Annotated in this window: 49 protein-coding genes and 4 tRNA genes (1 of these 53 running past the window's edge); 11 read left to right on the top strand and 42 right to left on the bottom strand. The window is 41.4% G+C overall.

Annotation, left to right across the window (positions count from 1 at the left end; translation table 11 throughout):
• The 4 genes in view from OTG27_RS00265 to OTG27_RS00250 are tightly spaced (at most 7 nt apart) and all read right to left on the bottom strand, a layout consistent with a single transcriptional unit that may run on beyond the window.
• Positions 1 to 500, bottom strand: the 5' portion of a protein-coding gene (locus tag OTG27_RS00265) for a GNAT family N-acetyltransferase (RefSeq protein WP_268935918.1). The gene continues 85 nt to the left of window position 1, outside the view; the window shows 500 of its 585 coding nt (coding positions 1-500); it begins with the start codon at positions 498 to 500; its stop codon lies off the left edge, out of view.
• Positions 490 to 2292, bottom strand: coding sequence for an IucA/IucC family protein (locus tag OTG27_RS00260; RefSeq protein ID WP_268935917.1), 1803 nt, complete (start codon positions 2290 to 2292; stop codon positions 490 to 492). Before OTG27_RS00260 ends, OTG27_RS00265 begins: the two co-directional genes overlap by 11 nt.
• Before the next feature lie 2 nt (positions 2293 to 2294).
• A complete protein-coding gene (locus OTG27_RS00255) occupies positions 2295 to 3803 on the bottom strand; it encodes a pyridoxal phosphate-dependent decarboxylase family protein (protein WP_268935916.1) in 1509 nt (502 codons plus the stop codon).
• Positions 3804 to 3810: 7 nt separating this feature from the next.
• Positions 3811 to 5163 (bottom strand): aspartate aminotransferase family protein, encoded by a 1353-nt coding sequence (locus OTG27_RS00250; RefSeq protein WP_106027162.1) that lies wholly within the window; start codon positions 5161 to 5163, stop codon positions 3811 to 3813.
• A gap of 642 nt (positions 5164 to 5805) precedes the next feature.
• Between OTG27_RS00250 and OTG27_RS00245 the strand changes: the two genes are divergently transcribed.
• Positions 5806 to 7269 (top strand): alpha-amylase, encoded by a 1464-nt coding sequence (locus tag OTG27_RS00245; protein ID WP_268935915.1) that lies wholly within the window; start codon positions 5806 to 5808, stop codon positions 7267 to 7269.
• Positions 7270 to 7410: 141 nt separating this feature from the next.
• The gene (gene pepT, locus OTG27_RS00240) at positions 7411 to 8646 is read left to right on the top strand and encodes a peptidase T (RefSeq protein WP_268936137.1); all 1236 of its coding nucleotides are present in this window, start codon (positions 7411 to 7413) and stop codon (positions 8644 to 8646) included.
• A 64-nt stretch (positions 8647 to 8710) separates the two neighbouring features.
• Here pepT and OTG27_RS00235 read toward each other — a convergent pair whose 3' ends face one another.
• Positions 8711 to 10780: a catalase gene (locus OTG27_RS00235; RefSeq protein WP_268935914.1), complete on the bottom strand. Its 2070-nt coding sequence runs from the start codon at positions 10778 to 10780 to the stop codon at positions 8711 to 8713.
• 314 nt (positions 10781 to 11094) lie between these two features.
• On the bottom strand, positions 11095 to 12543 hold the full coding sequence (locus tag OTG27_RS00230; RefSeq protein ID WP_268935913.1) for a DEAD/DEAH box helicase: 1449 nt from the start codon (positions 12541 to 12543) through the stop codon (positions 11095 to 11097).
• Between the two features lie 294 nt (positions 12544 to 12837).
• Between OTG27_RS00230 and OTG27_RS00225 the strand changes: the two genes are divergently transcribed.
• Complete coding sequence (locus tag OTG27_RS00225) at positions 12838 to 13170, top strand: heme oxygenase (RefSeq protein WP_057278265.1); 333 nt, start codon at positions 12838 to 12840, stop codon at positions 13168 to 13170.
• A gap of 59 nt (positions 13171 to 13229) precedes the next feature.
• On the opposite strand, the gene rlmN is transcribed toward OTG27_RS00225, so the two are convergent.
• The 25 genes from rlmN to OTG27_RS00100 form a co-directional block, all read right to left on the bottom strand.
• Positions 13230 to 14297, bottom strand: coding sequence for a dual-specificity RNA methyltransferase RlmN (rlmN, locus tag OTG27_RS00220; protein WP_095678798.1), 1068 nt, complete (start codon positions 14295 to 14297; stop codon positions 13230 to 13232).
• Positions 14298 to 14378: 81 nt separating this feature from the next.
• Positions 14379 to 14858, bottom strand: a complete 480-nt coding sequence (gene rlmH / locus OTG27_RS00215) for a 23S rRNA (pseudouridine(1915)-N(3))-methyltransferase RlmH (protein ID WP_034316119.1) — start codon at positions 14856 to 14858, stop codon at positions 14379 to 14381.
• A 362-nt stretch (positions 14859 to 15220) separates the two neighbouring features.
• Positions 15221 to 15382 (bottom strand): CxxH/CxxC protein, encoded by a 162-nt coding sequence (locus tag OTG27_RS00210; RefSeq protein ID WP_065310847.1) that lies wholly within the window; start codon positions 15380 to 15382, stop codon positions 15221 to 15223.
• 176 nt (positions 15383 to 15558) lie between these two features.
• Positions 15559 to 16779 carry a S1C family serine protease gene (locus OTG27_RS00205; protein WP_268935912.1) on the bottom strand — a complete coding sequence of 407 codons (1221 nt, stop codon included), beginning with the start codon at positions 16777 to 16779 and terminating at the stop codon, positions 15559 to 15561.
• A gap of 271 nt (positions 16780 to 17050) precedes the next feature.
• Positions 17051 to 17845, bottom strand: coding sequence for an MBL fold metallo-hydrolase (locus OTG27_RS00200; protein ID WP_034316123.1), 795 nt, complete (start codon positions 17843 to 17845; stop codon positions 17051 to 17053).
• Positions 17846 to 17851: 6 nt separating this feature from the next.
• Positions 17852 to 18646 carry a two-component system regulatory protein YycI gene (locus OTG27_RS00195; protein ID WP_268935911.1) on the bottom strand — a complete coding sequence of 265 codons (795 nt, stop codon included), beginning with the start codon at positions 18644 to 18646 and terminating at the stop codon, positions 17852 to 17854.
• On the bottom strand, positions 18633 to 19970 hold the full coding sequence (locus OTG27_RS00190) for a YycH family regulatory protein (protein ID WP_268935910.1): 1338 nt from the start codon (positions 19968 to 19970) through the stop codon (positions 18633 to 18635). The genes OTG27_RS00195 and OTG27_RS00190 overlap by 14 nt, the downstream gene beginning before the upstream one ends.
• Positions 19967 to 21793, bottom strand: coding sequence for a cell wall metabolism sensor histidine kinase WalK (gene walK / locus OTG27_RS00185; protein ID WP_268935909.1), 1827 nt, complete (start codon positions 21791 to 21793; stop codon positions 19967 to 19969). The genes OTG27_RS00190 and walK overlap by 4 nt, the downstream gene beginning before the upstream one ends.
• Before the next feature lie 5 nt (positions 21794 to 21798).
• Positions 21799 to 22506, bottom strand: a complete 708-nt coding sequence (yycF, locus tag OTG27_RS00180; RefSeq protein WP_034316131.1) for a response regulator YycF — start codon at positions 22504 to 22506, stop codon at positions 21799 to 21801.
• Positions 22507 to 22787: 281 nt separating this feature from the next.
• On the bottom strand, positions 22788 to 24206 hold the full coding sequence (locus OTG27_RS00175) for a peptidoglycan DD-metalloendopeptidase family protein (protein ID WP_268935908.1): 1419 nt from the start codon (positions 24204 to 24206) through the stop codon (positions 22788 to 22790).
• Positions 24207 to 24614: 408 nt separating this feature from the next.
• Positions 24615 to 24687, bottom strand: a tRNA-Phe gene (locus OTG27_RS00170).
• Positions 24688 to 24716: 29 nt separating this feature from the next.
• Positions 24717 to 24792, bottom strand: a tRNA-Asp gene (locus OTG27_RS00165).
• A gap of 23 nt (positions 24793 to 24815) precedes the next feature.
• Positions 24816 to 24887: transfer RNA gene (locus tag OTG27_RS00160), tRNA-Glu, on the bottom strand.
• An 8-nt stretch (positions 24888 to 24895) separates the two neighbouring features.
• Positions 24896 to 24971: transfer RNA gene (locus OTG27_RS00155), tRNA-Lys, on the bottom strand.
• Positions 24972 to 25249: 278 nt separating this feature from the next.
• Complete coding sequence (locus tag OTG27_RS00150) at positions 25250 to 26542, bottom strand: adenylosuccinate synthase (RefSeq protein WP_034316136.1); 1293 nt, start codon at positions 26540 to 26542, stop codon at positions 25250 to 25252.
• 281 nt (positions 26543 to 26823) lie between these two features.
• Positions 26824 to 28188: a replicative DNA helicase gene (gene dnaB / locus OTG27_RS00145; protein ID WP_034316139.1), complete on the bottom strand. Its 1365-nt coding sequence runs from the start codon at positions 28186 to 28188 to the stop codon at positions 26824 to 26826.
• 140 nt (positions 28189 to 28328) lie between these two features.
• Positions 28329 to 28778: a 50S ribosomal protein L9 gene (gene rplI, locus OTG27_RS00140; protein WP_034316140.1), complete on the bottom strand. Its 450-nt coding sequence runs from the start codon at positions 28776 to 28778 to the stop codon at positions 28329 to 28331.
• A complete protein-coding gene (locus OTG27_RS00135) occupies positions 28775 to 30745 on the bottom strand; it encodes a DHH family phosphoesterase (RefSeq protein WP_053536992.1) in 1971 nt (656 codons plus the stop codon). Before OTG27_RS00135 ends, rplI begins: the two co-directional genes overlap by 4 nt.
• 41 nt (positions 30746 to 30786) lie before the next feature.
• On the bottom strand, positions 30787 to 31734 hold the full coding sequence (locus OTG27_RS00130; RefSeq protein ID WP_268935907.1) for a YybS family protein: 948 nt from the start codon (positions 31732 to 31734) through the stop codon (positions 30787 to 30789).
• A gap of 237 nt (positions 31735 to 31971) precedes the next feature.
• On the bottom strand, positions 31972 to 32211 hold the full coding sequence (gene rpsR / locus OTG27_RS00125; protein ID WP_053348323.1) for a 30S ribosomal protein S18: 240 nt from the start codon (positions 32209 to 32211) through the stop codon (positions 31972 to 31974).
• A 48-nt stretch (positions 32212 to 32259) separates the two neighbouring features.
• Positions 32260 to 32784, bottom strand: a complete 525-nt coding sequence (ssb, locus tag OTG27_RS00120) for a single-stranded DNA-binding protein (RefSeq protein WP_057278276.1) — start codon at positions 32782 to 32784, stop codon at positions 32260 to 32262.
• 69 nt (positions 32785 to 32853) lie between these two features.
• The gene (gene rpsF, locus OTG27_RS00115; protein WP_034316153.1) at positions 32854 to 33138 is read right to left on the bottom strand and encodes a 30S ribosomal protein S6; all 285 of its coding nucleotides are present in this window, start codon (positions 33136 to 33138) and stop codon (positions 32854 to 32856) included.
• 194 nt (positions 33139 to 33332) lie between these two features.
• On the bottom strand, positions 33333 to 34433 hold the full coding sequence (ychF, locus tag OTG27_RS00110; RefSeq protein ID WP_034316156.1) for a redox-regulated ATPase YchF: 1101 nt from the start codon (positions 34431 to 34433) through the stop codon (positions 33333 to 33335).
• 166 nt (positions 34434 to 34599) lie between these two features.
• A complete protein-coding gene (locus tag OTG27_RS00105; protein ID WP_034316158.1) occupies positions 34600 to 34797 on the bottom strand; it encodes a DUF951 domain-containing protein in 198 nt (65 codons plus the stop codon).
• A 20-nt stretch (positions 34798 to 34817) separates the two neighbouring features.
• Positions 34818 to 35654: a mechanosensitive ion channel family protein gene (locus OTG27_RS00100; RefSeq protein ID WP_063574571.1), complete on the bottom strand. Its 837-nt coding sequence runs from the start codon at positions 35652 to 35654 to the stop codon at positions 34818 to 34820.
• Positions 35655 to 36025: 371 nt separating this feature from the next.
• Between OTG27_RS00100 and yyaC the strand changes: the two genes are divergently transcribed.
• A complete protein-coding gene (gene yyaC, locus OTG27_RS00095; RefSeq protein WP_053536995.1) occupies positions 36026 to 36661 on the top strand; it encodes a spore protease YyaC in 636 nt (211 codons plus the stop codon).
• Between the two features lie 49 nt (positions 36662 to 36710).
• Here the strand turns inward: yyaC and OTG27_RS00090 are convergent, their stop codons facing one another.
• From OTG27_RS00090 to rpmH, 11 genes are all read right to left on the bottom strand, one after another.
• Complete coding sequence (locus OTG27_RS00090; RefSeq protein WP_268935906.1) at positions 36711 to 37412, bottom strand: DUF554 domain-containing protein; 702 nt, start codon at positions 37410 to 37412, stop codon at positions 36711 to 36713.
• A 52-nt stretch (positions 37413 to 37464) separates the two neighbouring features.
• On the bottom strand, positions 37465 to 38325 hold the full coding sequence (locus OTG27_RS00085; protein ID WP_063574570.1) for a ParB/RepB/Spo0J family partition protein: 861 nt from the start codon (positions 38323 to 38325) through the stop codon (positions 37465 to 37467).
• A complete protein-coding gene (locus OTG27_RS00080) occupies positions 38318 to 39079 on the bottom strand; it encodes a ParA family protein (RefSeq protein WP_034316249.1) in 762 nt (253 codons plus the stop codon). The genes OTG27_RS00085 and OTG27_RS00080 overlap by 8 nt, the downstream gene beginning before the upstream one ends.
• A gap of 260 nt (positions 39080 to 39339) precedes the next feature.
• On the bottom strand, positions 39340 to 40200 hold the full coding sequence (noc, locus tag OTG27_RS00075) for a nucleoid occlusion protein (RefSeq protein ID WP_034316169.1): 861 nt from the start codon (positions 40198 to 40200) through the stop codon (positions 39340 to 39342).
• Between the two features lie 381 nt (positions 40201 to 40581).
• Positions 40582 to 41298, bottom strand: a complete 717-nt coding sequence (rsmG, locus tag OTG27_RS00070) for a 16S rRNA (guanine(527)-N(7))-methyltransferase RsmG (RefSeq protein WP_034316171.1) — start codon at positions 41296 to 41298, stop codon at positions 40582 to 40584.
• 29 nt (positions 41299 to 41327) lie between these two features.
• Complete coding sequence (mnmG, locus tag OTG27_RS00065) at positions 41328 to 43214, bottom strand: tRNA uridine-5-carboxymethylaminomethyl(34) synthesis enzyme MnmG (RefSeq protein WP_268935905.1); 1887 nt, start codon at positions 43212 to 43214, stop codon at positions 41328 to 41330.
• A gap of 21 nt (positions 43215 to 43235) precedes the next feature.
• Complete coding sequence (gene mnmE, locus OTG27_RS00060; RefSeq protein ID WP_268935904.1) at positions 43236 to 44621, bottom strand: tRNA uridine-5-carboxymethylaminomethyl(34) synthesis GTPase MnmE; 1386 nt, start codon at positions 44619 to 44621, stop codon at positions 43236 to 43238.
• 335 nt (positions 44622 to 44956) lie between these two features.
• Positions 44957 to 45577: an RNA-binding cell elongation regulator Jag/EloR gene (jag, locus tag OTG27_RS00055; protein ID WP_063574568.1), complete on the bottom strand. Its 621-nt coding sequence runs from the start codon at positions 45575 to 45577 to the stop codon at positions 44957 to 44959.
• A complete protein-coding gene (gene spoIIIJ / locus OTG27_RS00050; RefSeq protein WP_098185086.1) occupies positions 45574 to 46362 on the bottom strand; it encodes a YidC family membrane integrase SpoIIIJ in 789 nt (262 codons plus the stop codon). The genes jag and spoIIIJ overlap by 4 nt, the downstream gene beginning before the upstream one ends.
• A 174-nt stretch (positions 46363 to 46536) precedes the next feature.
• Positions 46537 to 46893 (bottom strand): ribonuclease P protein component, encoded by a 357-nt coding sequence (gene rnpA, locus OTG27_RS00045; protein WP_057278285.1) that lies wholly within the window; start codon positions 46891 to 46893, stop codon positions 46537 to 46539.
• A gap of 80 nt (positions 46894 to 46973) precedes the next feature.
• On the bottom strand, positions 46974 to 47108 hold the full coding sequence (gene rpmH / locus OTG27_RS00040; protein ID WP_034316183.1) for a 50S ribosomal protein L34: 135 nt from the start codon (positions 47106 to 47108) through the stop codon (positions 46974 to 46976).
• A 932-nt stretch (positions 47109 to 48040) separates the two neighbouring features.
• Here rpmH and dnaA point away from each other — a divergent pair.
• The 7 genes from dnaA (at position 48041) to gyrA (ending at position 57216) form a co-directional block, all read left to right on the top strand.
• A complete protein-coding gene (gene dnaA / locus OTG27_RS00035) occupies positions 48041 to 49390 on the top strand; it encodes a chromosomal replication initiator protein DnaA (protein ID WP_034316187.1) in 1350 nt (449 codons plus the stop codon).
• 192 nt (positions 49391 to 49582) lie between these two features.
• Positions 49583 to 50719, top strand: coding sequence for a DNA polymerase III subunit beta (dnaN, locus tag OTG27_RS00030; RefSeq protein WP_054398443.1), 1137 nt, complete (start codon positions 49583 to 49585; stop codon positions 50717 to 50719).
• Positions 50720 to 50938: 219 nt separating this feature from the next.
• Positions 50939 to 51151: a S4 domain-containing protein YaaA gene (gene yaaA, locus OTG27_RS00025; RefSeq protein ID WP_063574566.1), complete on the top strand. Its 213-nt coding sequence runs from the start codon at positions 50939 to 50941 to the stop codon at positions 51149 to 51151.
• A gap of 21 nt (positions 51152 to 51172) precedes the next feature.
• Complete coding sequence (gene recF / locus OTG27_RS00020; RefSeq protein WP_034316194.1) at positions 51173 to 52291, top strand: DNA replication/repair protein RecF; 1119 nt, start codon at positions 51173 to 51175, stop codon at positions 52289 to 52291.
• 12 nt (positions 52292 to 52303) lie between these two features.
• A complete protein-coding gene (remB, locus tag OTG27_RS00015; protein ID WP_034316197.1) occupies positions 52304 to 52567 on the top strand; it encodes an extracellular matrix regulator RemB in 264 nt (87 codons plus the stop codon).
• A gap of 75 nt (positions 52568 to 52642) precedes the next feature.
• Entirely contained in the window at positions 52643 to 54568 is a 1926-nt protein-coding gene (gene gyrB, locus OTG27_RS00010; protein ID WP_268936136.1) for a DNA topoisomerase (ATP-hydrolyzing) subunit B, read from the top strand.
• 95 nt (positions 54569 to 54663) lie between these two features.
• Positions 54664 to 57216 (top strand): DNA gyrase subunit A, encoded by a 2553-nt coding sequence (gene gyrA, locus OTG27_RS00005; protein WP_063574565.1) that lies wholly within the window; start codon positions 54664 to 54666, stop codon positions 57214 to 57216.
• Positions 57217 to 57671: the final 455 nt, after the last annotated feature.

Below are 57671 nucleotides of genomic sequence, written 5' to 3'. Positions count from 1 at the left end.
GGGAGTTCTATCTCTTTAATTGGGGTAAACCCGCATTTTTCAAATAAATGAATCATCTTTGCATTCCTGATATCCGGTTCAGCCATCACTTTGTTTGTGGTTGAAGTCAGTAGTTGGAACTTCACCATTGCCCGTAAAAACGGCAAAGCCAGTCCTTTCCCTAGATAATCCGGATCACCAATGAGTAAATGAATGCCTTGATCTCCCTCTTCGAATTCATAATGATCTTCGATGATATCGCCTTTTACCCAATACGATTCCCAATAGCTCATGGGAATGGAGTCCAGACAGCCTAAATAAAGTGTTTGGTGTGTATCAGCCAGTGCCTTTTTTAAATGAACAGCAAATTTTTCTTTTGTGAAATTCAAATTCCAGTAGGGTATCACATGATCTTCATGCATCCATTCATGCAGTGTATCCAAATCCCTCTCAAATTCAACTTTGACAAATGAAAGCTGTTTATTGCAGTCCTTGAGCATTTCTTCATAACTATTTTTCATGGACGGCCATAACCCCCTGCGCGAACGGATTATCAATCGTTGTATAAACGGATTGTGTCTCAAGTGAACCAACAAGCTCATCCATATCATGGAATCGTGTCAGTAAATTAGCCTTACAAGTTAATTCCCGGGCATGAAGCAACTTTGAAACAACTCGATTCAACCCTTCATCTTCGCTATCCCTGCTGCATGTTTCCAGTTGTTCCTGAACGAGCTGTAACAGATTGTTTTCTGATACTAATCCTTCCGTTCCAAAATTATTGATTAAGCCTAATAAGTGATTAAAAAAGAAATAGTATTGCAGTCTTTCTTCTGCAACTTCATCAGAACAAATCGTGAAGCTTTTTTCACTTAGTTCCGGCATGATCTTTTGCAGCCTGTCCACTTTGGACTCACAATAGTAATACCCTTGATTATCGCGATAATAAAAAGCGGCTGGATACCCATCTTGAAGCTGAATGATGGAATTTTGTTGATGGGCTTCCAAAACGATTCCATACTCTTCAAATAGCCAAAGCATCGGTTTCAATGTCATGGACAGATAGGTTTTGAACCAATCCTTACTTACTTCTTCGGTACTGCGGTCTTCTTCAGCTGATAATTTGCGGATGATCGCTCCAAGCCTTGATGGTGCACCATAAGCATTATCCTGACATAAGCCGGCAATCAGGCTTGCTTGTTTATCGTTTTCATAAAAAGGATTTTCCCGGATATCAACATCGAATCCCGATTCTTGCTCGGTCGTTTTGATCGTTAAGTAAGCAGGATCCTTGATGATACGGAAGGAGGGGTGCCGTTCTTTTAGATCGTCTCCCACTTTAGAATCTATTAATTTAGCGATTTCCACACCACGATCTAATTCTTTTTGCAGATTTGCACGTAAGGAATTCGTGATTTTTACCGGAACGGAAAATTTGTACATATATCTCGATGTGGCACTATATACCGTTCTAAATGAAGAGGTGGCCGTGAATTTTTTTCCAAGCGGTCCTGCATAAACTAGTGACCCTTGCTCGATCAGCCTCTTGACCTCCTCTTTTTCGATAAGCACTTTTGCCTGGAGCGGGTGTGCCGGGATAATGATGTATCGGCTTTCCTTTTGGCAATACGTGTCACGAAATTCACTGGAAATCTCCAAGTCACCGGCTAATTCCTGTTTGATGATTTCACTTGCCGATCGGACTTCACTGGAATCCTGGATGACGATCGAAGGTTCTGCCAGGAAGTAGTGCAACTGGAACTCCCCTTTTAATTCGGGTGAATAGATCCATTCATCTTTTGCCGAAATGCCTTGCTTGCTTTTCGGTGTCGGATGGAACAGGTGCCCGAATAAAAGTGACTGCTCTGCTTCGATGTAGGTGAAATCAGGACTTTGTAGGGCATCAGCGTCTTCCGTCCTCGCTTCCACATACCGTTGAATGTTTTGGCTGCTAAGGATGACACGCAGCATCAATTCATCTTCACTATCCGTCCGGCCCTGTTCATTCAATAATTCTTTAGAAACGATCGAGACCATTGTCACGTAATCTAATTCAAGTACTTGCTTGGATGCCGTTTGATAGTAAATCGGGAAGTTGAAAATATGACGCCCCGTTTCCGACCAATATTTAAGCGGAACAAGCAATGCAATATCTTGGGATGTGAGCTTACTGACCATTAATGAATCCGGAATGGCCCCCTCCAAGTTCGGCCAGTTTTTCGTTTCTTCTAACCTGCAATTTCCGGTTTCCCGGAAATAGCAATTCAGAAAGCTTTGCATCGTCGCCCTTTCAGCTATTTGCTTACCATTCATCTTCATTCCTCCATCATCTTGAACATTTCACCTAATACTCGGATTTCATCTAAAATTCCCTCTATATGTTCAAGTCTTGTCATTGGGTTCAGTAGTGTCATTTTTAAATATACCTGTCCGTCAAAACGCGTTTTTGCTAAAAATGCCCGTCCGCTTTTCAGAAGTTCCTGCTGAATCTGTTTATTTAATAGATTGACTAATTGATCGCTTTCTCCTTCGGGATTATAACGGAATACAACCGCATTCAATTCAGGGACTTTATTCAATACTGTGAATCCTTCCTCTTTATCGATCTTCGCAGCCACCTCACGTGCAAGGTGACAAGTATAATCGATCATTTCGGCAAAGGTATCCAGTCCAACGACCTTCAATGACATCCAGAGCTTCAGTGCGTCGAACCTTCTTGTCGTTTGAACCGATTTATTGACTAAGTGAACCATGCCCTCGGCTTCATCTTCCTGTGGATTCAAGTAATCTGCGTGATGCTGGATATATTGGAATGAGTTGCTGTCAGAGACAAGAAAAGCACCACAACTGATGGGTTGATAGAATAATTTGTGAAAATCAACCGTAATCGAATCGGCCCGTTCAATTCCGCTGATTAACTCTTTGTAATCCTTACTTAAAATCATCGCGCCTCCATATGCGGCGTCCACATGCAGCCATATCCCATTCTTCCTTGCCGCTTCAGACAACTCATGTAATGGATCGATTGAACCAAAATCCGTTGTTCCGCAAGTTGCAACGATGGCAAATGGCAGCAAACCCTGTTCCTCTAAAATCGACATTTGATGATTTAATTCATCCATGGACAGACGGTGGTTTGAATCCGTTTTAATCGCGACTACAGACTGTTCACCAAGCCCCAGCTGTGCCGCTGATTTACGGACCGTAAAGTGGGCAGCCTCGGAGCATAGGATTCGCAATTTTTTCGCCTCGACTGGCAAACCTTGCTGCTGGACATCCACACCCCAGAAACGCTTACAATAAGCGTCCCTCGCCAATAGCAGTCCCATATAATTGGATTGGGTTCCACCGCTTGTGAAAATCCCATCCGCTTGTTCAGGTAACCCTACCTGGCTGCACAGCCAATCTATTAAACGCTCTTCAACGAAGGTGGCAGCAGAGCTTTGGTCCCATGAATCCATGGATTGATTCAACGTACCGATAATCATTTCGGCAGCCACGGCAGGTATTAATGTCGGGCAATGCAAATGTCCGATACAAGCGGGGCTGTGTACATTGATGCTGTCATTAATAACAAACTCCGCCAGCTCATCCGCTACAGCTTCCATTGTCTTCCCTTTTGGAGAAGCAAGGGACAGCTCGTTTAATCTTGCTTCGATTTCATACGGTTTTTTCCCAGAGTATGGTGAATCGTTCCCTTTTAAAAAGTCTGTCAGCTTTTTTTCAATGATTTTCAATGATTCGCTGTAGTTGTTGAAGCCTTCTTCGTTATTCAAGAACATCCGAGAATATGCAAAATCCGTTTTATTTATCATTTCGATCATTGATCATTCACCCTCTTGCAACAGCTGCACGAACAGCTTGTTCAAAAATTGCAGTGGCTTCGCGAAGCTGGGATTCCGTTACGATCAATGGAGGCAGGAACCTCACTACACTTCCATGTCTGCCGCCAACTTCCAGAATCAACCCTCTTTGAAAGCATTCCTGTTGAATGGCACTGGCAAGTTGCGAATCAGCAGGATGGCTTCCATTCGCATTTTGCGGTTCTTCATGATTGATCATTTCCACACCGACCATTAATCCCCGGCCCCTGACATCACCGATTTGCTTAATATCCTTTTGCAAATCTTTAAGAATATCCTTTAAGATTTCTCCCATTTTAGCGGCATGCTCCACAAGATTCGTCTCTTTCATGTATTTTAAAGTAGCTGTTCCTGCTGCCATCGCCATTTGATTTCCGCGGAACGTACCGATATGTGCACCTGGTGACCATAGGTCAAGCTCTTTGTTATAAATCACCACCGATAATGGAAGACTTCCGCCTATTGCTTTGGATAGGACAAGAACATCCGGAACGATTCCTGCATGTTCAAAGGCAAACATTTTCCCTGTACGGCCGATGCCTGATTGAACTTCGTCGATAATTAGCGGAATGCCCTTCTCTTTCGTTATTCTCCTGATTTCCTTAAGCCATGGAATTGGAGCTGGAATGGAGCCACCCTCACCTTGTACTGCCTCTAAAATCATTCCTGCAGGTGCCAATAATCCGGATTCGGGATCGTTCAATAGATTTTCGATATACTGGCTGCTGATTTTATGGCTTTCTTCTCCGCCTATTCCAAAGGGACAGCGATATTGATAGGGATACGGCAGGAATTGAACATCTGGCATTAACCCTTGTATTTTTTCCTTTGGTTTTGTATTGCCGCTGATTGACATGGTAGCATGCGTTGCCCCGTGGTAAGCTCCTTGGAAGGATAAAATGCTTCTATTGCCTGTCGCTGTTTTAACCAGTTTAAGTGCTGCCTCAATGGCATCTCCGCCAGTAGGACCACAGAATTGAATTTTTGCATTTTTCCTGAATTCCTCAGGCAAGCATTCAAAAATTTCATCGACGAACTGCTCTTTAATTGGCGTCGTAAAGTCCAATGTATGCAAAGGACGCTTATCCTTAAGAATTTTTTCCATCGCTTCAAGCACTGCCGGATGATTGTGTCCAAGCGCTAATGTTCCAGCCCCGGCAAGAAAATCAATATATCGTTTTCCATCCATGTCTGTTAAGTAAATTCCCTCCGCATGGTCGATCGCCATGGGTAATCTTCTAGGATATGATCGGGCATTTGATTCCCTTGTATTTTGTTGTTCCAGTAGTTGATCATTTTTTGTGAGCGTGTTCGTTACCATATTAAACCTCCATGTATTGAATTAATTGAGAATAATTATCATTATCATGGAACTAATTTTACTGATAATGATAATTATTCTCAATGAGTAAATCCACTCATTTTTCTGCTAGTAAATTCCAATAAAATTAAGAAAAGGTTAAAACTGGGGCCTATTCTCTATTTACCTATTGAATACAAAAATGTTCTTAAGGCTTTATTAAGACTCTGTTTATAAGCTGAACGCAGTCAAAAATCATGGAAAAGGAGGAAGAACAATGAATGGTTTAAAAGGAAAGTAGCTCCTACTCTTATTAATTGGTGCAATGGCATTCGCCCACTTCTTTAAACGAAGAGGTATAATAGGATAATAGACTTACAAAAAATTGAGGTATCCCAAAATTCGGGATGCCTCTTTTTGAATTGGCGTATAGCCTTTTTCGAGTTATTCCTCCACATTTGATTAATTTTTAACTGCTAATCAATATAAAATACCCTTATTTGGTATAAAATAGTAAAATAGAGAGGTAGATGAACCTCGATCAAGAGGGTTGTTCACTTGTTTATCATTTGATTTTAGTGGGTAAAGAATTCCATTATTACTTTATCCGATTGCATTAGTTTCACTTTTTTAATAATCAGGTCGGTGTCAGGGGGGAAACGGATGAAAAGAAATCATACGATGATGCAATTTTTTGAGTGGCATCTTGAGGCAGATGGTTCTCATTGGGAAAGATTGAAATACGCAGCCTCCAAGTTGAAGGATATAGGAATTGACTGCGTTTGGCTTCCGCCAGTCACTAAAGGCCAATCCGTTGGGGATAATGGATATGGAATATATGACGGTTACGATTTGGGGGAATTTGACCAAAAAGGAACCGTTCGTACCAAATACGGAACCAAAGATGAATTGCTACAAGCAATAGCCACCTGTCATAACTACGGACTTTGCGTTTATATCGATTTAGTCATGAACCATAAAGCAGGAGCTGACGGAACCGAAAAATTTGAGGTGATTGAAGTCAATCCAGACAACCGTATGGAAGATATTTCAGAACCATTCGAAATGGAAGGCTGGACCAAATTCGATTTCCCGGGCCGTAAAAATAAATACTCTGACTTTAAGTGGAACCATACTCATTTCAATGGTACAGACTATGATGCCGAAAACGACAAAATGGGTGTATTTCGCATCACAGGCGAAAATAAGCACTGGAATAAGCATGTCATCGATGAATTCGGAAACTACGATTATTTAATGTTTGCCAACATCGATTACAGCCTGCCGGAAGTTCGTAAGGAAATGATTAGCTGGGGAAAATGGATGGTTGATACGTTAAAGTGTGATGGTTTTCGTTTGGACGCCGTTAAACATATCGATTATGAATTCATCAACGAATTTCTCCAAGAACTCATTCCTTATACAAAGGAACATTTTTTTATGGTCGGCGAATTTTGGAAGGCGGATGTTAAAGCCTGTCAAACTTACTTAGAGCAAACCAATCATGACCTCAACTTGTTCGATGTTTCCCTGCATTATAAATTTCATGAGGCCTCAAACGCAGGAACAGACTTCGACCTCTCAACCATCTTTGATGATACCCTCGTCCAAACCAATCCAGCAGAGGCTGTCACTTTTGTCGATAACCATGACTCCCAGCCTCACGAATCCCTGGAGTCTTGGGTAAAGGACTGGTTCAAGCCATCGGCATATGCACTTACCTTGCTTAGACTTTGCGGTTATCCGTGTGTATTTTACGGTGACTATTATGGAATCGGCGGACCTTCTCCGGTGCCTGGGAAAAAGGATATCCTGGATCGCCTATTATTCGCTAGGTATGAAAAAGCTTACGGAGAACAAACCGATTACTTTGATGATCCAAATACGATAGGCTGGGTCCGGCACGGAGTTGAAGAGCTAGAAGGCTCGGGGTGTGCGGTCATTATCTCTAATGGAGACTACAACAGTGAAAAAAGGATGTTCGTCGGCGAGCATCGTGCTGGTGAAATCTGGAGTGATTTAACCTATCATAGAGATGACCACATCACCATTGAAGAAGATGGGTTCGCTACCTTCCCCGTTCATGGAAAAAGCGTATCTGTATGGGCCTTGAATAATCCACTCTAAAAAGAGATAGCAAGGAACGGCATGTCTTTTGCAGATATGCTGTTCTTTGCTGATTACACCACCCAAGAAGATTTGGAAAAAGATAATTTTTCCATTACAGTCAATCATGGTAAGATAAGGGGAAAAGGAGTTGAAGGAAAAGTGAAAAATGAAATCATTGAAAGATTCACTTCTTATGTGAAAGTGGATACCCAATCGAATGAGGAAAATCCCTCATGCCCTTCTACACCCGGACAGCTGACCTTGGCAAATGCATTGGTCAAGGAACTTCAATCCATTGGGATGAAGGATGTGACAATTGATGGGAACGGCTATGTCATGGCAACCTTGCCAGCCAATTCAAATAAGGATGTTCCGACAATCGGTTTCTTGGCCCATGTCGATACAGCAACGGATTTCACCGGAAAAGATGTAAAACCGCAAATCGTCGACAACTATGATGGCAAAGATCTTACTTTACATGAAAAATTGGATATCATTCTTTCACCTGATGATTTTCCTTCGCTTAAGAACTATAAAGGTCATACCTTGATTACGACGGATGGGACAACCCTGTTGGGAGCAGATAATAAGGCTGGAATTGCCGAAATCATGACTGCCATGGATTATTTGATCAAGCATCCGGAAATCAAGCATGGAAAAATCCGTGTTGCTTTTACCCCCGATGAAGAAATCGGCAGGGGACCCCATAAGTTTGATGTAGATGCTTTTGGTGCCCAATTTGCCTACACCGTGGACGGAGGCCCACTTGGGGAACTTGAATATGAGAGCTTCAATGCAGCATCGGCCAAAATCCTGATCAAAGGGACGAATATTCACCCTGGTACGGCTAAAGGAAAAATGGTGAATTCGGCAAAAATCGCCATGGAATTCCATAATATGCTCCCAGCGGCAGAAGCACCGGAATATACGGAGGGTTACGAAGGATTTTATCACCTGCTTTCCTTTCATGGTGATGTGGAAGAGACCAAGCTTTCTTACATCATCAGGGATTTCGACCGCCAAAGATTCAATGAACGCAAGGAATATATAACAAAAGTAATCGAAGATTTAAAAGAAAAATATGGGCAAAACCGAATCCAGCTCGAATTACACGACCAATACTTCAACATGAAGGAAAAAATTGAGCCTGTGAAGGAAATTGTGGATATCGCCTATGAAGCAATGGAGAAACTCGATATAAAACCGAAAATCTCGCCAATACGCGGTGGTACGGACGGATCTCAATTATCGTATATGGGCCTGCCAACACCCAACATCTTTACGGGCGGGGAGAATTTTCATGGAAAATATGAGTTTATTTCCGTTGATAATATGATATTGTCCACTAAAGTGATCGTTGGCATTGCATCACTTTTTGAAGAAAAAGCAAAGTAGCTTGATACGAAATATCTATTGAAATAAACCCCCAGACTTCAAGTCTGGGGGTTTTCAATAGATATTAAGGGCGTTTCCAGTGACGGTGCTTGGCAATTGCCTCGATAAAGGCAGAACCGCTATTTTGATCCGTAACAGCTACAATGCCTGAAGCTGGATCATTGGAAATGATGCCTGCCTTCGATAAGATCATGGCCCCTTCTTTTCCTGCACCAATCGCTTTGAAATGATTGTAGGCTTCATCAACAAAGTAAATGGGTTCCTTGGATGCCATTAAAGCATCGACACTCCCCTGCCCCCCTGCCACATATACAGCATCGAAAAGTACCGAATCGGCTGTCAGGAATGTCTGGTTCACCTCGACCTGCTGTCCTTCAGAACTTGTAACCACTCCACGATTATGACTGATGAATTCAGCCGTTATACCTGCCGATTTAAATGATTCCAAGACTTGATTAACCTCTGAACCGTTGAAACCATCTGCAGCCAAGATTGCCACTTTTCTTGTTGCGGCCGTGTTCACTTTCATTTGCTCCTGGCTTAAAGCCGGAGAAGCCAATTCCATTTGAACCTCAATTTTGTTGGCTGGAGGATTCACGCCCACTCCCATGGCGATCGTTTTGGCCAGTTCAACATCCACATTGCTGAACATCTCGACAATTTGCTGCTGAACATCCTTACTTTTCACTTTTCCCACTTCAAAGTGGAAAGCCTGAATAATATGCTCCTTCTCCACTTCCGTCATGCTATTCCAAAATAGTTTAGCCTGGCTGTAATGATCCTTGAAGCTTTCACTGCGCTGCCGAACCTTCCTGCCATCGACCTTCTCCTGGTAATGTGCATAGCCGCCTTCCCCTTCCGAAGCAGGTTCAGGAGAGTTGCCTGCAAGGGAGTTTTTGTGGTAGCTGACCGGCCCTGGATTTATTGACATCCGGTGCATGCCATCGCGCTGATTATTATGAACGGGGGCAACCGTCCTATTAATCGGTAGCTCATGGAAGTTCGGTCCTCCCAATCTGGATAGCTGGGTATCGGTGTATGAGAATAAACGTCCCTGAAGCAGCGGATCATTTGAAAAATCAATACCCGGTACAACATGCCCCGGATGGAAAGCTATCTGTTCCGTCTCTGCAAAAAAGTTATCCGTATTTTGGTTCAAAACCATTTTTCCGATTATTTTAACCGGGATTTGTTCTTCCGGCCATAGTTTAGTAGGATCAAGGATATCAAAGTCGAATTTGAATTCATCTTCCTCCTTAATCATTTGGACGCCAAATTCAAATTCAGGATAATTCCCGGTATCTATCGCTTCCCACAGATCTTGGCGGTGAAAATCAGGATTCTTCCCTGCAATTTTCTGTGCCTCATCCCAGACAAGGGATTTTACTCCCAGTACAGGCTTCCAATGGAATTTAACAAAATGGGCCACGCCTTGTTCATTTACAAAACGGAATGTATGGACACCAAACCCTTCCATCATCCGGAAACTTCTCGGTATGGCTCTATCAGATAGGTGCCACATGACCATATGTGCCGTTTCTTCATTGTTGGCGACGAAATCCCAAAACGTATCATGGGCAGATGCCGCCTGAGGTATTTCGTTATGAGGCTCCGGTTTAACCGCATGAATTAAATCCGGGAACTTAATGGCATCCTGGATAAAAAATACCGGAATATTATTTCCGACCAAATCATAGTTTCCTTCCTCCGTATAAAACTTTGTGGAAAATCCCCTTACATCACGGACCGAGTCTGCCGATCCGCGGGAACCTGCCACCGTGGAGTAACGAACGAATACTGGTGTCTTGACTGAAGGGTCTTGAAGAAACTTGGCTTTTGTATATTCGGTCATCGGTTCATATACCTGAAAATATCCATGTGCTCCAGATCCACGCGCATGGACAATCCGCTCAGGAATACGCTCATGGTCAAAATGAGTCATTTTTTCACGAAAATGAAAATCCTCCATCAAAGTTGGACCACGGGTTCCCGCTTTCAAAGAATGCTCATCTTCAGAAACACGCAAACCTTGGTTAGTCGTCATCTTTTTCCCATTATCGTCCACTCGATATTGATCCAGCTGCCGCTGCTTACTTTGCCCATTGATTCTTCCGCTTTCATTCGCTTTCGTCATCCCACTCAATCCCTCCATGTCTAAGAATTCAGATTAAATCGTGTTGTATGTATTTATTGATTCATAATAACTGCATTATCCTTCCTCATATACCACTCTGTTTTGATGGATAAACAGAATTCAGAAAAAGAATCTTAACGACCTCATTAAACAAAGGTTATTATTCCTGGACGGATCATTTTGGCGTGGGTCGGATTATTCTGGAGGTAGGTCGAATTTTCCCCCGGTGGGTCGAAAAGTTCCTGTCCCATGTCATATAAAAAAGAAGCGGGAAGTCCGATTTTCGGTCTTCCCGCTTCTTTCATTCGACAACTTTAGTTCTTAAAGGCCTCTGAAACCTTCAAAAGCTTGCCTTTCACTTTCGTATTTTTCATCACTTTCAAGACAAGCGGTCCCTTTTCATTCAATATTTCCACATAAGAAACATTATCCTGGATCGTAATGATCCCGATGTCCTCTGCATTCACTCCATCAATCTTTGCGATGGTTCCGACAAAATCCACAGCCCTGAGTTTCTTTTTCTTGCCGCCATTAAAATACAGCTTCATGATTTGTTTATTCAATTGTTCACTTTTATCTTTTTTGATTTTTGGACGGGCTTCCAGTTTGGCTTCGAATTCCGTTTTTTTATTGGAAACTTCCTCTTTAGATGGAGCAGTCATTTTAGGGATTTCAAAACCGATATATCCTTGGATCTCGGTAAGGAATTTGTCTTCGTACGGCGTCACAAAAGTAATGGCTTTTCCTTTTTTACCGGCACGGCCCGTTCTTCCCGTTCTATGTACGTAACTTTCCTTTTCCAATGGCAGGTCATAGTTAATTACATGGGTTATATTGTCGATGTCAATTCCACGGGCAGCAACATCTGTTGCAACCAAATAGCGGAATTCACCTCTTCTGAATTCATTCATCACTGCAAGGCGATCCTCCTGAAGCATGCCGCCGTGAATCATATCACACGGATATTCCAATTCCAGCAGCTGTTCACATACTTGATCCACCCTATCTTTCGTCCGGCAAAAAATGATGCAGCTATCAGGGTTTTCCGTGATGGTTACGTCTCTAAGCAGGGAAAACTTATCATCTTCTTTCACTTCTATAAGGGCATGTTCAATTTTCTCCGTCGTTAAACCCTTTGCTTTGATTTCAATATCCAAAGGATCCTTCATATATTGCTTGCATAGTTTTTTTATACTCTCAGGTAATGTAGCAGAGAACAGCATGGTTACTCGATCTTTCGGAAGCTCCTTAATAATGGCTTCCACTTGTTCGATGAAGCCCATATTCAGCATTTCATCCGCTTCATCAATAACTAAATGAGTTAAGCGTTCCAAGGCGAATGTCCCTTTCTCGATATGATCCAGAACACGACCCGGGGTTCCGACGACTACATGGCTTTTTTGTTTCAATTCCGCTTTTTGCAGTGCGAATGGATGTTTTCCATAAACTGCAGTAGCCTTTATCCTCTTAAATCTGCCAATATTCGTAATATCCTCTTTTACCTGCACGGCGAGCTCACGTGTCGGTGTTAAAATAAGCGCCTGAGGCTTATTTTCTTCCCAATCGACCATTTCGCAGATCGGTATGCCGAATGAAGCGGTCTTGCCGCTTCCTGTTTGCGATTTAACGACAAGATCCCGCTTTTTCAGCGCCACTGGAATCACTTCGCGCTGTACTTCGGTTGGATGTTGATATCCCAAGCTTTCTAATGCCCTTACAATTTCATCGCTTAATGTATAGTCAGTAAAACTCAATTCATTCATATAACAGCCTCTTTTGTTGTTTAGTATGTTGCTTTATTGTTCCCATAATCGTAATTTCCTTATACAGAGTTCTATTATACGCGATATGCACCAATAAACCTTGTAATATCCAAATTCAATAGTTCTATTTCAATATAATGAAACGTCCGTCTTCATTGAAACAATGTCTTCAGGGCCCACATGATTGGAGTTAATCAAAATGGACCCCGCTTCTTTCAATATGCTAAAATATGTATGAAATTGCGGAAATAAAGGGTGTATATTCCAAACCGATGGCCAAAAGGAGGACTCATAATGATAATCGTAACGAATAGAATCAGAGTCAAAAAAGGGATGGGTGCAGTCATGGCCCCAGGATTTACTGCACCAGGTCCACTTGATACGATGGAAGGCTTCGTAAAAGTTGAAGTATTATTAACGCAGAATTTGACGGATCACGATGAGCTTAGCGTTAATATGTATTGGGAAAACCTTGATAACTTTACGGCTTGGAGAAATAGCGATGCATTCAAAGCTGCACATAAACGGCCTGAACCAGGTTCCGGTGAAGCAAAAAAAGAATCTCCAATTCTAGGCAGCGAGCTTACAACGTATGAAGTCGCCTCGGTAAAGGAAATAGCTAAATAATGAAATCACACAAAAAAGAGGCCGCAAAATTTGCGTCCTCTTTTTGTTTATTAATGAATTTACTTAGCTTCGGCTTTTTTGATTTGTTTACTTCTAAGCTGACCGCAAGCCGCATCAATATCCGTTCCATGTTCTTGGCGGATTTTACAATTGATGCCTCTCTTTTTCAGCGTATCATAAAACGAGAGAACGGACTCTTTGTCACTTCTTTGGTATTGGCTATGCTCATCTACAGGATTATATGGGATCAGGTTGACATAGAGACGATGTTTTTTGTCATCAAGAAGATCGGCAAGTTGCTCGGCTTCTTCTTTATGGTCATTGACATCTTTCAATAGGATATATTCGATCGTAATTCTCCTATTCGTTTTCTCTAAATAATAATCAAGAGATTTCATCAATTTTTCTATTGGGATGCCTCGGTTTATCTTCATGATTTGTGTCCTGAGCTCATTATTCGGCGCATGCAATGAGATGGCCAGATTCACCTGTAATTGAGTATCGGTGAATTCATAGATCTTATGGGCAAGGCCGCTAGTCGAAACAGTAATGCGCCTGCCCGCGATAGCAAGACCCTTATGGTCCATGAGCACTTTCAAAAAGTCTAACATATTTTCGAAGTTATCGAACGGTTCGCCAATGCCCATTACAACAACATGGCTTACAACATCACCTTTTTCCAATTTATCAAGATGCAGTTGAACGTTCATGATTTGTTCCACTATCTCCCCACTGGATAAATCACGGCTTTTGGCCAATAACCCACTGGCACAGAAACTGCAGCCAATATTACAGCCCACTTGGGTGGTGACACAAACCGAAATTCCGTATTTATGTCTCATCATAACCGTTTCGATAAGGTTGCCATCTTGTAATTTAAACAGAAACTTGATCGTGCCATCCGCTGCTTCTTGCTTGACGTGCTCAGTCAAAGTCTGGATGACAAAGTGCTCTTCAAGTAATTTTATGCACTCTTTATTAACATCCGTCATTTCAGAGAAACTCGTCACACGTGTTCTATAAAGCCACTCCCAGACTTGGGAAGCTCTGAATTTTTTATGGCCATGGTCCGAAAGCCACGCTGTCAATTGTTCGAATGTTAAACCATAAATGGACTCTTTATTCATTCGTTACCCTCTTTTCATTACAGTAAGATTTAATACTTTAACCCATTACATTAAGGGGAACTCCCCCGGAATCAGTCTCTATCATTTATGATATGGTTCATTTCTATTTATCCGAAAAGCCCGATATATTTGCTCCACAAGAACCAATTTCATTAATTGATGCGGAAAGGTCATTTTCGAGAAGGAAAGGGCATAATCGCTTCTTGATAACACCTCGGTGCCAAGTCCAAGCGACCCGCCAATAATAAAGGCAATTTTGCTCTTTCCATAGGTGGCGAGCTGATCCATATGAGTGGCCAGCTGTTCTGAGGTAAGCTGTTTTCCATTGATCTCAAGCGTTATTACGTAGGTGTCCGGGCTGACTTTTGCCAGGATTCGTTCACCCTCCTTTTGCTTTACAATGTCCATGTCCGCTGTACTCAGGTTCTCCGGAGCCTTTTCATCCGGTACTTCGACAAGTTCTATATTAGCATAGGCGCTTAACCTTTTTGTATATTCAGCAATTCCTTGCTTTAAGTATTTTTCCTTTAGCTTGCCAACAGTAATAATCGTTATTTTCATATATATCCTCTAGCTTTCATTATGTTTTTACTATCAATTGTTGGATTTGCCTACCTATTATCATACCTTACAGTGACCTATAAGCAAAACAAGCATATCCTTTCCAATTTTTAATGCTTTTAAAATAAAAACCGCTGCCCCCTGAAAGCGGCAACGGTAACTTTCATTATTGAAGATATTCGGCTGGACTTAGTTCCAATCCGAACAATTATCTTGATTATTCATACTACCTAATGCTTGGATCTAAACGATTCCACCCGCCGCTTTAATCTTCGGAAAATGTTAAGAACAGGTTACAAACATGTTATCCACAAAAGTTATCCACATATCCACAAAATCTATCCACATCTTGTATGGGAATATTAGTTCCCTACTAGATATATTGCCACGTTTCGACAATATTCACAGGTTGTTGATAACTGATTTTCTTCGGGAACAAGCGTTAAAACAGGATAGGTTTCACATTCGTATACCACTTCATCCAGCGCCATGTCCACGTGTTCCTGACAGCAATATAATTTCATCTTTCATATCTCCTTTCCCATTCATTATTCCCGGTACTTCCATTCCCAATTATCCACAAGTCACTTGAGATCTTTAATTTCAGTATATATCCACAGGTAATCGTAACAAAAAATAAGAAAAGCGCAAGGAAATAGAAAGGACAGGAGGCATTTTCTGCCCCCTGTCCTTTTGTTCTTTAAATTTCGCTGCTTGAAAGCGTGACTTCCGTTGTTTCTTTCTTTCCGTCACGGTAATAAATGATTTTAACTTTATCACCGACTTGTTTTTCATTGTAAAGGTATTTTCTTAATTCCACGACATCATGGATTTTTTCATTATCCATTCCAACTACGACGTCAAATTCCTTCAATCCTGCTTTGGATGCTGGAGAGTTGCTTTGAACGCCTGTTATTGCTACGCCTGAAGTAACTTTCCTTGGCAGCTTTAATGTATTTTGTTGATGGTATTGGGAAATTTCTTCTACAGATGCCAGGTTAACACCCAAGAAAGCACGTTTCACTTCACCAAATTCCTCTATATCATTAATAATGGGGATTACTGAATCGATCGGAATGGAAAGACCGATTCCTTCCACTGCATTTTCTGCAATCTTCATCGAATTTATTCCGATGACCTGCCCTGACATATTAACGAGTGCCCCTCCGCTGTTACCTGGATTAATCGCCGCATCGGTCTGGATGACCTCCGCATTCCAATCCACTTGTCCGTCCTCGTTGATATCCACCTCTATCGTCCGCTCCAAACCGGAGATGATCCCTTGTGTGATCGACCCGGAGAATTGAAGGCCTAATGGATTGCCAATGGCAATGACGGGCTCACCAGGTTTCAATTTGCTGGATTTTCCGAATTCAGCAATGGTTTTGACTTTTTCACCATTAACGACAATGACGGCTAAATCTGTCCATGGGTCACTGCCTTGTAGTTCAGCTGGCAATTTAGTGCCATCACTTAATGTCACTTCAAGTTCATTAGCTCCTTCAATGACGTGATTATTCGTGACGATATAGGCCTTGCCGCCATCTTTCTTGTAGACGACTCCAGATCCAGTGCCGGCTTCTGCTGAACTGTCCTCGGCGTTGCCCCCTTGACCCCAGAAGTTCGTTTCCTGAATGTTAGTGATGCCGACCACTGCGTCGCTGGCTTTATCAACGGCATTGGTGACGGCACTTGTTACATCAAGAGTAAGGTTTTGCTGGGACTGCTCCGTGGTCCTTCTCTCCATTGGTTTTTCCGTTGTACTTTCTTTTTCATCGTTATTTAACAGTCCGCTTCCCGGAAAGGCTAATAAAATAAGTAAGGCCCCGATGATGGCGCCCCCCAAGCCTGCTAGAAAATAGCTCGTATGGCTTTTTTTCCGTTTATTTCGGTTCTCATCATTCTGATCATAATAACCCAAGACCGCCCCATCCTCTCATTTTAGTAATGTATTATAGCAATTCTATTGTTTGGTATCCTCCCTCAATTATACTCAATTACCGAAATTTTTCTAAAAAAATGCATGCTGAATTTAAGGGGCAACATAAAATTGACTAGTATCAGCCCTTTTCCTTTTACCTATACAGTTCTAACCAAACGATACCCCTTTTAATCCGATTCGTAACTTACGAATCGAAATTTTTAAAAATAAAAAAGGAATGAACAAGGTATCCCTCATCCATTCCTTTCATTTATAATGTAACAAGTTCCGTTGGTCTTTTCGGGTCAGTATCATATAAGGAAAATTGTTCACCCACGATGATTCCCTTTGTCTTTAACGTCTGTTCCACCGACATTCTTGCTAGATCCTTCATATTGTTATCAAGGCTTAAGTGGGCCAGGTAAATCCGCTTGGTCTTATCACCGGCCACTTCGCTCATTGCAAGGGCAGCGTCTTCATTACAAACATGTCCGACATCACTTAAAATCCGGCGCTTGATGCTCCATGGATATTTTCCCATCCTCAGCATGGACACATCATGGTTACTTTCGAATACATAAGCATCGGCATTTGAGATGATTCCTTTCATCCGATCGCTTACGTACCCTGTATCGGTAATGACCACAAGTTTCTTATCTTCATGATGAAAGACGTAAAACATCGGCTCTGCCGCATCATGTGAAACACCGAAAGATTCTATATCAAGGCTGCCGAACGTTTTGACCTGTTCCATTTCAAATGTGAATTTTTGTTCGGTTGCAATTTCACCGATCGATCGCTCCATGGCATTCCATGTTTTTGCATTCGCATATATCGGGAGTTTATGTTTTCTGGCAACCACGCCAAGACCTTTAATATGGTCGCTGTGTTCATGGGTAACAAGGATACCGGATAGCTTGGACATATCACGGCCTATATCCTGAAACAATGCTTCCAGGGCTTTACCGCTTAAGCCGGCATCGACAAGGAATGATTGATCCTCCGTTTCCACGAAAAAGGCATTTCCTGTACTCCCGCTTGCGAGAACACTAAAATGCATTGTCATCTATACTCACTCCAGTATTTTTTCTTCTGTATTCAATTCAATGACCTCTCCATCAAAAGCATTCACGAAGAGATCCGTTTCGTCATCAATGACCACCCACCATGTTGGCACAAGTAAATGTGACACAGATGTCGTCTGCAACGAATTGTAATATCCCAATTTTACATTCGTGACGTTACTTTTGGGATCAATATCACCATTCTGATATAATGCTCCGATAGCATTTACAGCAGATGTCAATACTTTAGGTTTATTGAATTTTTTGATCCCCTCTAAATACATTTGTTCATAGGAAACAACTTCACCCTTCTTGTTCAGATATAAAGTGACCTTCCCTTTACTATTATTATAAAACATCTTTTTATCTGCCACTTGATAGCAGGTGATGGTCTGGCTTATTTCATCATAGCTCCAAAAACGATATTCATTTCCTTTTAATATATACTCCTTCAGGAATATATCAAGATCTGCAGCATTAATTTCCGCTTTCATGCCAACCGGTATCTTAAATGTACCCACAAGCTTCTTATCATCGATGATCTTTGCTTTTTGATTTTTCAGGTACTGTATATCTTTCTTCTCGAAAGTCTTGCTTTGGGCAATCAGGAATTGATCCGACTTTTGTTTCGGAAGTGGGGTTTCTATTGAAATCTCATCTTCTTTCAACAGTTCTTCCGTTGATGACTCCGTGAAACTTTCATACTGGGAGTCATTAATCTTTTCCAGGAATTGATAAAGAAGAAAAATATTCAAAACGAAGAAAACCATGATGAAAATCGACTTTGTATTATTCCAATCCACTTTGATCGCCTCCCGTATCTTCATCAAAAGGCACAATAAACCATTTATCGCCGATACGATAATACCAAGTGGGCTCGAGTGTAACTAGAGTTACAAGTTTGGAATCGAGGGATTTTTTCAGTTTATAGCCAATCGAGATGTCCTCCACACTTTTGAAATCGATATTATCTTTCGATTTCAGCTGATTAATTACTTCTATACCGCTTTGTAAAGTCTTTGTCGATCCTACTGACGGGAGGACTGAGTCAAGTGAAAAGTATGGGCGTTCATAGCTATAAATTTCTTCTTTCCCCCAAATTTGCTCGATTTCTGTCATTCCAGATTCATTGAAGGTCGGATAACCATTTACGAATAAACGGAATACCACTCGTTGTTCATTCTCCGACATATAGGCAAAGCGGTAATTGTTATTTTCCCAACCGGCATGATCATTGATGAAATCGATGCTCTTTTGCAAAAGATCACTGGAACTGTCAAATACCTTGCTCTTTTGTGCCGGATTTATATAAGAAATTAAGTAATTCTCTTTATTGACCGTCATCAGTCTTGTTCCATCCGTATATTCCTCACCGACCGAAACCGATTCCTGGCGAACGAACTTCGGAAAACTAAATAACGCATTTTTCAAGTTTCCAATATCCAAAGAGTCAATATAATATTCAAGTTTGTTGATTTCCACTGGGTTTTCCGGGACGAACAGAGTCCTTTTGCTGTTTATCGTTTCGGCAACGTATTCAGGATGCTTATTATAGGAACCCCAATAAAATGAATCCATGAAATTCCTTAGCTTTTTAGAATCGACCAAACCTTGATAAACCTTCTCTTTATCGTAGGAAACAAAATAAACGGCAGATTCATTACCGCCGATATCCTTTTGTTTAATGATGATTCGATCAAACGAAAATTCAGGCACTTCCTTATCCCTTATATTCAATACCGTTTTATAAAGAGAAATGGGGATATCATCGGAGAATTCGATTTCGATCGATCCATCTTCATGAACAAAATCGTCAAATTTCCTTTGCAGCCTTTTTACGGATACCTCTTTTAAACCGCTGAAACGCCATTGTAAAAATTCATTTTCCATTTCATTGATTTCTACCGGGCTGGAAGTCTGGAAATGCTGCCCATTGCCATGGAAAAGGATACTGACTGGTTTAATGACATCACTGACAATCTGGACATCGCTTTTAATCTTTATAAATTCCGACGATTGTTCAAATGGATCATACTCAGGCTCGTACGTCCAAATGCTCCATGTCAAAAATATGCTTGTCCCAACCAAAATAATCAGTATGATACTTTTTGCACGTTCAAAATTCATGACCAATCATCCTCTTCTTCCTGTTCGTAAGGAAGTGTAAAGAACACGGTAGTTCCTTTTCCATCCACACTTTCCGCCCATATTTTCCCGCCATGCGCCACGACCATCTCTTTTGCAATCGCTAAACCAAGCCCTGTCCCGCCTAAGTTACGGGCCCTTGCTTTATCCACACGGTAGAAGCGGTCGAAAATTTTATCAATGACGTTTTTCGGGATACCCACGCCTTGATCTGTAATGCTCACAATGATAAAGCCATCAGATGCCCTGACGCGGAAAGTCACTTGACCCCCTTCAGGTGAGTACTTTAATGAGTTGGAGATTACATTATAAAGAACCTGGGTAATTTTATCTTCATCAATATCCACAAAATAAGCTTCCTTCGGCAAATCACGCTTAAACGTGATGTCATCATTTTTCGACATTTCAAAACGATCGATGATGTGGTCATAGAATTTATTGAAATTCACCCAGCCGGTTTTAAGCCTGTAATCTTTACTGTCCATTTTCGAAAGCTGTAACAGATCATTAACAAGCCTGATCATTCGCTCCGTTTCATTTTGGGTCACACTTAAAAACGATGGAGCGATTTCCTCGTCCTTCCATGCACCTTCAGCCAATGCCTCCAGGTAACTTCTCATCGTCGTTAGCGGAGTTCGCAGTTCATGTGATACATTGGCAACGAATTCCCTGCGTTCGCTCTCGATTTTTTCCTGCTCTGTTATATCATGCAAAACAGTGATCAAACCATTAACGAATCCCGTTTCCTTTTGAATGACCGAAAAATTCCCCCTCAAAATGAAAGGCCGGTTTTTTTTGCTGTAATCAAGGATAATGGACTCTCGCTCTTCCAGTAAATCCTCAAATTTATATTCTTCTTCAAGACCCAAAACCTCAATGATCGGTTGGTTCATGACGGTTTCACTCGAGACATTCAATAATTGTGCCGCCGGTTCATTAATCAAGTTCACCCGACCGCGCCTGTCCGTTGAAATTACGCCATCCGTCATATTGGCAAGGACAGATGAAAGCTTACGCCGCTCTCCTTCTGTGCTTGATTGCGACTCTTGGAGTTTTTTGGTCAAATTATTGAAAGTGACGGCAAGCTGGCCAATTTCATCATCGCCATATACCCTGACTTTTCTGGAGAAATTCCCTTTTGCCATCACCAGGGCCTGTTTTCTCATATCAGACATGGGTCTGGTGATCGTTCGTGCGAGCAGGATCCCCAAGATGGCCGTAATGACCAAAGCGATGGCCGTACCCGTCATGAAGATGCTATTGATTTCATCCATCTGCTCAAAGACATTCTCCATCTCGGCTATTACATAGACGGCGCCAATGACCTCCCCATTTGCTTCAACGGGTGTCGAAAGGACCCAGAGCCTCCTGCCCTTATCGCGAAATATATCACTATCTTCTTTTCCAAAAGTGAGCGTATTCTTAATGAGGACCTCTGTCGTCTTCTTCCCTACAATATCCTGGTTACCTGGGGCTGAAGTTCCGATCACGCGTCTGCTGCGGGTGTCGATGACACGTACTTCCGAAATATCATTCGATGAATTATCCCGGTCTCTCAATATAGCATCAATCGCTTCTTCGAGGGTCGGATCTTCCTCTCCCCTCTCTTTTTCCATTTCTTCACCAATACTGTAGGTAAGCAGGTTAACGTGACCTTTTATTGATTTCGTAAAGTTCCCGACAAGATTTTCTTCCAATTCCCCAACAAAATATACCCCGATTATTTGCATCGCCACGAAAATGAGCAATACATAAATCAGAACAAATTTAAAATGAATTGAGCGAAAAAAACCAACCTTTTTCATAGAAACTACTCCTGTTCAGGGTTACGCAGGTAATAACCGACCCCTCTTCTAGTTACAATCCAGCCAGGATGGCTTGGATTGTCTTCAATCTTCTCACGAAGACGTCTGACCGTTACATCGACCGTCCGTACATCACCAAAATAATCATAGCCCCACACGGTTTGCAATAAGTGCTCCCTTGTCATGACCTGACCGATATGCTTCGCTAAGTAATGAAGCAACTCAAATTCACGATGCGTCAATTCTATCGTATCGCCGCGCTTGGATACCACATAGGCATCCGGATGGATAGTGAGCGTGCCTATCGTAATTTCCTTCGGTTCATTTTCTTGATCGGGAACCGGAACGGCTTGCTGACGTCTAAGGTTCGCCTTAACGCGGGCAATTATTTCCCGGGTACTAAATGGCTTTGTCACATAGTCATCTGCACCAAGCTCCAATCCTAACACCTTATCTATCTCCGAGTCTTTTGCCGTTAGCATGATGATCGGGGTTTCATACTTTTTCCTTACTTCCCTGCATACTTCCATCCCATCGCGCTGAGGCAGCATGATATCAAGTAAAATCAAATCAGGTTGCCGTTCTTCCACCATTTTGAGAGCTTCATTGCCATCATAAGCACAAAAAACTTCGTAGCCCTCTTTTTTTAGATTGAATTGTAATATATCAGCAATTGGCTTTTCGTCATCCACTACCAAAATCTTTTTATCCATGTACTTATCTCCTTTTTAATAACTGAACTGAATCTATTAAAAACCATGTCCTTATCCGGGACCTTATTCACTTTTCCTTCTGCTTGCACAAAGCTTCGCAACCTAGTTTCAGCAAAGTTACATATATATACCCAATAAAAGGGGCTGAACACCGGAATGAAAGCAAATTGTCTCTATTCTACTTTATCATTTTATAGGCATTAAATCACCTTTTTCCTATTATTCTCATCTATTAATAAAGCAGAAGAAGTCTTCGAATAATTTTCGAAGACTTCCATCAATTACTGACTTATATAGTTTAGCGGATTAACGAGAGACCCTTTTTTATATATTTCAAAATGGAGGTGGACACCGGTCGAGTGACCTGTTGAACCCATCATGCCGATTTTCATGCCTTTTTCAATCTTTTGTCCCGCTTTTACATCTATTGAATCCAAATGGGCATACACTGTCTTATACCCATTATTATGATTGATCGTTATCTTATTTCCATATCCTCCAGAATTCCCGGCAGTTTCGATTATCCCATGATCTGCTGCCGTTATGGTCCTGGTGGCTGGCCTTGCAATATCGATACCTTTATGAAGTTTCCCCCAGCGCTGGCCCTGCTTACTGGAAATATAGCCCCCATCTGCAGGCCATGAATATGTACCGCTGCCCTGTGAAGGTATGACCTTGGTGCCTTTTTTGGTGATTTCCGTTTTAGCTTCTTCCGTGACTTCTTTTTTTACGATCGATTCACTGATTTTCTTTCCATTTGTTTCAGATACATTATAGGTGAACGCAAGAATCCCCTCATTCCCCATTTGTTCAGTAATGAGTTCGCCCTTTGGAAGTTCGTCATCCTCCTTCACTTTCTTTTCAAAAGGGATTCTCTCTTCCTTTAATACTTCTCTTTCTACCACTACGTTCACATAGGGGGTACGCTGGGTCACATAGAGACGCTCGCCCTCTTTAACACCTTTGTCCTCATCCTGTCCCGGATTCAGCTCCAGCAGTTGATCCAGGTCCATATCATGGCTATTGGCAATGGCTTCAAGATCTTCATCTTCCTTAGCCTCATAGATCGTCGTTTCTTCCTTTCCTTCTTCTATCATGGAAAGGGTTTTATCGACACTCTTGATTTCGTCTGGATATACCATTGTCTCTTTAAACGTAACGGGAAGTGAAAATTCGATGTCCAGAATTCTGCTTCCTGGCTCTTTTAACGAATCGGCATCTTTTTCACTTTCCTTTTTACCTGATTCGTATTCAGCATATTCCTCTTCATTTACATATAATAAAGTGATTTTCTCCAGAACGTCCTCTGCATCTTCCTTTGACGCAACATAAGCGACCGCCTGGTTATCTATGTCGATTTCATACGCCTCGGCCTTCACATTCAACTGATCCTGAATTCCCTTAACAGCCTGATCCTCTTTAACATCCTCATCGAATACCTCTTCAGGTACGAACTTCAGCTGTGTCTCCTTATCGAATGTAAAGTCAGGATAATCTTCCTGTGCTTCCTCTACCTTATCGGCTACGATGTTTTCGATTTCCGTTTCATCCGTCACACTGCCGACGAACTCATCATTAAGATAAACATGCTGTATGGTTGTAGTTTCCGATATCCCAGCAGCAGTTACCCGATTGCCCGCAAGCACCAAAATGACGGAAACCATCAACAGGATGATCCCCTTGCCTTTTGAGCTAAACATATATTGTCCTCCTTAACGGCTCAGTCACCAATTAAGAAACTAATCAAATTTATTTGAGATTTATTAGTCCAATTTAAATATCCTGATGCTTATGACTGATTTCTATAATGATTTTTATCACTCATAACTCTACCATATTAAGAAAAAAAACAAGAAACCGACTTCATAATGTAATAGAACTGTATAAATGGTGACAACTTGTACCAATAGATATGGTAATGGGGACAGTTCAATAAACTGCGGAAAAAGGAGTGGGCCTAAGCCCATCAAGGGTAAAAGCGAGTTATATCCCGAATTGGCCGAAAATGGTATGTTACAAAACGTTAACAATCTATTACAAGATTTCATTCAGAATCCTCTGGGCACATAACAAAAAAACGCCCTAAAGGAAAGGCGTTTATACAAGGATGGCTCAGGACGGAATCGAACCGCCGACACAAGGATTTTCAGTCCTTTGCTCTACCGACTGAGCTACTGAGCCAAATATTCTATTTTAGAATAAAAATAAAATGGCGGTCCCGACGGGAATCGAACCCGCGATCTCCTGCGTGACAGGCAGGCATGTTAACCGCTACACCACGGGACCAGTAAAGGATATATATAAAGAAGTGACCCATACGGGATTCGAACCCGTGTTACCGCCGTGAAAGGGCGGTGTCTTAACCGCTTGACCAATGGGCCGGAAAAAATGGTGAGCCATGAAGGATTCGAACCTTCGACCCTCTGATTAAAAGTCAGATGCTCTACCAACTGAGCTAATGGCTCGTTCTAATGAAATGTTTCTTTGCTGGATGTTAACTTACCATCTGCAGCTTGTTAATGGCTTGTTCTATTGTGACGACGCTTTTGATAATATCATGGTTCTTATAGTTTAGGCAATAGTTTTTTGAAATAAAATTATTTTTTTCTTATCTTTTTTATTTTCCCTATAGTTTTTATCCACATTCACTCGGTATCCCGGACCTCCCGAACGTGACATATAATGCATCGATCATAAAAATGAAAGAAGAGCCGGCAAAAAAAGCCAGCTCCTTTTTCATGAATTACGCTAGACGCCAAGGGCTTCTCACGACATTTGTTTGGTTACGGTCAGGACCGACAGAGAAAGTGGTCAAAGGAATGCCTACCAATTGAGATACGCGCTCTACATAGTGGCGAGCGTTCTCTGGAAGCTCATCCAATGATTTGCAGCCTGTGATGTCTTCTGACCAGCCTGGCAGCTCTTCATAGACTGGTTTACATTCGCCAATCGCTTTCAAAGTCGCTGGTACCTCATGAATGATTTCGCCTTTGTATTCATAGGCCACACAAATTTTGACCGTATCAAGACCTGATAATACGTCAATCGAGTTCAATGATAAATCGGTAATCCCGCTGACACGGCGAGCATGGCGAACGACAACAGCGTCAAACCAGCCTACACGGCGCGGTCTGCCTGTAGTTGTTCCATATTCACGGCCAATTTCCCGGATTTGGTTACCGACTTCATCATGCAATTCTGTAGGGAAAGGACCATCGCCCACGCGGCTTGTGTATGCTTTACATACTCCAACCACATGGTTGATCTTCGTAGGACCTACACCCGAACCGATTGTAACTCCACCTGCAACCGGGTTGGAAGAAGTGACGAATGGGTATGTTCCTTGATCGATATCAAGCATGACACCTTGTGCCCCTTCGAATAATACCCGTTTTCCTTCATCAAGTGCGTCATTCAATACAACGGATGTATCACAAACATATTTCTGCACTTGTTGTCCGTACTCATAGTATTCTTCCAAGATATCTTCAATTTTGAAACCTTCCGTTTCATAGAAGCGTTCGAACATACGGTTTTTTTCGACAAGATTTTGAGACAATTTTTCCTCGAAAATTTCACGGTCCAAAAGGTCTGCCATGCGGATTCCGTTACGAGCAGCTTTGTCCATATATGCAGGGCCGATTCCCTTTTTAGTCGTTCCAATTTTGTTGGCGCCTTTACGGTCTTCTTCGACTTCATCCAATTTGATATGGTAAGGAAGAATGACATGTGCACGATTCGAGATACGAAGATTATCCGTACTCACCCCATGGCTATGTAAATAAGCAAGCTCCTCTACAAGAGCTTTTGGATCAACTACCATACCGTTTCCAATGACACAAATCTTATCACTATAAAAAATCCCTGACGGAATTAAATGCAGTTTATAGGTAACGCCGTTAAATTTAATTGTATGCCCTGCATTATTCCCACCTTGATAACGAGCGATGGCTTCCGCATTCTGGGATAGAAAATCTGTTATTTTACCTTTACCTTCGTCTCCCCATTGTGTACCGACTACTACAACTGATGACATCTGAATAAAGCACCTCCAAAGGTTCACGTAATACCGATCATTAACCGGTTCTTATCAAACAAACCTATTTTATCAATAATCCAAACTGGAAGTCAATACAAAATCCGAACAATACACTTTTTAAAAAATTCTTTGTTCGTAAATATGAGAAATTTCTTTCCGGTTTTTTTAGGATTGTCAAACATTATTGTACCCTCTGATTTCTTTTTCTATTATCATTAGGGCCTTTCTTTTTCCTGAAACAGAGAAAGCCCGCCATTGCATGAATGGCAGGCAGTCCCCTATGCGCCGGGAGACATCGAATCATCATCGAAGCGGCGTTCGAGATTGACGAATTTATTATATTCTTTTACGAATGCAAGCGAAACCGTGCCCACCGGACCATTACGCTGTTTCGCTATAATGATTTCAATGATATTTTTATTCTCGGATTCTTTATCATAATAATCATCACGGTATAAGAATGCGACGATATCAGCATCTTGCTCGATACTCCCGGATTCCCGGATATCAGACATCATCGGGCGCTTATCCTGACGCTGCTCCACTCCCCGCGATAGCTGGGAAAGGGCGATGACGGGCACTTTAAGTTCCCGAGCCAGCGCTTTGAGTGAACGTGAAATCTCGGATACCTCTTGCTGACGGTTGTCGCCTGAACGGCCATCGCCTTGAATTAACTGCAGGTAATCGATCAATATCATGCCAAGGCCATGTTCCTGCTTCAAACGACGGCATTTTGAACGGATTTCACCAATCCTGACACCTGGCGTATCATCGATATAAATGCCGGCATTCGACAAGCTTCCCATCGCCATCGTCAGTTTACGCCAATCCTCATCAGTTAAGGAACCTGTCCGTAAATTCTGGGCGTTGATATTCCCTTCAGCACAGAGCATACGCATAACGAGCTGCTCTGCACCCATTTCAAGACTGAAAATCGCTACATTCTCCTCCGTTTTGGTCGCAACGTTTTGAGCGATGTTCAATGCAAAAGCGGTTTTACCAACCGAAGGACGGGCACCAACTATGATGAGGTCATTACGCTGGAACCCCGCTGTCATTCGATCCAGTTCAGCAAACCCTGTCGGTATTCCCGTGACATCCCCTTTACGGGTAGTCAAAATTTCTATGTTATCGTAAGTCGCAACCAATACATCCTTAATATTTTGAAAAGACCCGGAATTCTTACGCTGGGCCACTTCCATGATCGTTTTTTCTGCTTCACCGAGCAGCTCCTCGACCTCGTCCTCGCGACTGTAGCCTTCCTGAGCGATGTTCGTAGCAGTCCTTATCAAACGGCGCAGCAATGACTTCTCCTCGACGATGCGGGCATAATATTCAATATTGGCCGCGGTAGGCACCGATCCAGCCAATTCACTTAAATAAGAAACCCCGCCAACTTCTTCAAGGTTTTTTGTCGCAGCCAATTCCTCTGTCACCGTAATCAAATCGACAGCTTTTCCTTCGTCATTCAATTTAAGCATCACATTAAAGATCTTTTGATGAGAGCTTCTATAAAAATCTTCCGGAATCAAAACTTCCGATGTAACGGTCAATGAAGAGGGCTCAAGAAAAATGGCTCCTAGCACAGCCTGTTCGGCTTCTATATTTTGAGGTGGAATCCTATCCTGAAATTGTTCTATCATATCTTAAAACCTCCCATTCTAAGAGGATACCTTTTATATGTTTCTAGTAAAAAAGAAAAAAGTGAAAGGACAACATGCCCAATCACATTTTTCGTCTATCTCTATTTTATCAATTTTTCACAGATATGAAACAGCTAAAATTAGTTAATTTCTTTCACATGCACAGTCAGTGTTGCAGTGACTTCAGGATGAAGCTTCACCGGAAGCTTTGTATGCCCTAAAGTGCGGATGCCTTCAGCAAGCTCCATTTTACGTTTATCAACCTTGATACCGTGTTTTTTCTGAAGCTCAGATGCAATTTGTTTAGTCGTGATGGAACCGAATAAACGCCCGCCCTCACCGGCTTTGGCAGATAGTTCAACCGTTAATTTCTCCAGCTGCACTTTCAATTCTTCAGCCTGCTGCAGCTCTTCTGCTGCAAGTGATTCTTCTTTATTTTTCTGTGCTTCCAAAGTTTTCACGTTTGAATTATTTGCTTCAACGGCCAATCCTTGTTTAAGCAGGAAATTATGTGCATAACCATCCGCAACATTTTTAACTTCCCCTTTTTTCCCTTTACCTTTAACGTCTTTAAGAAATATCACTTTCATTCTTTATATCCCCCTTCTAAATATTCATCAATAGCTGCTTTCAATCGACTTTCGGCCTCATCAATGGAGCATACCTGTTGAGTGGCGGCATTCGTTAGATGTCCGCCTCCATTCAACATTTCCATGATCACCTGTACATTGATATCACCAAGAGAACGCGCACTTATCCCCACCGTATCATCAGACCGCTTAGCCATTACAAAGGAAGCGACAACGCCATCCATCGTCAATAGGGTGTCCGCAGCCTGAGCAATGAGCACCTGATTATGAACCTGATCGGTTTTTGCCGCGGCAATGGCAATTCCCTTTTTATAAAAGATGACTTCTTCAATGAGCTTCGATCGTTTGATATAGGTGTCCACGTCTTCTTTTAAGAATTTCTGGACAAGTACCGTATCAGCTCCATGCGCCCTTAGATATGAGGCTGCATCGAAAGTACGTGATCCTGTTCTTAAGGTGAAGCTTTTCGTATCGACGATGATACCGGCAAGAAGCGCCGTCGACTCCAGCATATCAATTTTTGAGCGTTTCGGCTGATATTCAAGCAATTCGGTCACAAGCTCTGCCGTTGAAGATGCATATGGCTCCATATAGACGAGCAATGAGTTTTTGATGAACTCCTCACCCCGCCGATGATGGTCAATAACCACAACCTTATCGATTCTATTCAATAACCGCTCTTCAATCACCATGGAAGGTTTATGGGTATCGACCACAACCAGCAAGGTCTCATCAGTAATCATTTCAAATGCATCATCAGGTGTTATGAACCGGGCATACAGCTCTTCTTTATTTTTGATCTCTTCCATTAGACGAAGGACACTGCTGTCGAGCTGCTGGGTGTTTATGACAATATAGCCTTCACGTTCATTCATTTGGGCAACTTTCAAGATGCCGATCGCTGAACCGATTGCGTCCATATCCGGGTTTTTATGGCCCATGACAATGACTTTATCGCTATCAAGGACTATATCCTTCAATGCATGGGAAATCACACGGGCACGGACCCTCGTGCGTTTTTCCATCGGATTGGTTTTGCCGCCATAGAATTTCACTTTTCCATTCGCTTGCTTTATGGCCACCTGGTCACCGCCCCGCCCTAAAGCGAGATCCAAGCTGGACTGGGCAAGCGTACCTAGTTCCGGCAAGGATGACACGGCCGAGCCGACCCCGATGCTCAAGGTCAGTGGTACATTTTGCTTGGCCGTCGTTTCCCTGATTTCATCCAAAATCGAGAATTTCCCCTTTTCTAGCTGCTGAAGGATATGCTCATTAAAGACAGCGATGAATCGTTCCGAGGAAACCCGTTTAAAGAAAACGCCATTATCCCTTGCCCACTTATCGAGAAGTGAGGTAACCAAGCTATTAATGCTGCTTTTACGCTGATCATCCATACCCTGTGTCAAATCATCATAATTATCAAGAAGAATAATCGCAATTGCCGTTCGCTCATCTTCATATAATTTCTCAATTTCCACTTGCTCCGTCACATCAAAAAAGTAAAGAAGCCTTTCATCACGCTTATGGACCACCTTGAATTTCCGATCGTGGAGCGTAAGTGTCTCTGTCTCGATCTCTTGCTTGATTAACGGTACTATCGAGTCCGCAACATCGTATAGCGATCTTCCTGCCAAGGAATCCTCACTAAAACAAGAAGCCAGGAATGGATTGGTCCATTCAATGTAATAATCCTCATTAAAGAGCATGATCCCAATCGGCATTTCCAATAACGCTTCCTCGCCCACCTTCTTTAAACGGTAGGATAAAGTCGTTATATACTCTTCTGTCTTCCGTTGCTTTTTTTCTACCATTCTTAATGTTAAATAAAATAAACCAGCAAGAATCAATAGTCCAACAAGTGCAATAACCCAATTATAATAAGCCAGTACGCCCAAAAGTAAAACGACTGCGGCCAGCACCCCATACAATGGGGACTTAATCGAGTATTCTTTCAAATAAGATGGCATAGTTTCAGCTCCTAAAAGCATCTGTTTTACAAAAAAGTCTTCTATTCCTTTTTCTTGATTGTCTCCCTAAAGGGAAAGCCTAAATCTATTATACCTAAAAATCGGACGGCCGTCGTTATAATCGGAATCGGCAGAAGCAAAGAAAAAACCACAATTAAAACAGGTATCGCCTTAACCCATGACTTAACATGAGCGATATAGAATATCAGTGAATATCCTTGTAATAAAATGAAGAACTGCAGTATGAAAAATAGGTTCGTTATGGCCATATATACAAAACTGTTCTTGTCCGTATTCACAAAAAGAGCAAGAAGCATCGTAATTAAATAATACCATAAAAGGCTTTTCGGGAGTCGCAGATCTCGAAAATGAGGCCATTTTAACGCCTTATCACTGAACCTCTTCACAATGGGATGCGCTGCAAATAAAATCAATAAAACCATGATGACGGACATCAAGACGAACAAACTTGGCATCAGCGTGTTCATCATATCGATCGATTCATACACCTGCTTTTTGACTTGTTCCGTCGGTGCCTGTCCAAAGGTATCCATAATGCCGATTGAATTTTCAATGGACCCCTCAAGAATGTTCATCGATTCTTCTATGTAATTAACATCCGTAATCAAAACTGAAGCTGCATACATTAATAAAATGCCCCCCAGAAAGACAAGGACTGCGCTTATGAACATAGGTGCCATCGGTTTGTCCTTTTTCAAAAAATAGCCGATCGCAATTCCCGTTGCCCCCATGAGCAAGGTCAGCGGAACAGACAATATCGTCCCGATGAGGATCGACAATAACGAGGCTACAAATAAGTAACCAAGGCTCCACGATAACCTTTGTTTGATTGTGACAAGTATGAATGGAATGGGTAAAAAGAAAGAAGTGAAAATACCCAATGGTGGGATTTGAATGGTGATGAACAATAAAATGCAATATAGTGCCAGAAGTGCTCCGCCCTCGGCAATTCGTCTCCCGCTATTCATCTTTATTTCACCCCCTGTTATGATTGACGTCTTATCTCCACCTTTATATTGTATCCGTTACGGCCAGGATATTTCAAACATCACAGTCTTTTTTGGGATATGATTATTTTTTCTAAGGAAAACGCGCGGATAACTTCCTTCTGAAATAAAAAAAAACCGCAATTCAGCAGTTTTCAGGCAAAAGCAATAACTTATAAAAAAGGCACATTAAGGATAACTCCTCAACGTGCCAATTTATTATTCACCAGATACGTATGGTAGTAATGCCATAGTACGTGAGCGTTTAATAGCAATCGTTAATTTACGTTGATATTTAGCGCTTGTGCCAGTTACACGACGTGGTAAAATTTTACCGCGTTCTGAGACGAATTTTTTAAGAAGATCTGTATCTTTGTAATCAATTTTAGTGATTCCGTTAGATGTGAAATAACAAACCTTTTTACGCTTACCGCGTCCTTTACGTCCACCCATTGCCATAATATATTTCCCTCCCTGCTTTTTTGAATTTTCATTTTAAACGGCTGTTTAAAACGGAAGATCGTCATCTGAAATGTCGATTGTTTTACCGTCATTTGCAAATGGATCATCATCTACACGAGTGTAGTTGTTATTGCTTCGTTGATTCTGATTAGGATTTTGTCCATACGAATTGTTGTCATTTCCGTTATTACCATAACTTCTTTGACCTCCACCGTAAGAACCGCCTTCATTTCTTTCACCCGCTGAACTGCTTCGTGGTTCAAGGAATTGAACGCTCTCAGCCAGAATCTCCGTCACATATACGCGTTTGCCGTCTTGTCCTTCATAATTACGTGTTTGGACACGTCCATCCACGCCAGCTAAACTGCCCTTTTTCAAGAAGTTAGCTACATTTTCTGCCGGTTTACGCCAAACTACACAGTTAATGAAATCCGCTTCACGTTCACCTTGCTGATTCGTAAAACTACGGTTGACAGCTAAAGTAAAGGTAGCTACGGGAACTCCATTAGGTGTATATCGTAATTCAGGATCTTTAGTTAAGCGTCCTACCAAAACTACGCGATTCATCATCAGAATCAACCCCTAGGTTTCAAGCTTGTTTCATGTGAAACAAGATTAGAATTTATATTAATTGTCGAATTAAACTTCTTCTCTAGTAGCCATGTGGCGAATAATGTCTTCACTGATTTTAGCTAGACGATCGAATTCTTGAATCGCAGCACTTTCAGCGTTAACTTTAAGAAGCATGTAGTAACCATCACGGAAATCATTGATTTCATATGCTAGACGGCGTTTACCCCATTCTTTTGCTTCTACTTCCGCACCATTATCAGAAAGGATTGTGTTGAAACGTTCAACTAAAGCTTTTTTAGCTTCTTCCTCAATGTTTGGACGGATGATATACATAATTTCGTATTTTCTCATCACTGTCACCTCCTTTTGGTCTAAGCGGCCCAATTGGGCAAGGAGCAATTATTTATAATTACTCACAAGATAAAATTATAGCATAGTTAAAGAGGCTTTGCAACGAACGGTTCGACTTATTACAATTAAATGTAATCTAATGATTTAAGTCTATAAAAAAGACCCTACATATGGAATGGTAGGGTCTTTGATTCTTATACGTTGAAACGGAAATGGATAACATCTCCATCGTTAACGATGTATTCTTTACCTTCCAAACGAACCTTACCCGCTTCTTTTGCGGCACCATGACTGCCCGCTTCAAGTAAATCGGTATAAGAAACCGTTTCGGCACGAATGAAACCGCGTTCGAAGTCCGTGTGAATGACGCCGGCACATTGAGGGGCTTTCATTCCTTTGCGGAATGTCCAAGCCCGCACTTCCTGTACGCCAGCTGTAAAGTATGTTGCCAATCCAAGCAGATTATAAGAAGCACGGATCAGCTGATCAAGACCTGACTCCTCGATGCCAAGTTCAGATAGGAACATTTCCTTTTCTTCACCTTCAAGCTCTGCAATTTCTTCCTCGATTTTGGCACAAATCACGATTACTTCGGCATTTTCCTTAGCGGCATATTCACGAACTTGCTGAACATATTCATTATCGTCAGCATTCGCCACTTCATCTTCGCTCACGTTCGCCACGTAAAGCGTCGGCTTAGCTGTAAGTAAATGCATGCCCTTCACGATTTTTTGCTGTTCTTCGGTAAACTCGACGGAACGTGCAGGCTTTTCATCTTCCAATGCTTCTTTTAAAGCCACAAGGATTTCATGTTCTGCCACAGCGGCTTTATCTTTTTGCTTGGCCATTTTTCCGACACGGTCGATGCGTTTGACAACAGATTCCAAATCGGCAAGGATCAATTCAAGATTGATGACCTCGATATCATCGATTGGATTTACTTTTCCGGAAACATGGGTAATGTTATCATCTGCAAAGCAACGGACGACTTGACAAATTGCATCCACTTGACGGATATGGGAAAGGAATTTATTACCTAAACCTTCTCCTTTACTTGCCCCTTTTACAATCCCGGCGATATCCGTGAATTCAAATGCTGTCGGAACCGTTTTTTTCGGTTTTACCAATTCAGTCAATTTTTGCAGACGGTGATCTGGCACCTCCACAATCCCTACATTCGGGTCGATCGTACAGAAAGGGTAGTTGGCAGATTCCGCACCTGCCTGAGTTATTGCATTAAATAAAGTGGATTTACCTACGTTAGGCAAACCGACTATACCAGCTGTTAAAGCCATTTATATTTCACTCCTTCAAGATGATTCGTACATATGGGAAAAGAACTGATCTTCTATAAAGACCATCCAATACCTAAACCTTTCCCAATTATAGATTTCGCTTCCTAAAAAGACAAGTAAATCATGAGAAACGCCGAACTACTTTCACTCCAAAAAAAAAGCATGATCACTCCTCATGCTTTTGCAGAACTTTTTTCATTTTCTTCGCGAATTCACGTCGAGGCAGCATCACGCTATGACCGCATCCTTCACATTTTATCCGGATATCCATTCCGAGACGTATAATTCTCCACTTATTCACTCCACAGGGATGTGGTTTCTTCATTTCCACAATATCCTTAAGTGCAAATTCCTTTTCTTCCATAATCATGAGCCCCCCAATTCCTATGACTCGCTGCCATTGTACGTAGATTTAATCCCACTTGCATCAAGCGCAGCACTTATTTCTTTTCTTAATATCCTACTGATTTCAATATGATGCATCGGCTTTGTTTCCGCTTTAATCCGAAAGACGATTTCTTCAGGACTGATTTTTTCAATTCCCAAAAATTCAGGTGCTTTGATCAAGGCCTCGTATTTGCCTGCCATACTGTTTAAAAGATCTTTCAGCACCTTCTCAGCACGCTCGGTCGATCCATCGTTAGGTATGGTCACATCAACAATTGCCATACTATTTAAAATGGAATAATTCGTAACCTGGATGATGCTGCCGTTGGGTATGAAGTGCAATTCACCTACACCGCTTTTAATTTTCGTCGTACGAAGCCCGATTTCAATGACTTCCCCTTCAAAAGTATTGATTTTAATATAATCCCCAACCGAGAACTGATCTTCAAAGATAACGAAAAACCCGGTAATTATATCCTTGACCAAACTTTGTGCGCCAAATCCAATGGCCAAACCGAGAACACCGGCACCAGCGAGTAATGGCATCACGTGAAGACCAAGAATCTCCAGAATCATCAACAAGGCAATGAAATTGATGACATAGGTAATGATATTTTCCAGCAATTTAATGAGTGTCGCTTCCCTGCGTTCCGTTACCCGAATGGGACTTCTTAAACGTGCTTTGAAAAATTTATTCAGAATAGTCTTTCCTATTGTAATAATAATACGCGATAACAGCAGAACAAGGAAGATTTTAATAATACCCTCGCCCATCAGCAGCCATATCTTTTCATCCAATATCTCTTTTGCAACACTATCATAAATGCGATCCATATTTTCCTCCTGCCTAATGCAAATAACAGCAAATCTATTATATCTTCGAGGTATTCCTCTACCCTCCATGCATGAAGGTAACCATGAAATAGCGAGATTTTCTCTATTTTATCAATAAATAATGGTTTCTGTACAAAAAAATGATGGGTATATAGTTAATAGAATTTAGAAATTTTATCCCGAACATTCAAATGATTATTTACTAGAAAGTATAGATGAAAGCAATTGGTAGAGGATAACGTCGATTCATATCCCCTTCACCTGTTTGCATGTTTTGCAAAAAATTCCCTCACCCATCATGTTAAATACCGTATATTTTCCCCTTTTTATCCGTATACTGTAATACCAAATAAAGTAAAGGAGTTGAGCCGATGAATCTGAATTCTAGTCTATTTAATAATAATAAAAATAGATTAAGTCGCATCCTGCATGAAGATACGGATGCATCCAAACAAATTTCCCAGGAATTAATCAACCTCCTCCCAACAGGAAAGCTCCAACCAATCGTCATCGTCTGCATAGGCACAGACCGTTCCACAGGCGATTCACTCGGACCACTTGTCGGCACTCTGCTTAGTGAAAAGGCTGAAAACAGTTCTTCCTCATTCCATGTTTATGGTACTCTGGATGACCCTATACATGCGATGAATTTACAGGAAAAATTAAATGAAATTAAAAAGCTGCATGCCAATGCCTTTATAGTCGGAATCGATGCTTGCTTGGGGAAAATGAAAAGCGTCGGCATCGTTCAGATCGGCCAGGGACCAGTTAAGCCGGGTGCCGGGGTCAATAAAGACCTTCCTTCCGTCGGAAATGCCCATATTACAGGAATCGTGAATGTAAGTGGATTTATGGAGTTCATGGTCTTGCAGAACACGCGTCTTAATCTTGTGCTAAAAATGGCGAAAACCATTGCCGAGGGGATTTATGAAGCACAAAACCATTATCCAATAAAACCTTCCATCACTCCTTTCACATGGTCATTCAAGCAAGAAAAAACCCTTTGATCGGTTTTTTCATAAAAAAGAAGGAAGGGGCCAGCCCCTTCCTTCTTTTTTATACATAATACATGAAAGTAACCAGAATGGCCGTGATTATTATGCCCGGAAGCAGATTCGCCACCCTGATTTTGGTGACACCGATAATATTCAAACCAATCGCCAAAATCATGACACCGCCAGTTGCCGTCATTTCCAATATGAAGGAATCCATTAATGCAGATGGGATCATCGTATTGATTTGCCTTGAAAAAACCACCAGGAATCCCTCATAAAGAATGATAGGAAATGCTGAAAAAAGTACCCCTATGCCTAACGTGCTGGCGAGGACAAGTGCTGTGAATCCATCGATTATCGCCTTTGTTATCAAAACGTCATGATCATTCCGGATACCGCTATCCAGGGCACCAATAATGGCCATCGCCCCAATTCCAAATATGAGCGTAGCCGTTACAAACCCCTGAGATATTGAGGTTCCTTCCTTCGCTTTCATCCTGCGTTCAATCCAATTGCCTAAAGAATTAAGCCTGCCCTCAAGATTCATCCATTCACCGAGGACCGACCCGCCGACAATACTTAAAATGACAATAAGGAAATTATCGCTTTTAAACCCCATCTGCAAGCCTAAAACCATCACGGCTAAACCGATACCGCTCATGACCGTTTCTTTAATCTTCTCAGGTATACGTTGTAAAAACCTTCCTAAAATCGAGCCGATTAAAATGCAGGCACCGTTCACCAAAGCCCCTAATAATACCATCTCATCCACCTAATTTTCTGCATATGTCTTCATGTTCTTTTCATAAGGGGATCTAAGAGGAAAGGTTCTCCTGATCGATCAAGTTCAAAATTCTCTCTAAATCTTCTTTTGAAAAGAACTCTATTTCTATTTTTCCTTTTTTCTTGCTTTGTTTTATCGTTACGCTCGTTCCTAGTCTTTCACGCAGACTTGTCTCCCTTTGCTTTATGAAGATATCTTTTTTCTCTTGTTTCTTAGGTTTGGTTTCACGTGAAACGGTATCATTCAATTGATGTATATACTGCTCCAGCTGTCTGACATTCATCCCTTCCTTGAGGACTTTATCAGCTACCGGCTTGAGCATCTCTTTTTTCTTTAAACCCAGCAATGCCCGGCCATGTCCCATGGATATTTCCCCGTCGGAGATATATCTCCTAATTCCTTCAGGCAAAGATAGTAATCTAAGATGATTCGCAATATGGGGACGGCTTTTTCCCAGCCGATTGGCCAGCTGCTCCTGGGTGAATTCCAATTTTTCAAGAAGCGTTTGATAAGCGGCAGCCTCTTCAATCGGATTCAAATCTTCCCGTTGCAGGTTTTCCAAAATGGCCAGTTCCATCATCTGCTGCTCACTCAATTCCCTCACAACGACTGGAACTGTCTTTAAATCAGCTTCCTTTGCAGCACGATAACGCCTTTCCCCAGCCACGATTTCATATCCCTTAATACTTTTCCGGGCAATAATCGGCTGTAATATCCCATGCTCCATGATGGATTGCTTTAATTCCTCTATAGCTTCTAGCCGAAAGCTCTTTCGGGGCTGATAAGGATTTGGCCTTAATTCCCTTAATTTGATTTCGCGCACGATTTCATCTTTACTGATCTCCCCACTGTTGAAAAGTGCGTTAAGTCCTTTGCCAAGCCCTTTAGCCATTTGATACCACTTCCTTTGCCAATTCTAGATAGACCTCCGCCCCTCGTGACTTTGGATCATATATAATTATCGGTTCTCCATGGCTCGGTGCTTCACTCAAACGGACATTGCGGGGAATGATGGTTTGGTAGACTTTATCCTGAAAGTATTTTTTGACTTCTTCTATGACCTGGAGACCTAAATTTGTTCTTGCATCCAACATCGTCAATAGCACACCTTCGATTTTCAAATCATGGTTCAAATGCTTTTGGACGAGGCGGACCGTATTCAATAGTTGACTCAAACCCTCCAATGCATAATATTCACATTGTACTGGGATCAAAACAGCATCGGCAGCCGTTAAGGCATTAAGCGTAAGCAAACCCAATGATGGAGGGCAGTCAATCACAATGTAATCATACTGGCTTTGCACCTCTTCTAACGCCCTTTTTAATCGGACTTCCCTTGAGATGGTTGGAACAAGTTCAATTTCTGCACCTGCAAGTTGAATTGTCGCAGGTATAGCATATAGGTTTTCCACCTTTGTTTCCATGATTACGGTACTGGCCTCAACATCATCAACCAATACATCATAAATACATTGTTCCACATCTGCTTTGTCAATACCTGCACCGCTTGTCGCATTTCCCTGCGGGTCAATATCGACCATTAAGACTTTCTGTCCAATGTATGCAAGACAAGCACTTAAACTGACAGAAGTTGTCGTTTTTCCAACACCGCCCTTTTGATTGGCAATGGCGAGAATCTTACCCACGAATTCACCCGCTTTCAACTATCTTCATGACGCTAAATCTATTGATTTTTACCGTGAATCCAATTATTTCTTTCTATTTTATCATGAATGTTACTGGAAGAAATCGTTTTCTGAAATTCCTCTTAAAATTTGAAATACTTCTAAAAGCATTGAAAATCCAGGAAAAGTTGAATGTTTTAAAAGTGGAAAATGCCAGTTTTGGAGAGAAAATAAAAAAAGCTTGGTAATCGGAGACTACCAAGCGGGCTAAGGATGGGGAATCAAGTTTTTTTCTTGGGTATTTTAATCGTGAACTGGTAATACTCCTCGAATTCTTCTTCCTCTGCATCCAGATTTATTCCATTGTCTGTAACCATACTGAGTGATTGGCGGATGGTATTCACGGCAATCCTCATGTCTTTACTAAACGCTTTTCGCTTAGGTTTCGGCTTCTGCACAGTACCCGTTAAGAGCTTGACGACCTGCTCTTCGGTCTGCTTGACGTTTAACCCTTTTTCGATGATTTCCAAAAGCAGTTTCAACTGCTTTTCAGGACTCTTTAACGGTATCAACGAGCGGGCATGGCGTTCCGTAATTTGCTTTTGAAGAAGTGCATCCTGAACCTCCTGCGGCAGCTTAAGCAGCCGAAGCTTATTCGCCACGGTGGATTGACCAATTCCCAGTCTTTGTGCCAGGGCTTCTTGGGTTAAACTATGCAGCTCCAATAGTTTTCCGTAAGCCAAAGCTTCTTCAATCGGTGTCAGTTCTTCACGCTGAAGGTTTTCTATCAGCGCAACGGAAGCCGTTTCTGTATCGGTGAAATCTTTGATTATAGCAGGTGCCAATTCCCAGCCAAGCTTTTGCATGGCCCGGAAACGACGCTCACCTGCGATGATTTCATATTTTCCCTGACCATAAGCCCTTACTACAATTGGTTGAATGATCCCATGTGTATGGATCGTTTGAGCCAATTCGGCAATTTTATCGTCATTAAAAACGGTCCTTGGTTGAAATCGATTAGGCACAATGTCGGAAATGGAAATTTTTCTTATTTCTTCATTATTATTGCTAGGTGTCTCCATCTCTAGTTGCTCTTCTTCTTTTTCGCCAAACCCAAAGAACCGCGAAAAAGGATGCTTCATCTTCCTACACCACCTTTTAAAACTCCCAAATAACATATTCTCTATTTAAAGGACAAGTCCTGCATACATTTCCCGACATGGTTATACATATGTCCCTTCACTGTAAAAAACATGTCGACTGGCGCCATCAAGGCAATAATGACGGTCGACGGCCAGTTTTTATAAATATCGGCCGGCTTTCCCAAAATTATTTCCCTGAATCAGCAAGCTAAGGGCACACGTCTTAACCTGTACCGAAAATGCCTTCTTGTTGGCAAATGCAGTATTAAGTGAAAATAATAAGGTCATACATTTATAGTAAAAGAAAATAAGGGCAAGTACCAGCCATATATATCTGAATCCTCTGCTCTTACTATGAAAACATACTTTATCGTACAGAGGTTATTCAATAGGCTGCTTATTCGGTGTCCCTGGTTTTCTTGGGTATTTTTTAGGAGTCTTCTTCACTTTTTTTACAGTAATGATGTTTCTTTCACTATTTTCCTCTGGCAATGTGAAAGGATGAATTTCTTCAATTTCTCCGCCTAATGTAAAAATGGCCTTCTTCCCTGTGTCCATTTCATCTTGTGCACTAGCCGCTTTCATGGCAATGAACGTCCCATCCAGTTTAACAAGCGGCAAACATAGTTCACTTAAAACCGACATCCTGGCTACCGCCCTCGCCATGACAATATCATAGGATTCGCGATGCTCCGGTTTTTGGGCGAAGGTTTCCGCCCGGTCATGATAAAAGGAAACTCCCTTTAATTGCAATGAATCCGCAAGGTGATTCAAAAAAGAAATTCGCTTATTCAAGGAATCCACAATCGAGACGTGGATATCAGGGAAACAAATCTTCAATGGAATACTCGGAAATCCAGCTCCAGCCCCAACATCGCAAATTCGATAGGATTCGTTAAAGTCGAAATAGAAGGCTGCACTGATTGAATCATAAAAATGCTTTAGATAAACTTCTTCTTTATCTGTGATGGCTGTTAAGTTCATCTTTTCGTTCCATTCCACCAATAATCGATAATACGTGTCAAACTGATCAAGCTGTTGAGGAGAAAGCTCAATCCCTTTCTCCAGCAGTGCTTGTTGGAACTGTTCAATATTCATGTTTTTTCAATCCTTTTCGGGTATTTCCGTTACTGAGATACTCTGGCAATCTTACCTTGTTCCAAATAAACAAGCAGAATGGAAACATCAGCGGGATTCACACCGGAAATTCTTGAAGCCTGAGCTACTGATAGCGGGTGGACCTGCTTTAGTTTTTGACGTGCTTCCGTTGCAAGACCAGAAATTGCATCATAATCGATATTCTCTGGAATCTTTTTGTTCTCCATTTTTTTCAGGCGATCGACTTGCTGCAAGGATTTTTCGATATATCCTTCATACTTGATCTGGATTTCGACCTGTTCCGTCACTTCTTCATTCAGTTCGACATCACTTGGCGCCAACTTCTGAATATGGGAATAATCCATTTCAGGCCTTTTCAATAAATCGGAGGCACGGATTCCATCCTTTAATTCACTGCCGCCACTTGCAGTAATGACTTCTTGCACCTCTTTGGTCGGTTTGATGAAGTTTGATTTCAATCGTTCCTTTTCCAATTCAACCGCTTCTTTTTTCATAAGGAAACGTTTGTAGCGTTCTTCTTTGATCATTCCGATATTGAATCCAATTTCCGTTAAGCGTAGATCGGCATTATCATGACGCAATAATAAACGATATTCTGCACGTGAAGTCAGCAATCGGTATGGTTCATTCGTGCCTTTCGTTACAAGGTCATCAATGAGAACACCAATATAGGCCTCCGAACGGCTTAAAATCAGTTCTTCCTTACCCATTGCATTCAATCCTGCATTAATACCGGCCATCAATCCTTGTCCTGCTGCTTCTTCATAGCCGGATGTCCCGTTAATTTGACCTGCAGTATATAGATTTTTGATTTTCTTCGTTTCAAGTGTAGGCCATAGCTGCGTAGGAACGATGGCATCATATTCAATTGCATATCCAGCACGCATCATTTCCGCTTTTTCAAGTCCCGGAATTGTTTGCAGGATTTTCACTTGCACATCTTCAGGCAGACTGGTGGATAAACCTTGCACATAAACTTCCTTTGTATTGCGACCTTCAGGTTCCAAGAAGATTTGATGCCGTGGCTTATCATTAAAACGAACGACTTTATCTTCTATCGATGGACAATAACGCGGTCCGGTTCCTTTAATCATTCCGGAATACATTGGTGAACGGTGTAGATTCTCATCAATGAGCTGATGTGTACCCTCATTCGTATACGTTAACCAGCATGGCAATTGATCCGTTATGAACTTTGTCGTTTCATAAGAAAAGGCACGAGGCACTTCATCGCCAGGCTGAATTTCCGTTTTGCTGTAGTCTATGGAAGAACTATTCACACGTGGAGGCGTTCCTGTTTTAAAACGGACCAAATCAAATCCTAACTGCTCCAAGTGTTCAGAAAGCCTGATGGAAGGCTGCTGATTATTAGGGCCGCTTGAATATTTCAGTTCTCCTAAAATGATTTCACCGCGTAAATATGTTCCCGTCGTGATTACGACAGTTTTCGCACGGTACACCGCACCTGTTTTAGTGATGACACCCGTACATACGTCGTTTTCAACAATTAATTCCTCTACCATTCCTTGAATCAATGTCAAATTTTCTTGGTCTTCTATCGTCTTTTTCATTTCTTGCTGATAGAGAAATTTATCTGCCTGCGCCCGCAGCGCACGAACGGCCGGACCTTTTGCCGTATTGAGCATCCTCATTTGAATATGGGTCTTGTCGATATTTCTTCCCATTTCACCGCCTAAAGCGTCAATTTCCCTAACGACTATCCCTTTTGCCGGTCCGCCGACGGAGGGATTGCATGGCATAAAGGCGACCATATCCAGGTTAATGGTGATCATCAACGTTTTAGCTCCTACTCTTGCTGCTGCAAGGCCTGCCTCACTGCCAGCATGACCGGCACCAATAACAATGACATCATAGCTACCTGCTTCGTATTGCATATCCTTTTCCTCCTTTTACGCTTATTTTCCTAAACAAAATTGAGAGAACAATTGGTTGATCAAATTATCCTGAACGCTTTCGCCAATGATTTCTCCAAGTAACTCCCATGCTTTCGTGAAATCGATTTGAACCAAATCAACCGGCGTACCCATTTCAATAGCATCAATTGCATCTTCGATAGCCTGTAATGCCTGTCCCAGCAAAGCTATATGCCTTGCATTGGACACATAGGTCAGGTCTCCCGTTTCTAAAGAACCTTCGAAAAATAAAGAAGCGATCGCTTCTTCCAATTCATCGACCCCTCGATCTTCCAGTAATGAAGTCGTAACGACTTTATGGGATGCAGCCATTTCCTTAACTTTTGCCATATCGATTTTTTGTGGAAGGTCTGTTTTATTGATGATAACGATAACATCCATTCCCTCAACCGCTTGGAATAGTTTCTCATCTTCAGTAGTGAAACCATCGGAATAGTTCAATACAAGCAATATTAAATCCGCTTCTTTTAATACTGCACGAGACCGTTCAACTCCAATTCGTTCAACGATATCTTCCGTTTCGCGAATTCCTGCTGTATCGACAAGTTTAAGCGGTACACCGCGAACATTGACATACTCTTCAATAACATCACGTGTTGTACCTGGAATATCAGTGACGATCGCTTTGTTTTCATGAACTAAGCTGTTAAGCAAGGAAGATTTTCCGACATTAGGACGACCTATGATAACGGTCGCAAGTCCATCCCGAAGTATTTTCCCCTGTTGGGCCGTGTGAAGCAGCTTCTCTATTTCATTCTTCACATAACTGCCTTTTTCCAAAAATAAACGATGCGTCATTTCTTCGACATCATCATATTCCGGATAATCTATATTTACCTCGACTTGAGCGAGGGTCTGTAAAATTTCTTGACGCAGATTTTGGATTAATTTCGAAAGCCGGCCTTCCATTTGACCTAATGCAACATTCATGGCTTTATCCGTTTTAGCACGGATTAAATCCATAACGGCCTCAGCTTGGGAAAGATCGATCCTGCCATTCAAAAAAGCCCGTTTCGTAAATTCACCAGGTTCCGCTAAACGAGCACCTTGTGAGAGAATAAGCTGCAGTACCCTATTGACCGAAACGATTCCACCGTGACAATTTATTTCAACTACATCTTCCCTTGTAAATGTCTTTGGACCCATCATGACCGAAACCATGACTTCCTCTATGATTTCACCTGTTTTAGGCTGGATAAGGTGGCCATAATGAATCGTATGTGATTTCACTTCAAGCAATCCTTTTCCACCTGGTCCTTTAAAGATCCTATCGGCTATTTCTATGGCCTCATCACCGCTGATTCTAACGATGGCGATCGCCCCTTCCCCTAAGGGAGTAGAGATAGCGGTGATTGTATCGAATTCCATGCTTTCACCTCTTATATATTGATGGTTCTATTTTTTTCTGATAATAAAATCGTCGAATCCCTAAATTACTACAATACCACAGTATATTCATGAAAAAAAGTAGATACTCCTTCCTTCCAAGAGTTATCCACACGCCGTTAATCCATATTCTGTAACAACCATTTTAACTTATCCACATGTGAATAACAAATATCACCCGCTTCATTTTCTTCCATCCCCTTTAAGGATCAAGAAAATATAAAAAATTTGTCACTTATTGTTGAATGGAAAATTCGCAAAAAAAATATTCGACATTCATCCCTAAAAAAAAGAACCCCTGCTTAAAAGCAGAAGGTTCATTTAAGTGGAGTGATGACCAAGTGACGATATGGCTCCGTCCCACTTGAGGTTGTTTTTATTTTTGGATAATCCAGGAGAGCATTATGGATGACCTTACGTTCATAGGATGGCATCGGCTCCAGTGAAACAGCTTTACCTGTTTTCGTGGCTTTATTTGCCATTCTTTCAGCCAATTGGATTAAGGTGTCATTGCGGCGGCTTCGATAATCTTCTGCATCTACGGTAATATTCAAATACTGCTTCGAGTATCGATTTGCTACCAGCTGTGCTAAATACTGAAGTGAATTTAGTGTTTGACCCCTTTTTCCAATCAATAATGCAATTTTATCACCTGATAAATGGAATGTTACGTTCTTACCTTTACGGGTGACATTTATTTGTGCATTGACTCCCATATCGACGCAGACATTCTTCAAAAATCCAAGTGTCTCTTCAATGGGATCCGGAGGCAATGTCACATGGACGATTGCCTTCCTTGCACCAAATAAGCCAAAAAATCCTTTTTTTCCTTCATCTTCTACTTCAATCTCCACGCGATCCTTAGTGCTGTTCAGTTGAGCTAAAGCTAAATTTACTGCTTCTTCGACAGATTGTCCTGTAGCAGTCACTTTTTTCACTTTTTCTTTGCCCCTCCCGCGTTTTCCGCAGCTGCTTTTCTAAGATCCGGACCTTTGATGAAATATGTTTGAACGATACCAAAAATGTTACCAACTACCCAGTAAAGAGAAAGAGCAGCGGGGAAATTAATAGCAAATACAACAATCATGATTGGCATGATGTAAAGCATCATCGTCATTTGTGCCGCCATTTGTGGATTCGAGTTCATTCCAGCCATTGACATCTTTTGCTGGATGAAAGTCGTGATACCTGCAACGACCGGTAAAATATAATAAGGATCCGGGGAACCTAAATCAAACCAAAGAAAACTATGTAAAGCAATTTCTTCCGTACGGCTGATTGCATGGTAAAATCCGATCAAAATCGGCATTTGCACCAATATCGGCAAACATCCCGCCAATGGATTCACATTATATTTCGAAAATAGGGCCATTGTTTCTTGCTGTAGTTTTTGTTGTGTGGCAGCATCTTTTGAGCTGTATTTAGCTTGAAGTTCTTTCATTTCAGGCTGAATGGCCTGCATGGCTTTCGAGCTTTTCACCTGTTTGATCATTAATGGAAGCAATGCCAGGCGAATGATTAGTGTAACGCCGATGATTCCCAAACCATAGTTCTCGCCGAATGCTTCGGAAAGCCAGATGATCAGGGCTGATAATGGATAGACAATGTATGAATTCCAAAAACCTTCACTATCCGCAGTAATAGGTTCTTTAATTTCCGTACACCCTGCCAACAGCATCATTATCGAGGCTAGTCCAATAATGAGTAATATTCGTTTTTTCAACCGTAATTTCCTCCTAACTGCAATCAATCTTTTTTGAAACAATTGTGAACTGTTTATTAGAAGATTTCAAGGAAAAGCAATCCACTTTTTCCACAGTTACAATCGGAATTTTCTATGTCATCTTACTTAAGTAACCATATGATACGAGGAGTCTTATTCGATATTAAGGGGACTTTATTGTTTTTTCATTTTAAAGTTTAGTGATTTAGAACGTTTCAGGACATGTATCAAGCTGCTTTTCACCTGGAAAAAGTCCATCTCCGCCGCTGGTTTTCGAGCAATCACAATATAATCCTTACCCTCTTCTATATCTTCTTTCAATTCCAAAAACGCTTGCCGTATGTATCTTTTGATTTGGTTCCTCATAACGGCGTTCCCGATTTTTTTACTGACAGAAAGGCCGATCCTAAAATGATCCTGACCCGGCTTTTCAAGGACATAGACAACGAATTGCCGATTAGCAGAAGATTCACCTTTTTTAAACACAAGCTGAAATTCATCCTCTTTCTTAATCCTTAACTTTTTTTTCATTTTTACACCTTCATTACATGAATTGAGTCTCAGTAAATCCCTTATTTTGCGAAAAAAGACCACTGAGACTTTTCAGTGGTCTATGCAGATAATACTTTTCTGCCCTTACGGCGACGTGCAGCGATTACTCTACGTCCGTTTTTCGTGCTCATACGTGCACGGAAACCGTGAACTTTACTATGTTTGCGGTTATTCGGTTGATAAGTTCTTTTCATTATATGACACCTCCCTGAGGAATAACAGTTAAAGACAGTCTTTACAATTATATAGATGGAGGTTTCTACTTGTCAACCTCATCCATAAAAAATTTCTTTTTTTAATGCTCAATGTCCAGTAGGCCTTTTTTTACTACCTAGCCTATTGTAAATGATTTTGCTCCGAACTGATATAGAAATTTTTGGGGAAGGGGAAATTTCCATCATTTTATCCATGAGCACGAATATGAGATTCGCAAGTAATCCTCCCTTACGACACACCATTCGACAAATTATAAGAACGAACCTGAATCCCTTTTGATCTTTCCCCATGCAGGCCTTCCGGCTTGAACACCTGGTTCATATCAACTTAGTTCGAGCCTATAATCATGGTCTGTGGATAAAATTCGACATGTTTTTTTCTATCCACATCCCATTTTAGAGACTTTTGCACATAACAATGGCCTGTGGAAAAGTTTTTCCCACAAGCCCGGTAAGTTGTGGATAAAGTTTTCTAACCCATTGCAAGACGCCTGAATTTCTGATATTATATTTGTGTTTTCACTCTGAATAACTTTATCAACAGGTAACGTTTATCCACAGACTGTGAATAACTTGTGGATAGTTTATCCGACCTGTGTATATTAATCTGTCCACAGATGGTGGATATTGTCGAAAACCCTTTTTTCTTCTTTATTATATATTTCTTAAAATACCTGTTGATGAATAAACATTCAAATCTACACTGGCTCACCAGATGTAGTCTGTACAAAGGTTGTACAGCGCAAGATATAGTTTTGGGCACTTCACATTACACAACACAAAAATTCCTTAATACAGCTCACCGAACCTTTGCTGTCAAAATTAATATGAAGACGGCAATCGATGAGTTTATTTGTGCCTATACATTTAGATACAATGATTAAAATTTTTTTTGCAAAGGAGGGATAAGTTTGGATAACATCGATAGCCTCTGGAACCAGGCGCTCGGAAAAATCGAAAAGAAAATCAGTAAACCAAGCTTTGAAACTTGGCTTAAATCAACCAAGGCTTATTTACTGCAAGGTGATACATTAACAGTCACCGCTCCCAATGAATTTGCCAGGGATTGGCTTGAAGAACGCTATTCCCATCTTATTTCCGATGTATTGTTTGAACTTACCGGTGAGGAATTGGAAGCAAAATTCATCATTCCCCCCAATCAAGAAGATGATGATTTTGCCGTTCCTGTTCAGCCTAAAAAGATAAAAAAACAGGATAAAGAGCATGCTGCATTTCCCCAGCATATGCTTAATGCGAAAAATACATTCGATACATTTGTCATCGGCTCCGGCAATCGTTTTGCCCATGCCGCGTCTCTCGCTGTCGCAGAAGCTCCGGCCAAAGCCTATAATCCCTTATTCATATACGGGGGCGTCGGCCTTGGAAAAACTCATTTAATGCATGCAATCGGGCATTATGTTCTAGAGCATAATCCGAATGCGAAGGTCGTTTATTTATCGTCTGAAAAGTTCACGAATGAATTCATCAACTCGATCCGGGACAATAAAGCTGGGGAATTCCGTGATAGATACCGAAGCGTGGATGTTTTATTAATTGATGATATTCAATTTCTTGCGGGAAAAGAACAAACTCAAGAAGAGTTTTTCCATACATTCAATGCGCTGCATGAAGAAAGCAAACAGATCGTCATCTCGAGTGACCGCCCGCCAAAAGAGATACCTACACTAGAGGATCGTCTCCGTTCAAGGTTTGAGTGGGGCTTGATCACGGATATCACGCCACCTGATCTGGAAACGCGGATTGCCATATTGCGTAAAAAGGCAAAAGCTGAGGGTCTTGATATCCCGAACGAAGTCATGCTCTATATAGCCAACCAAATCGATTCCAATATTCGTGAGCTTGAGGGTGCACTTATTCGTGTCGTCGCTTATTCTTCATTGATCAATAAAGATATAAATGCCGATTTGGCAGCTGAAGCATTAAAAGACATCATTCCTAGCTCAAAACCTAAAATAATCACCATCTTGGAAATCCAGAAGACGGTCGGTGAACATTATAGTGTCAAACTTGAGGATTTCAAGGCGAAAAAACGGACTAAATCCGTGGCCTTTCCAAGACAGATTGCCATGTATCTTTCCAGGGAATTGACGGACTCATCCCTGCCCAAGATAGGTGATGAATTTGGAGGCCGCGATCATACGACCGTCATCCATGCGCATGAAAAAATCTCCAAACTCATGCAAACGGACACCCAGCTTCAACGTCAAGTTAAAGAAATCCAGGACCAGCTGAGGGTATAATGGATTCTGGATAATGTGAATAACTGGCGACTACTTACACACAGTCTGTCCACATGTGGATGGACTGTTTTTCCTTAGGTTGAGTGGACTTATCCACATATCAACAGGGCCTACTACTATTACTACTATCTTTTTTAATAAAAATTATTAATAAATATGCCTATTCGGCAATAAAAAATTGGAGGATGAAACATGAGATTTATAATCCAAAGAGATCGATTAGTTCATAGTGTCCAAGAAGTAATGAAAGCAGTCACATCAAGAACGACGATTCCGATCCTAACAGGGATAAAGATAAGCGTTACTAGTGAGGGGGTCACTCTAACAGGTAGTGATTCAGATATTTCCATCCAATCATTCATTCCCGCTGAGGTTGATGGAGATGAGATAGTTGAAGTTAAAAGCAGCGGCGGTATAGTCCTGAATGCCCGTTTTTTCAGTGAAATTGTCAAAAAGCTGCCGATGGATACTGTAGAAATTGAAGTGGAGAATAACTTTCAAACGATTATTCGCTCGGGAAAAGCTGAATTTAATCTAAATGGACTGGATCCTGAGGAATATCCTCATCTTCCGATCATTGCAGAAGAAAATATTTTCAAACTTCCAACGGACCTTTTAAAGACCCTCATCCGCCAAACTGGCTTTGCAGTGTCCACGTCAGAAACACGCCCCATCTTAACAGGTGTAAACTTGAAGGTTCAAGATGACGAATTGACCTGTATTGCAACAGATAGCCATAGGCTTGCAATGAGAACAGCCAAAATAGAAAATAAAATTAACGGGACCTATAGTGTTGTCATCCCAGGTAAAAGTCTGAATGAGTTAAGTAAAATCCTTGATGATACAAACGAACTCATTGAAATCGTCATTACCGAAAACCAAGTACTTTTCAAAGCTGAAAATTTATTATTCTTCTCAAGACTTCTTGAAGGGAATTATCCCGATACATCACGCTTGATTCCATCAGATAGCAAAACCGATGTGACTGTTCACACCAAGGATTTCCTTCAAGCGATCGACAGGGCTTCTTTATTGGCGAGAGAAGGAAGAAATAATGTCGTTAAATTGACAACCCTGGAAGGCCGTATAATCGAAGTCTCTTCCAATACTCCTGAAATTGGTAAAGTAATCGAGGAAGTTCAGGCAGAAGCCATTGAAGGTGAAGACCTGAAGATCTCATTCAGTGCCAAATTCGTAATGGATGCTCTAAAGGCATTGGAAGGGTCCGATATAAAAATTAATTTCACAGGTGCAATGCGTCCGTTTGTCATTCGTCCTCTACATGACGATTCCATGCTGCAATTAATTCTCCCGGTAAGGACTTATTAAGCTAAAATAATATTTCAAAAAAATTAAAGGCTTGTATAGCAGGTCTTTAATTTTTTTATATTTAAACATAGGTTTCCAAAGGGTCCTTGGCGTTTTTTCAATGCTGTACGAGACTCTCAATCGCTAAAAACAAGAACTGAAAAAGCTATACTTTGTCTTAATGGGATTAATTTAGTAAAATGAAATATTAAAGACTACTTAGAAATGAGTGAAGCATGAATGGACTCCATAAAAATCAATACTGAATATATTACGCTTGGACAATTCCTGAAATTGGCCGATTTGATCCAAAGCGGCGGAATGGCGAAATGGTTCTTAAGTGAATACGAGGTTTTCATTAATGGCGAATTAGACGTGAGAAGAGGCAGAAAATTAAGATCAGGTGATAAAATAGAGATTCCTGGATTTGGCACCTACACAATTACAAGCTAAAACATAAGGGAAGAGCGGAATATGTATATTGAAAATATAAGTTTGAAAAATTACCGCAACTATACCGAATTGAATCTGGCTTTTGAGAATAAAGTCAATGTAATCCTCGGCGAAAATGCTCAAGGAAAAACAAATGTCATGGAATCCATTTTCGTTTTAGCAATGGCAAAATCCCATCGGACCTCAAATGATAAAGAACTTATTCGCTGGGATGAAGAGTATGCTAAAATAGAAGGAAGAGTTAGAAAGAGAAATACCTCAATACCACTTGAGCTGACCATTTCAAAAAAAGGGAAAAAGGCGAAGTGCAACCATATTGAACAAAGAAAGTTGAGTCAATATGTCGGAAATATGAATGTGGTCATGTTTGCGCCTGAGGATCTTAACCTTGTAAAGGGAAGTCCTCTAGTCAGACGCCGTTTTATAGATATGGAAATTGGCCAGGTTTCTCCCGTATACCTTCATGATATGAGCCAATATCATAAAATACTTCAACAAAGAAATCATTACTTAAAGCTTCTGCAGACCCGGAAACAAACGGATACGACGATGCTTGACGTGCTGACCGATCAATTTATTCAGTATGCAGCGAAAATTGTCGAAAGAAGGTACGAGTTTCTTTTAAAGCTCCAGCAATGGGCAGAACCCATTCATTCGGGGATCTCCAGAAATCTAGAAGTATTGAAAATCCAATATAAACCGTCGCTTGATGTATCAGAATCTATGGATTTGACGAAAATGATAGAAGTATACACAGAAAAATTTGATAAAATAAAAACAAGGGAAATTGAACGGGGTGTTACACTGGTAGGTCCACATCGTGACGACCTGGTTTTTTTTGTGAATGACCGTGATGTCCAGACGTACGGTTCACAAGGACAACAGCGTACGACTGCCTTGTCTTTGAAACTTGCCGAAATTGAGCTGATCCATGAAGAAATCGGCGAGTATCCCATTTTATTATTGGATGATGTGTTATCTGAACTCGACGATTTCCGTCAATCCCATTTACTGAATACGATACAGGGGAAAGTGCAAACATTTGTGACGACACCCTCCGTTGATGGAATCGATCATCAAACCCTACGAGAAGCGTCCACCTTTTATGTTAGTCAAGGAAGTATAAAAAAGGTTAAATGATGAGGTGAATGTATGTATCTCCACATTGGTGAAGACATTCTTGTGAAAACGGACGATGTCATAGCCATTTTAGATAAGAAGCTGCTTCAGGCCTCTCCAATCATGAGTGAATTTTTGGAGAAAAAGTCCGATGTAACTTCCCATTTAGCAAAAAACTCGGTTAAATCGATTGTAGTGACGGACAAACAGGTTTATTATTCACCGCTCGCGTCGTCCACCTTGAAAAAGCGTTCACTGCAGCCATCGCTCTTAATCGATGATATAGATATTCTTTGAATTGTAGCTAAACGTTATAATTACTCCTGAAAATTGATAAATGCCAAAAGAAAAGTGTAGGTGATACGTATGACAATGGAACAAAAAGAAGTACAAGCTCAGGCATACGATGAGAATCAGATACAGGTTTTAGAAGGCTTAGAAGCAGTTCGTAAACGTCCGGGGATGTATATCGGCACTACCTCTGCAAAAGGACTTCACCATCTTGTTTGGGAAATTGTCGATAATAGTATTGATGAGGCACTGGCTGGTTTCTGTACGGAAATCAAAGTGACGATCGAAGAAGATAATAGCATAACCGTAGTCGATAATGGTCGGGGAATTCCAGTGGGGATCCATGAAAAAATGGGACGCCCGGCTGTAGAAGTAATCATGACGGTCCTTCATGCGGGCGGTAAATTTGGCGGCGGAGGTTATAAGGTCTCCGGCGGTCTGCATGGTGTGGGGGCATCGGTAGTTAATGCCTTATCCACGGTATTGGAAGTTTACGTTCATCGTGAAGGTAAAATCCATTATCAGCAATTTAACCGCGGTATCCCAAAAGAAGATTTGAAAATCATCGGGGAAACCGATCATACCGGAACGACTGTACACTTCATTCCTGATGGTGAAATCTTCACGGATACCTTGGAATATGACTTTGATACATTAGCCACACGAATCCGTGAGCTTGCATTCCTGAATAAAGGTTTGAAGCTGATCATTGAGGATAAACGTGAAGAAGAAGAAAAAATCAGGGAGTTCCACTATGAGGGCGGTATCAAATCTTATGTTGAGCATTTGAACCGTTCTAAAGAGGTATTGCATGAGGAACCGATTTTCATGGAAGGCGAGAAAGACGGAATTTCCGTTGAATTGGCCCTGCAATATAATGACAGCTATATCAGCAATGTCTTTTCTTTTGCCAATAATATTCATACCTATGAAGGCGGTACACATGAATCGGGATTCAAGACTGCTTTGACCCGTGTCATCAATGATTATGCACGGAAAAATGGTCTTTTAAAAGAAGCGGATGCCAATTTCTCAGGTGAAGATGTCCGGGAAGGTTTAACGGCAATCATTTCGATTAAGCATCCTGATCCGCAATTTGAAGGTCAGACGAAAACCAAACTCGGAAACTCTGAGGTAAGAACGGTTACTGATTCCATTCTTTCGGAACGACTTGATGCCTTCTTATACGAAAATCCTGCCGTGGCCCGAAAAATAGTAGATAAAGGGCAAATGGCAGCGAGAGCCCGTTTGGCAGCGAAGAAAGCACGTGAATTGACCCGGAGGAAAAGTGCTTTGGAAGTATCCAATCTACCAGGTAAATTGGCAGATTGTTCTTCCAAGGACCCGAGTATCAGCGAATTATACATCGTTGAAGGAAACTCTGCGGGAGGCTCGGCAAAACAAGGGCGGGACCGCCATTTCCAAGCCATATTGCCGCTAAGGGGTAAAATCCTGAATGTTGAAAAAGCGCGATTGGACAGAATCCTGCACAATGAAGAAATAGGTACGATCATCACAGCACTTGGAACGGGCATTGGTGATGAATTCAATACTGAAAAAGCCAGATACCATAAAATTGTTATCATGACCGATGCGGATGTGGATGGTGCCCATATCAGAACACTGATGTTGACATTCTTCTACCGGTATATGCGAAAAATCATCGAGTATGGATATATATATATTGCTCAGCCGCCACTTTTCAAGATTCAGCAAGGGAAAAAAGTGGATTATGCTTATAATGACCGCGAGCTTGAAGAAATCATGGCAAGTTTGCCAACTACTCCAAAGCCTAACCTGCAGCGTTATAAAGGGCTGGGGGAAATGAATCCGGAGCAATTGTGGGAAACGACCATGAACCCAGAAACGAGAACGCTGCTTCAAGTCAGTTTGAAAGATGCCGCCGAGGCAGATGAAACTTTCGAGATGCTGATGGGCGACAAGGTGGAACCGCGACGTAACTTCATTGAAGAAAATGCAATTTATGTAAAAAATCTTGATATCTGATTTTTGACAGGATGCTTTTTACATCCTGTTCTTTACATAGTGCACGAACAGTTAAACTTAAATGAGATATAAGCTTTTAATAGGAGGTTGGCTCCATGTCAGAAAATGAAAGATCAGGTGTTAAAGAAATAAATATAAGTACCGAGATGCGGACATCGTTTTTGGATTATGCGATGAGCGTTATCGTGTCGCGGGCTTTGCCTGATGTAAGGGACGGTTTGAAACCGGTACACCGAAGAATTCTTTATGCAATGAACGATCTTGGAATGACTTCGGATAAACCATTTAAGAAATCAGCCCGTATTGTCGGGGAAGTTATCGGTAAATATCACCCGCATGGTGATTCGGCAGTATATGAAACGATGGTACGGATGGCGCAACCTTTTAACTATCGCTATATGCTTGTGGATGGACATGGGAATTTCGGTTCGGTCGATGGTGACCAAGCTGCCGCAATGAGGTACACCGAAGCGAGAATGTCGAAAATCTCGATGGAGTTACTCCGGGACTTAAATAAAGATACGGTCAATTTCCAGGATAACTACGATGGTTCAGAAAGAGAACCAGCCGTCATGCCTGCCCGTTTCCCGAACTTATTGGTGAATGGTTCATCAGGAATAGCGGTAGGAATGGCAACCAATATTCCGCCCCATCAATTAGGTGAGGTAATTGACGGCGTATTGGCTTTAAGCAAGAATCCTGAGATTACAATTCCAGAGTTGATGGAATATATTCCTGGTCCGGACTTTCCGACAGCCGGTTTGATTTTAGGGAGAAGCGGAATCAGAAAGGCCTATGAAACCGGTAAAGGGTCAATCATTCAACGGGCGAAAGTCGAGATTGAAGAGAAACCGAATGGTAAACAGGTAATCCTTGTTAAGGAAATCCCTTATCAAGTGAATAAAGCAAGATTGATTGAAAAAATTGCAGAACTTGCCCGAGATAAGAAAATCGAAGGCATCACCGACTTACGGGATGAATCGGATCGCAATGGTATGCGTATTGTCATGGAGCTTCGAAAGGATGTTAATGCGAATGTCCTTTTAAACAACCTGTATAAGCACACCGCGATGCAGACCACCTTCGGAATCAATCTGCTTGCTTTGGTGGACGGTCAGCCAAAGGTGCTGAATTTAAAACAATGCCTGCGCTACTACTTGGAGCATCAGCAGGTAGTCATACGTCGCAGGACTGAATTTGAACTGCGGAAAGCGGAGGCCCGTGCCCATATTTTAGAAGGTTTGCGTATTGCACTTGATAATTTGGATGCAGTCATCTCGTTGATCCGCAGTTCCCAAACGACAGATATTGCCCGTGAAGGCTTAATGACACAATTCTCACTTTCCGAAAAACAGGCGCAAGCTATCCTGGATATGCGTTTACAGCGCTTGACAGGTCTGGAACGTGAAAAAATTGAAGATGAATATCAGGCATTAATGGCTATAATTGCAGAATATAAAGCGATTCTTGCTGATGAAGAAAAGGTTCTTGAAATTATCCGTGAAGAGCTTCTTGAAATTAAAGAACGTTTTGATGATAAACGGAGAACTGAAATCACATTAGCCGGCTTTGAAAGCCTGGAAGATGAAGATTTAATCCCAGAGGAAAATATAATCGTGACACTTACGCATAACGGTTATATTAAACGCTTGCCTGCAACCACATACCGCAGTCAAAAACGCGGGGGGCGCGGAATACAGGGTATGGGAACGAATACAGATGACTTTGTCGGTCACTTGTTAACCACTTCGACTCATGACACTCTATTATTCTTCACCAACAAAGGTAAAGTCTATCGTTCAAAAGGATATGAAATACCTGAATATGGCAGGACGGCAAAAGGATTGCCGCTTATCAACTTGTTGGAAGTCGATAAAGGCGAGTGGGTCAATGCAATCATACCTGTGAAGGAATTTGCGGACGATTGGTATTTATTCTTCACGACCAGACATGGGATATCAAAGCGTACACCTTTATCGTCCTTTGCAAATATCCGTAATAACGGTTTAATTGCCCTAGGTTTACGTGAAGACGATGAATTGATCTCTGTCCGGCTTACGAATGGAGAGAAACAGATCATAATTGGAACGAAGTCCGGTATGATGATTCGTTTCCCAGAGACGGATGTACGGACAATGGGACGTACTGCAGCAGGAGTAAAAGGAATTTCCTTAGGGACAAATGATGAAGTTGTCGGAATGGAAATTCTTGAAGATGATGAAGAAGTCCTGATCGTTACGAAAAACGGTTATGGAAAAAGGACCTCTGCGGAAGAATACCGTATTCAAAGCCGTGGAGGCAAAGGAATAAAAACATGTAATGTCACTGAGAAAAATGGTGAACTTATAGCTGTGAAAACAGTTACGGGTGAAGATGAAGATTTGATGCTGATTACAGCAGCTGGTGTATTGATCCGAATGGAAGTCGAAGGCATTTCTAAAACGGGCCGTAATACACAGGGTGTTAAGCTCATCCGACTCGAATCTGCAGATAATGAATATGTTTCTACGGTGGCCATCGTAGGAAGGGAAGAAGAAGAAGAAAAAGACATGGAAATAGAGGCGGTAACAACTCTAGATCCGGATTCTGATCCTGAACCTACGGTAAATGAAGAAAATGAAGAAACTGAAAAAGATACGGAAGAATAATCTTTTACTAAAAAAGGGGTTCGGAATTTTAATTCCGAGCCCCTTTTGAAATTCCCTTTGATTTTTTTTGAAACAATGAGAAAGCGGGAGTATCTGTAAGTAACGCTCAAATTGTATAAACCGTAAAAAATTGTAGACCCAGCAATAAAGCTGGGTCTTTTTGCATTAGCACGGTATCAAATGCTATCAGAGTGTTCGGGTTTGGGTAAAGACTCGTTAATCGTGAATTGTATATAAAAGAAGTACTATAATGTTTAAAGAAAAAATTCACTCTTGAAATCTAAGCTTCTTCTTCTTGATCAGGGGTAAAGTCATAGTATTTGAAATCTATGAATGGATGAATATTATTTATTTTAAAATAACTATTGCTTTTATTCCTGATACTAGATATAATAACTAAGTCGACAGCGAAAGAATAAAGTTGTTGACAAGGAATAATATAAATGATATATTAT

Source organism: Peribacillus sp. AS_2 (genome assembly GCF_026891895.1).
Lineage (GTDB): Bacteria > Bacillota > Bacilli > Bacillales > DSM-1321 > Peribacillus > Peribacillus frigoritolerans.
Note: the sequence above shows the minus strand (reverse complement) of the source record. Positions and strands in the feature narration are given on the sequence as shown.

Coding starts and splice junctions, on each gene's coding strand:
- OTG27_RS00200 (WP_034316123.1), bottom strand. CDS start 17,845: ATGACAATGCATTTTAGTGTTCTCGCAAGCGGGAGTACAGGAAATGCC.
- dnaB (WP_034316139.1), bottom strand. CDS start 28,188: ATGATAGAACAATTTCAGGATAGGATTCCACCTCAAAATATAGAAGCC.
- walK (WP_268935909.1), bottom strand. CDS start 21,793: ATGAAAAAGGTTGGTTTTTTTCGCTCAATTCATTTTAAATTTGTTCTG.
- remB (WP_034316197.1), top strand. CDS start 52,304: ATGTATCTCCACATTGGTGAAGACATTCTTGTGAAAACGGACGATGTC.
- recF (WP_034316194.1), top strand. CDS start 51,173: ATGTATATTGAAAATATAAGTTTGAAAAATTACCGCAACTATACCGAA.
- dnaN (WP_054398443.1), top strand. CDS start 49,583: ATGAGATTTATAATCCAAAGAGATCGATTAGTTCATAGTGTCCAAGAA.
- yycF (WP_034316131.1), bottom strand. CDS start 22,506: ATGGATAAAAAGATTTTGGTAGTGGATGACGAAAAGCCAATTGCTGAT.
- yyaC (WP_053536995.1), top strand. CDS start 36,026: ATGAATCTGAATTCTAGTCTATTTAATAATAATAAAAATAGATTAAGT.
- rpsR (WP_053348323.1), bottom strand. CDS start 32,211: ATGGCAATGGGTGGACGTAAAGGACGCGGTAAGCGTAAAAAGGTTTGT.
- OTG27_RS00085 (WP_063574570.1), bottom strand. CDS start 38,325: ATGGCTAAAGGGCTTGGCAAAGGACTTAACGCACTTTTCAACAGTGGG.
- OTG27_RS00150 (WP_034316136.1), bottom strand. CDS start 26,542: ATGTCATCAGTTGTAGTAGTCGGTACACAATGGGGAGACGAAGGTAAA.
- OTG27_RS00250 (WP_106027162.1), bottom strand. CDS start 5,163: ATGGTAACGAACACGCTCACAAAAAATGATCAACTACTGGAACAACAA.
- rpsF (WP_034316153.1), bottom strand. CDS start 33,138: ATGAGAAAATACGAAATTATGTATATCATCCGTCCAAACATTGAGGAA.
- OTG27_RS00190 (WP_268935910.1), bottom strand. CDS start 19,970: ATGAATTTTGAACGTGCAAAAAGTATCATACTGATTATTTTGGTTGGG.
- ychF (WP_034316156.1), bottom strand. CDS start 34,433: ATGGCTTTAACAGCTGGTATAGTCGGTTTGCCTAACGTAGGTAAATCC.
- gyrB (WP_268936136.1), top strand. CDS start 52,643: ATGGAACAAAAAGAAGTACAAGCTCAGGCATACGATGAGAATCAGATA.
- OTG27_RS00230 (WP_268935913.1), bottom strand. CDS start 12,543: ATGAATGAATTGAGTTTTACTGACTATACATTAAGCGATGAAATTGTA.
- OTG27_RS00175 (WP_268935908.1), bottom strand. CDS start 24,206: ATGTTTAGCTCAAAAGGCAAGGGGATCATCCTGTTGATGGTTTCCGTC.
- OTG27_RS00210 (WP_065310847.1), bottom strand. CDS start 15,382: ATGAAATTATATTGCTGTCAGGAACACGTGGACATGGCGCTGGATGAA.
- OTG27_RS00235 (WP_268935914.1), bottom strand. CDS start 10,780: ATGACGAAAGCGAATGAAAGCGGAAGAATCAATGGGCAAAGTAAGCAG.
- noc (WP_034316169.1), bottom strand. CDS start 40,200: ATGAAGCATCCTTTTTCGCGGTTCTTTGGGTTTGGCGAAAAAGAAGAA.
- rpmH (WP_034316183.1), bottom strand. CDS start 47,108: ATGAAAAGAACTTATCAACCGAATAACCGCAAACATAGTAAAGTTCAC.
- yaaA (WP_063574566.1), top strand. CDS start 50,939: ATGGACTCCATAAAAATCAATACTGAATATATTACGCTTGGACAATTC.
- rlmN (WP_095678798.1), bottom strand. CDS start 14,297: ATGAATAAAGAGTCCATTTATGGTTTAACATTCGAACAATTGACAGCG.
- OTG27_RS00135 (WP_053536992.1), bottom strand. CDS start 30,745: ATGCCATCTTATTTGAAAGAATACTCGATTAAGTCCCCATTGTATGGG.
- rplI (WP_034316140.1), bottom strand. CDS start 28,778: ATGAAAGTGATATTTCTTAAAGACGTTAAAGGTAAAGGGAAAAAAGGG.
- OTG27_RS00105 (WP_034316158.1), bottom strand. CDS start 34,797: ATGGAAGAAAAGGAATTTGCACTTAAGGATATTGTGGAAATGAAGAAA.
- OTG27_RS00245 (WP_268935915.1), top strand. CDS start 5,806: ATGAAAAGAAATCATACGATGATGCAATTTTTTGAGTGGCATCTTGAG.
- OTG27_RS00130 (WP_268935907.1), bottom strand. CDS start 31,734: ATGAATAGCGGGAGACGAATTGCCGAGGGCGGAGCACTTCTGGCACTA.
- OTG27_RS00255 (WP_268935916.1), bottom strand. CDS start 3,803: ATGATCGAAATGATAAATAAAACGGATTTTGCATATTCTCGGATGTTC.
- OTG27_RS00225 (WP_057278265.1), top strand. CDS start 12,838: ATGATAATCGTAACGAATAGAATCAGAGTCAAAAAAGGGATGGGTGCA.
- rsmG (WP_034316171.1), bottom strand. CDS start 41,298: ATGAATATTGAACAGTTCCAACAAGCACTGCTGGAGAAAGGGATTGAG.
- rnpA (WP_057278285.1), bottom strand. CDS start 46,893: ATGAAAAAAAAGTTAAGGATTAAGAAAGAGGATGAATTTCAGCTTGTG.
- mnmE (WP_268935904.1), bottom strand. CDS start 44,621: ATGGAATTCGATACAATCACCGCTATCTCTACTCCCTTAGGGGAAGGG.
- OTG27_RS00100 (WP_063574571.1), bottom strand. CDS start 35,654: ATGGATCGCATTTATGATAGTGTTGCAAAAGAGATATTGGATGAAAAG.
- ssb (WP_057278276.1), bottom strand. CDS start 32,784: ATGATGAATCGCGTAGTTTTGGTAGGACGCTTAACTAAAGATCCTGAA.
- OTG27_RS00090 (WP_268935906.1), bottom strand. CDS start 37,412: ATGGTATTATTAGGGGCTTTGGTGAACGGTGCCTGCATTTTAATCGGC.
- gyrA (WP_063574565.1), top strand. CDS start 54,664: ATGTCAGAAAATGAAAGATCAGGTGTTAAAGAAATAAATATAAGTACC.
- mnmG (WP_268935905.1), bottom strand. CDS start 43,214: ATGCAATACGAAGCAGGTAGCTATGATGTCATTGTTATTGGTGCCGGT.
- rlmH (WP_034316119.1), bottom strand. CDS start 14,858: ATGAAAATAACGATTATTACTGTTGGCAAGCTAAAGGAAAAATACTTA.
- OTG27_RS00260 (WP_268935917.1), bottom strand. CDS start 2,292: ATGAATGGTAAGCAAATAGCTGAAAGGGCGACGATGCAAAGCTTTCTG.